Source organism: Loigolactobacillus bifermentans DSM 20003 (assembly GCF_001434575.1).
Classification (GTDB): Bacteria; Bacillota; Bacilli; order Lactobacillales; family Lactobacillaceae; genus Loigolactobacillus; species Loigolactobacillus bifermentans.
On sequence record NZ_AZDA01000093.1, the window covers coordinates 1 to 57,671 of the forward strand.

Here is a 57,671-nt window from a genome sequence, read left to right on the forward strand (position 1 = left end):
TGAATCATAATTCCGTCAAATTACGATTCACCACCAATGTTAGACTGTTTTTTTGCGTAATTTAAAGTAAGCGCCTAAGGAGGTGAGCGAAATGCAACAACAGTTACAATCTTTTTGAAGCAATATGGTCAATGGTGTGCGATTGGCCTATTAAGTGTGCTTTGTGTGGTGTTAATCGGGATTTGTTTGCATCAACCGGCTAAAAAAGCGCCTAAAGCGGCGACAGATCCGTTTAAAACCAGCATGTCAGCTGTTCCGAATGGTAGTAGCAATCGTCAAACGACACAACAGCAGGCCGCTGGCTTTGTGGACGTCAAAGGTGCTGTGAAGCATCCTGGCATTTATCAGATTCAAGGCAATGCGCGTTTATTTGATATTATTCGGCAAGCTGGTGGTTTTGCTGAAGACGCAGACCAACGTCAAATTAATTTAGCACAAAGCCTGACGGATCAGCAAGTGGTCTATGTGCCGGTTAAAGGAGAACAAGGTTCAGTTGCCGTGACAATGAATTCGCCAGAATCTGCAGTTGGTTCGTCTACAACAACGTCAGAAAATTCGAGCAATCCTGCAAAAGTGAGTTTGAATCAGGCAACCGCCACAGAATTGCAAGCGTTAAACGGTATTGGTCAAAAGAAAGCGGAACAGATTATCGCCTATCGGGAAGAAAATGGTGGCTTTAAGGCATTAGAAGATTTAAAAGAAGTTTCAGGAATTGGTGATAAAACATATGAAGGTTTGAAAGATAGTATTACACTGTAAAAGGGAGGGTGTGACGTAAGTTGAAGATTTTGGTATACTAGATGCAATTATTTTTTAGAGGGGGTTTGACATGACTGTTAAAGTAAAGCAACGTTTACCATGGGATCAATATTTTATGACACAGGCTGTTTTGTTATCCTTGCGAAGCACTTGTCCGCGAGCCACTGTTGGTGCAGCCATCGTGCGGGATCGGCGGGTGATTGCCGGTGGTTATAATGGATCTGTTTCAGGCGATGACCATTGCATTGATGTTGGGTGTTATATGGTAGATGGTCACTGTTTACGAACGATTCATGCTGAGATGAATGCAATTTTACAATGTGCTAAGTTCGGTGTTGCAACTGATAATGCCGCGATTTATGTGACTCATTTTCCATGTTTACAATGCACAAAAATGCTGATTCAAGCGGGTATCAAAAAAATTTATTACCTTCATGATTATCATGACAATGAATATGCCTTAAATCTGATGAAGCGGGTTGGCGTCACCGTTGAACAAGTGATACTGAACCAAGATTATTTTGACCAATTTGATTTAAAACAACTTTTTAATTTAAATCAAGATTAGTGCAACGCTATTGGTTGTTGATTGCAATTCTGGTTGTAAGTTTGAATTTTGCGATTTTAACGGCCACTTGGTGGGGATGGTTGATTGTGGCATTGGTTGCCGCCCGAATTATTACAACACAGGTTAAACCCTTAATATGGCTTAGTTTGTTAGCAGGTGTCGGTTGGGGTAGCTATTTTAGAGTTTACAATTGTCGTCCAATCGTACCGCTACCAAGCAGTTCAACGATCATTGTTCAGCCTGACGCCTATCATATTAATGGGGGCCGCATTCAGTTTGAAGCCGAATCTGATCAAGGCCGAATCATGGCGTTTTATCAGGCAAAACAGCAACAAGAATTACAATTTTTTCAAAAGACCACCCAACCACTGGTTTTAACAGTTCATGGGACCTATCAGCGACCTGAACCGGCAACTAATTTTGCGGCATTCGACTATGCTGCTTATTTGAAACAGCAACGTCGGATTTCAAGTACACTGACCATTCAAAAAATTAAAAGTGTAACGCAACAACGTACCACTTGGCAATCACGCATGGCTAGTTTGCGTAAGCAGCTTTTAATCAAATTTTCCCGCTTACCACGGCCACTTGATACAGATGCCAAGTGCTTGATTTTAGGCTATCAAGACATGAATTTTCGTAGCTTTTCGGTCACATTGCGAAAATTAGGAATTATTCATTTATTTAGTTTATCTGGTTTACACGTGTATTATTTTGTTGGCCTTTTAAGTCGGCTCTTATTACGATTGCATTTGACTCATGAATTAAAGGATCGCTTATTATTGATCGGGTTGCCGTTTTATGCCTTATTAGCCGGTGGTAGTACAAGTTTGAGACGCGCCGTTGGGTTATGTTGGCTAGTAACATTAAGCCGTTGTTGTCATACAAAATGGCCGCCAACTGATGTTTTTAGTTGGGTTTTGTTAGGCCATTTGACGGTTCAGCCAACGATGTTGTTAGGGTTAGGCGGGCAGCTCTCTTATTTATTAGCACTGACACTGATTCTGATGCCGGCGAAGGGAACATTACGCACAACAGTTATCCTTAATTTGCTAAGCCTACCATTAATTTTATATCAGGTTTATGAAGTCCATTGGCTAACGATTTTACTTAATTGGCTCATGGTGCCGATTTTTGCACATATTATTTTACCGCTTGTCCTGGTTAATATCTGTATGGCGCCTTTTTTGCCACAGCTTGTTCATTGGAGTGCACTGATATTGACACAAATGCAAAGCGGGCTTACCTATTTTACAACGCCGCGCTGGCTGTTTGTTTATGGTCGGCCATTTGCCTGGTTAGTGGTGAGTGTGATTGGGCTAACATTCTTGGCGTTACGTCAGGTTGGGTGGCGTCGTTATGGGACACTTGTTGTGATTGGTATGCTTTATTTAGGGAATTACGCTTGGCTGCACTGGCCGCATCAAGCACAAGTCACGATGTTTGATATTGGCCAAGGTGATAGTATCTTGTTGGACGGCCCACACCATCGGGAAGTGAGCCTCATTGATACCGGTGGTCGATTACAGTTTCGTCAGCCTGCATGGCAACGTACAGCGGCCACCAATCGGGTAACACAAGTCACGATTCCTTATTTGAAAAGTCAAGGGATTCGGCAGCTGGATAATGTTTTTTTAAGCCATCAAGATGCAGATCATATTGGCGATTTACGAACCTTACTGCAACAGTTTCCAGTAAAGCGGGTTTATTTCCCATTGGGAATGGGGGCAAATCCCGCATTTATACGCCGTATCGGGCCTGTACGACAGCAATGTCAGTGGCAGGAAGTACAAGCTGGCATGACGGTTAAGATTGCAGGCAGTGTCTTCCGAATTTGCCATCCTGAACGTCCAGGAATTGGGGAAAATGATGATTCAATGGTTTTATACGGTCAATTAGGGCACCGCCGTTGGTTATTTACAGGGGATTTAAGTGCAACTAGAGAAGTTGCGTTGATTGAAAAACAGCCCTTACCGGTGGACTATTTAAAAGCCGGGCACCATGGCAGTCAAACGGCCTCTGCGGCGGAATTCTTAGATGCCATTCAGCCGAAACGTGTTTTGATCTCAGCCGGGCGCCATAATCGTTATGGGCACCCCCATGAAGTCGTTTTACAGCGTTTGCGTCAGCGCCAAATCCCATATTTTAATACAGCTGAAGTCGGTATGATCCGCTGGCAGGCGCAAACAGATCATTGGCGCACAAAATGCAAACAGCCGATCCAAATAAAAAAGAAGGAAGTAGGGCGATAGTCATATGGAAATAACAGCCTTAGGGCAACAACTTAAACAAGGCAACGTAGCACCTGTCTATTTAGTGGAGGGGGATGAGGTTTACCTTGTTGATGAAACGCGTAAGTTATTGCGTCAGTTGTTATCATCAGAAGAATCAGACATGAATTTTGGCCAGTACGATATGGAAACAACACCATTAGCCGTCGCATTAGATGATGCAGCGTCAGCACCTTTTTTCGGTGATCGCCGTCTCATTTTTATTAAACAGCCTGTGTTTTTAACTTCTGATGCCAAGAAGGCTAAAGTGAAACACAATATTGATGGTTTTCTAAAATACCTGGCAAATCCACTCCCGAGTACAGTCTTGGTGATTTTTGCGCCTTATCCAAAATTAGACGAACGTAAAAAAGTAACGAAATTTTTGAAAAAAACAGCGACGGTGATTGATGCTAAAAAAAGAACCCCTGAGCAGGCGCAGCGCGAGGTGCAGCGCGCTTTTCAGCAAGCAAACGTTAAACTGGCGCCAGATGCATTGACAAGTTTAATGCAACGGACGGCTGGGGATCTAACGGCAATGATGGCGGCGGTTCCAATTCTACTGACCTACGCCTTGCAAGCCCAAACGATTACAGCAGAGGCAGTTGCTGCGTTGGTCCCTCAAAATTTAGAAGAAAATGTGTTTAGTTTAGTGGATGCCGTACTGGCACAGCAAGTGACAAAGGCACTTACGATCTATGATGAGCTATTGTTGCAAAAAGAGGAACCACTCAAGATCAATGCTATTTTAGTCGGTCAATTTCGATTGTTGCTCCAAATTAAGATCTTACAGAAAAGTGGCTACAGTCAGGGCAACTTAGCACAAGTCTTAAAAATTCATCCTTATCGGATCAAGCTAGCCTTACGTCAGACGAAACGTTTTTCAAGGGCCAGCTTACGAGAAGCTTATTTAGGACTGACAGAGATTGAGGCACAGCTAAAGTCTTCACAGCAATCGCCAAGATTACTATTCCAATTGTTTTTATTGAAATTTACGGATCGGGCGCATCAGTTAGGCTTAACACAAAATCAAGCATAAAAAATAGCGGTGTTCATCATGAACACCGCTAAATATAAAAAGGCTGAGCAAAATGCTCAGTCTTTTTAGTCAGCTAAAAGCTTTGCAAGACGTGACTTGTCACGAGCTGCTTTATTTGCTTTGATTAAACCTTTTGATTTAGCCATATCGATTGAGCGAATTGCTGCGTTGAAAAGCGTTGCTTGGTCATCGGCCTTAGCAGCTTGTGCTTTTTCAAATTGTTTGATAGCTGTCCGCATTCCGCTAATTTGTGAAATGTTACGTGCTTTAGCTGATTCGTTTGTACGAACGCGTTTGATTGCAGATTTTAAATTTGGCATGAGTTCACCTCCGAAACAAGTGAGTTATAGCAAATGCTATTTTTTTCAACGTTGCTTATTATACAGAAGACCGTCAGACATTGCAATAAGAAGTTGTAAAGTATTTCACCTTGATAGGCAAATAATTGCTAGTGATCAGGCTTGCTTTTTTTAGCAGAAACGTGTAAAGTGTGAAAAGTACCAAGGAACCTGTCACTTAGTTTGACGATTCACCAACGTTTTACTCAGTCACAGGTATTTTTAAATTTGAAAGGTGTGAATGAGATGGCAGTCTCACAAGAACGTAAAAATGAAATTATTAAGGACTTTGCGCGTCATGATGGCGACACAGGTTCAACAGAAGTCCAAGTAGCCGTTTTAACAGAAGAAATCAATCAATTGAATGATCATATCCGTGTTCATAAGAAGGATTATCATTCTTACCGTGGTTTAATGAAGAAAATCGGTCATCGTCGTAACTTATTAGCTTATTTACGTAAAAATGATCTTCAACGTTACCGTGAATTGATCCAACGTTTGGGCTTACGTCGTTAGGCTTAAATGTATTTCGTGAATATTTAAACGGGAGACAGCTAGTGACAATGTTACTAGCTGTTTTTTTGTGGTATCATATAAAAAAACGTTATTCAATCCGTGTGCATAATTTGAGTCGGCTAATATCAATTTTTTTATGGAGAGCAGTTCATTTAACCGTGCAGGTTGAGGATTGGGGAGGCTATTATGAGCTTTTTAAATGGAATTTCAATTATTACGGCAATGGTTACACCATTTACTGATGATGGACAGGTTAGTTTTGAGCGTTTAGAAAAATTAGTTGAACATTTATTAGCAAATGGGACAGAAGGCATTCTGATTGGTGGGACCACGGGTGAGGGACCTACTATTAGTGAGGATGAGAAGATTGAATTGTTTAAAGAAACAGTTCGATTGGTTAATGGTCGCGTACCATTGATCGCCAATACAGGGAGTAATAACACTGCGCAAACGATTGCGTTTACCAAGCGCACTTCAGAAATTTCAGGGATCGATGCAGCACTTGTCGTGGTGCCATACTATAACAAACCTGATCAACGCGGGATGTATGCGCATTATAAGGCCGTCAGCGAGCAAGGCGGTTTGCCAATTCTGATTTATAATATTCCTGGTCGAACAGGTGCCCAAATGTCAGTGCAAACAGCTGACCAATTAGCGTTATTACCTAATGTCATTGGGATCAAAGATTGTACCGGTGTGACGAACTTAGGACAATTGGTGGCAGGTACCAAGGATTTAGACTTTACTGTGTTTACAGGTGAAGATGAAGATGCATTTGCAGCAAAAACGATTGGGGCGCAAGGTGTTGTGTCTGTTAGCAGTCATTTATTCGGCCTTCAAATCAAAGAAATGTATCGTTTGCTCGATCAAAAGGATGTGGCAGGTGCCGCTGCTATCATGCGTGAACTGACACCTAAAGGGAAGCAGTTATTCGCGCAACCATCACCGGGCCCTGTTAAAGCAGCCTTAAATCATATTGGGATTGAGGTCGGTGGCGTTCGGCTACCACTATTAATGCCGACAACGGAAGATATAACAAATTTAATCAATATTTTAAATCTTTAAGAAAACGAGGTGAATTTGTTGGAAAGTCAAATTAAAATCATGCCATTAGGCGGGGTACGTGAAAATGGAAAAAATATGTATGCCGTTGAAGTGGATGATGAGATTTTTATTTTGGATTGTGGGTTAATGTACCCTGAAAACGAGTTATTAGGGATCGATGTGGTGATTCCAGATTTTACGTACTTAATTGAGAATGCAGACCGGATTGCCGGCATTTTTCTCACCCATGGTCACGCAGATGCAATTGGTGCTTTGCCATACTTTTTAAGTCAAAAGCAAGTACCGGTTTACGGTTCTGAATTAACGATTGCATTGGCAAAATTAAACGTTAATGGCTATGCAGGGTCACGTAAATTTAAGAATTTCCATACCGTTACAAAAAATTCACGTTTGAAATTCAAGCATGCGCAGGTTTCGTTCTTTAAAACCACGCATTCAATTCCGGATTCACTGGGAATTAGTATTAAAACATCTGCTGGACAGATTGTTTACACTGGGGACTTTAAGTTTGATCAAGCAGCAGATCCAACCTATCAAACTGACTTTGCGCGTTTAGCCCAAATCGGTCAGCAAGGGGTGTTAGCGTTGATCAGTGACTCTGCAAATGCGGAATCACCTTATGAGATGGCCAGTGAACGTGATATTTCTGCTTATATTTTGGATACCTTTAAATATCATGAGGGCCGGATTATTGTGGCGTCAGTTGCCTCAAATATTGCGCGGATCCAACAAGTGATCGATGCCGCGTATGAATCAAAGCGGCGCGTGGTTTTGACAGGGCGTGATTTGGAAAAAATCGTACGAACAGCAATGCGCCTTAACCGTTTAACACTACCGGATCCTGATATTATTGTGCCTGTTAAACAGTTAAAGACGTTGGCGCCTGAAGAAACTGTGATTTTAGAAACAGGTCGGATGGGTGAACCTATCAAGGCCTTGCAACGCATGGCCACCTCACGTCATCGATTGGTTAAAATTAAGGCCGGTGATTTAGTCTTTATTACCACCACACCATCGCATGCCATGGAAACGACGGTTGCGAAAACGCGCGATATGATCTATCGGGCTGGCGGTGAAGTGAAAGCAATTGGGGATGACATTCATGCCTCTGGTCATGCCAATAAAACCGACTTGCAATTAATGCTGAATTTGACGCGACCTAAGTATGTGATTCCAGTGCAGGGCGAATATCGTTTGTTAGCAGCACATGCTGATATTGCACATGAAACAGGGATTCCTTATGAAAACATCTTCATTACGAGTAAAGGTGATGTGTTACGCTATGAAGACCAACAAATGCGTTTAGCAAATCAAATTGAAGTGGGTAACACCATGATCGATGGCATCGGGGTTGGTGATATTGGCAATATTGTATTACGCGATCGGAAGATTTTATCTGAGGATGGCATCTTTATTGCAGTTGTTACGATCAACCGTAAAAAGCGAACGATCGTTTCCAAACCCCAAATTACTACGCGCGGTTTTGTTTATGTCAAGACCAGCCGTGATTTGATGAATGAAAGTGCTGAGATCGTTACGCAAAAAGTACAGGCTAATTTAGATAATAAAGAGTTTGATTGGAGCCATTTGAAGCAAGATATTCGTGAAGGTTTAAGCGGCTTCTTGTTCGAACAAACCAAGCGTCGACCAGTGATCTTACCGGTTATTATGGAAGTCAATCAAAATCGGCATCATCGCAATTAAACAGCGTTAAGGAAAGGGTTGTGACACAGGTCATAGCCCTTTTTCATGAATCATGATAGAAAGTAGGCGTTAATGTGGGTGAAAAATATCCATTTCCAACGTCGCCAACTGACTTAGAACGGCTTGCACAGCAAGCCGTTGCACAAGCGGATTGGGCGACTGCTTGCCAGCTTTACCAGCAGCTCTATCAAGCCGAACCTAGTTTTGAACATAACCAGCAATTAGCTGCTGTCTTAGCACAGGATGAGCAGTTTCAATTGGCATATGCGCTTCAAACGGAGTACTTGACTGATTACCAGCAAGCAACTTCTGAAATTCAACAAGCAGCCTTTAAACGGGTATTAGCGGCACAACAGTTTGTTGCAGCTTATCGCTGGCGGACTTGGTTACCACAAGCCCAACAAGTAGCTGCGTTACAGGAAATTCAGCTTGCAGAGCGGCATTATCAACAACAGGCGCAGGCGCCGATTGCACAATTAGAGCGGGATTTGTTTCATATTGATGAACAACCCATCTATCAGCAACTGATTCTTTTAAAGCAAGCACAACAGTTACCACTGGCGCATTTTAAAACGGTTATGGCCCGCTTATTAGTGAATCCCTTTTTACATCCGTTAATGCGTGCCACTAGTTTGGAAATGTTGGTCCAGATCAAATGTACCACGTCTTTCACATTTGAAACGATCCAGCAGCAACAGATCACGGTTGTGCCAGCAACACTAGTTGAAATTTTACAAGTACCTGTGATTCAAACGTTAAAAGAACGGTTAACGGCTACGCTAGGCACAACAGATCCGATTATGACACAGGCTTTACAGGAAACAATCGATTTACATGCCGCATATTTGTATCCATTAGCGTCGCAAATCATGACAGAGCCAGCAGACGACTGGTTGGCCGTTTATCAAGCAGTGTATCAGCAGCAAAAGACGTCATTAACCACAAAACAACAACAAATTTTAGATTGGCAACAACGTTTAGATCGATTGACAGCACAATTAAATCTGTGATTTTAAGAAAAATTTTGAAATAATCAGTCAAAGGTGTTTACAAAAAGCAAACGAGTCTATATAATATCTAAATGGATTCTTCTTAGTACATCAAAGCCAGTAACTTGGCTTTTGTATTGGGAAGTTGTATAATAACTTGTAAAGAATTACCGGAATTAGTTTGCCCTAATTGCTGGATTATTCTTGCGAAAATACAGGAGGTTTCATTAATGGCAAAAGAACATTATGAAAGAACAAAACCCCATGTTAATATCGGTACTATCGGCCATATTGATCACGGGAAAACTACTACAACTGCAGCAATCTCAAAGATTTTAGCTGAAAAAGGTTTAGCTAAAATGACAGACTTCGCCGCAATTGATTCAGCTCCAGAAGAACGTGAACGTGGTATCACAATCAACACTGCCCACGTTGAATACGAAACTGAAAAACGCCATTATGCTCATATTGATGCCCCAGGACATGCTGACTACATCAAGAACATGATCACTGGTGCCGCTCAAATGGATGGTGCGATCTTAGTTGTTGCCGCAACTGATGGTCCTATGCCACAAACACGTGAACATATCCTTTTGGCTCGTCAGGTAGGTGTTGACTACATCGTTGTCTTCTTAAACAAGACTGACCTTGTTGATGACCCTGAATTGATCGACTTAGTTGAAATGGAAACACGTGAATTATTATCTGAATACGATTTCCCTGGTGACGATATTCCATTCATTCGTGGTTCTGCTTTGAAAGCTCTTGAAGGCGACAAAGAAGAAGAAGCACACATTATGGAATTAATGGATGCCGTTGATAGCTACATCCCAACACCAGAACGTGATAAAGACTTGCCATTCTTAATGCCTGTCGAAGATGTCTTCACAATCACTGGTCGTGGTACTGTTGCTTCTGGTCGTATCGATCGTGGGACAGTTAAAATTGGTGACGAAGTTGAAATCCTTGGTTTACATCCAGACGTTCTCAAGTCAACTGTTACAGGTCTTGAAATGTTCCGTAAGACTTTGGATCTTGGTGAAGCCGGCGATAACGTTGGTGTTCTTTTACGTGGTGTTAACCGTGACCAAGTTGTTCGTGGTCAAGTATTAGCTCAACCAGGTTCAATCCAAGTCCATGACAAATTCCATGGTAAGGCATATATCTTATCTAAAGACGAAGGTGGCCGTCATACACCATTCTTCTCTAACTATCGTCCACAATTCTACTTCCACACAACTGACGTAACTGGTGTTATCCAATTACCTGAAAGTGTAGAAATGGTTATGCCTGGCGATAACGTTGAATTCGACGTTGATTTGATTGCACCAGTTGCCATTGAAAAAGGGACTAAGTTTACGGTTCGTGAAGGCGGCCGTACTGTTGGTGCCGGTCAGGTTACTGAAATCGAAGAATAGTAACAACCATTTAAAGACTCGGGAAACCGAGTCTTTTTTTATAAAAAAACTGAAAAGCCGCTGTTTAGCGCTAATTTCTGGGCTAGAATGATTTACAAGGTGGTTTAATTAAGTTAAAATGGTTACCGTATGCAATGAGACAATTGCGAATAAATATTCCGGAGGGAAATTAATGTCAGCAAAATGGGAAAAAAAGGGTGCCACAGACGGCGAATTAACCTTTGAAATTGATCAAGATACAATTAAGAAAGGCTTAGACCAAGCATTCACACGTGTTAAGAAAAACTTGAATGTTCCTGGCTTCCGTAAAGGAAAAGTATCACGCCAAGTGTTCAACCACTTATACGGTGAACAAGCTTTGTATGAAGATGGCTTAAACATTGTGTTGCCTGCCGCTTATGATGCAGCAGTTAAAGAAGCTGAAATTAAACCAGTTGACCAACCAAACATTGATGTTAAAAGTATGGATCAAGACAAGCCTTGGGAAATTGTTGCGAAAGTAACCGTTGAACCTGAAGTCACTTTAGGTGATTACAAAGGTTTAGCTGTTCCAACGCAAGACCGGACTGTTTCTGATGAAGATGTTGATAAGCAATTAGAAACCAAGCGTCAACAACAAGCAGAACTTGTCTTAAAAGAAGATGCAGCTGCTGAATCTGGCGATACAGTTGTTATCGACTATAAAGGGACTGTTGACGGCGAAGCCTTTGAAGGCGGTTCAGCTGACAACTATTCATTAGAATTAGGTTCAAACAGCTTCATTCCTGGCTTTGAAGACCAATTAGTTGGCCACAAAGCTGATGAAGACGTTGACGTTAAAGTAACCTTCCCTGAAGATTACCAAGCCAAAGATCTTGCTGGTAAAGATGCTGTCTTTGCAACAAAGATCCATGAAGTCAAAGCGAAAGAATTACCAGAACTTGATGACGAATTTGCCAAAGATGTTGATGAAGATGTTGATACTTTAGTTGAATTGAAGGCTAAGACGAAAGAAGATCTTCAAAAACAAAAAGATGACGCTGCCGATGAAGCTATCGAAGATGCTGCCATTAAAGAAGCTGTTAACAACGCTGAAGTTCAACCCGTTCCTCAAGCGATGTTAGATGACGAAGTACAACGTCAATTAGACCAATACTTAGGCAACATGCAACAACAAGGCATTGATCCTAAGATGTACTATCAATTAACTGGGACTTCTGAAGATGATTTGAAGAAGCAATTCAGCGCTGATGCTGAAACACGCGTTAAGACAAACTTGGTACTTGAAGCAATCGTTGCTGCTGAAAAGATCGAACCAACTGAAGATGAAGTTCAAGCAGAAGTGAAAGACTTAGCTGGCCAATACGGTATGGAAGAAAAAGCCGTTCGTGCTGCTTTAAGCGATGACATGTTGAAACATGATATTGCCGTTAAAGCTGCTATTAAATTATTGACAGATTCTGCTAAAGAATCTGACGTTAAAGCTGACGCTGAGGCAGATGCAGCTAAGGATGCTGAATAAGCAATCACTTGAAAAATAGCAGTGCCAATAGGCACCGCTATTTTTTTGGGCTAAGCAGTTTGCTTTACCTGACTGAAGATCTATGTTAAATTGGCCCAGTGTCAAAGGTTTAACATTGGCTTTTCAAAGGCTTTAAGGTAAGATAAGAACAGAAACTTTATTAGGGGTTGATAAATGTGTTTGATAATACAGAAACGGATGGCCCTGTCAATTGCTCCTTTTGCGGCAAGTCGCAAGATCAAGTCAAAAAAATCGTGGCTGGCCCTGGTGTCTACATTTGCAATGAATGTATTGATCTTTGTAAAGAAATTATTGACGAGGAATTTCAGGATGATGCCTACAGCGATTTACTTGAGGTTCCAAAACCAGTTGAAATCTTAAATATTTTAAATCAATATGTGATTGGGCAAGACGAGGCCAAACGGGCGTTAGCCGTTGCCGTTTATAATCACTACAAACGGGTCAATCAAATGGAAGTTGCTGAAGAAGGCGATACTGAGCTTCAAAAGAGTAACATTTCGTTGATTGGACCAACTGGTTCCGGGAAAACATTCTTGGCACAAAGCTTGGCACGGATCCTGAAAGTACCATTTGCAATTGCAGATGCCACGACTTTAACAGAAGCCGGTTATGTGGGCGAAGATGTTGAAAACATTTTGTTGAAGTTATTGCAAAATGCGGACTACGATGTAGAAAAGGCCCAAAAAGGGATCATTTACATTGATGAAATCGATAAAATCGCTAAAAAGAGTGAAAACGTCTCAATTACGCGTGATGTTTCTGGTGAAGGGGTGCAACAAGCCCTGTTGAAGATTCTTGAAGGAACCATTGCGAACGTACCACCCCAGGGTGGTCGTAAACATCCACAACAAGAATTTATTCAGATTGACACCACCAATATTTTATTCATCGTCGGCGGGGCTTTTGACGGAATTGAAAACATTGTCAAAGAGCGGTTAGGCGATAAAGTAATTGGCTTTAGCGGTAAAGATGCGCAAGGGTTTGATGATACGAAGAGCCTCATGCAACAAGTCATTCCAGAAGACTTAATGAAATTTGGGTTGATTCCTGAATTTATCGGTCGGATTCCAATCATGGCGGCTTTAGAGAAGCTTACAGAAGATGATTTGGTTCGCATTTTGACAGAGCCTAAAAACGCTTTGGTGAAACAATATACCAAGTTGTTGGCGTTAGACGATGTGAAGCTTGAGTTTGAATCAGGTGCTTTACACGCGATTGCCCATGAAGCCATTGAACGAAATACAGGTGCTCGGGGCTTGCGTTCAATTATTGAAGAAGTTATGATGGATATTATGTTTGATTTACCAAGTCGTGATGATGTCGAAAAAGCAATCATTACTGAAGATACGGTAAAAGGAACTGGGAAACCAACCCTGATTTTAATGGATGGTCAAAAGGCTTCCTAAGCCGACAAAGAAGTCAGCAACGTGCTGACTTCTTTTTTTTACGATTTGAAGTATGTTAGAATGAAACGAGTAGAAATGAAAGCGAGGCAACAGGATGCAGATTCAAAACGTGGAATTGGTGATCAGCGCAGTAGCGGCTGGCCAATATCCTACTGACCAATTACCAGAGATTGCGTTAACCGGTCGTTCTAATGTCGGCAAGTCATCATTGATCAATAAACTGATCAGCCGGCGCAAAATGGCGCGCACGTCGAGTACGCCTGGGAAAACCCAAACGTTGAATTTTTATCGCTTGAACCAGGCCCTTTATTTTGTTGATGTCCCAGGCTATGGTTATGCGAAGGTTTCTAAACGAGATCGAGAAAAGTTCTCTCAAATGATTGAAACTTATTTAACCTCACGGCAAACTTTAAAAGGGGTCGTCTCATTAGTGGATATTCGCCACGAACCAACAGCTGATGATATTTCCATGTATCAATATTTAAAGTATTATCATATTCCCGTTTTAGTCGTCGCAACGAAGGGGGATAAAGTACCTCGTGGTAAGTGGAATCAGCGCATCAGTCGTATTTCAAAGGCACTAGAATTGAATCAAACCGATCAAATCGTTGTTTTTTCAAGTCAAACAGGCGTTGGTTCCGATCAGGTTTGGCAATGGGTTGAACAACAAACAGCAGTGGAGGTTTCAGCATGGAATTCACAGAATACCAAAAATTAGCAAATCGAACCCTTTTAGGGAATGAACAGGTGTTGACCAATTGTGCACTGGGTTTGGCCAGTGAAAGTGGCGAGGTCACCGAATTGATTAAGAAATACACCTTTCATGGCGAGACGCTTGATCGTGACAAGTTGACCCACGAAATGGGTGATGTGCTGTGGTATTTATCGCAGATTGCCGAATGGGCTGATATTCCCTTTGACGAAGTGGCAACGGCTAATATTGAACGTTTAAATGCACAATACGCACAACGCTTAAAAAAATAAAAAAAGTGAGTGAACGTCACACATCATGTCCGTTCACTCACTTTTTTATTTTTCGATCCAACCGCCATCAATGGGAATCACACTACCATGAATGTAGTCTGCAGCAGGGCTGATGAGAAAGAGACTTAAAGCGGCGACTTCTTCAGGTTGCGCCCATCGTTTAGCAGGCGTTTGTTCGGCAACCCAATGTGCCATTTCAGCAGTGCCTGCAAAGTCAGCTGCATTCATAGGCGTTTCGATCGCACCAGGCGCAATGCAATTTGCACGGATTCCTTGTGCTGCGTAATCATAGTCTAATTGCTTGGTATAGCCGATAATGGCGTGTTTAGCGGCAGTATAGACGGCGCCACCACCACCGGCAACCAAACCAGCAATTGAGGCCATATTCAGACAAACACCGTGACCTTGTGCTAACATTGTGGGCAAAACAGCATTCGTCATTAAAAATTGGGCTTTTAAATTAATGGCCATTACGGTATCCCATTGCTGGCTTGAGGTTTTTAAAGTTGGCGCATAGCCGTCAAGGACACCTGCAGTATTTAATAGGAAATCACAGCCTTCTAAAGCGGTTAGTGCTTGTTGAACGGTGGTGATCAGTGCCGCTTCATTGCGTAAGTCGCATTGAAAGACCGTTAATTGTTGGGGGTGCGTTTCAACGAGACGCTGAATATGATCAACGTTGAGATCGATCCCCGCAACCGTTACCCCTTGTTCAAGCAAGGCCTTTGTTTGGGCAAGTCCGATACCAGAGTTCACACCGGTGATAATTGCTTTTTGATGGTGCAATTCAGGAATGATCATTCGACAAGCTGCCAATCATCTGCTAAAACGTCGCATGAGGTCGGTTGAAACATGGACAAGCTAGGTGCTTCCTGAGTTTTAATCAATAAATAAGGGTTCACCGCTTCACCGTGGTAAGTGTCATCGGTTACCTCAAAAATATATAATTCTGAGCCACCCCAGCCGGTCCGAATTGCTTTTTTGCCAGCTTTAAGCGCAGGTAAGATTGCTTCAAATGTCATTAGAAAACCTCCTTAGGTTTTAGAGCGTTAAATTATGGTTGTTAAACGGTTAAGTCGATTCGGCGGGTTAAAGCATAGATGACAACGGCACCTAATAATAAAGAAGCCAATTCACCTAAGGCAATCGTCGCATACGTGGGCCAAAACGGAATATGGCTAATGAAATGTAATTCTAGTGCAATGATCCAACTGAAGAACGTACAACTCAGTGTACTCATGCCTAAGCGGTAAGTCACGCGTTTAACATGGCGTGTCAGCCAATAGCTGACACTGGTCATGATCAGGGTTTCTAAACTACCAAAAATCACATCGATAATGCCTAAAGGAGACATTAGGTTCGCTAACGCGCAGGCCAACGTTAAGGCTAAAATATAACGTCGGTGAAAAACGGTCAAATGATTAAGCCCTTCGCCTAGCCGTAATTGCACTGCGCCGTAGCTCAGGGGATTGAGCAATAGGGTCAGACAAAGGTAAAGGGCGGTGACAAGGCCGATTTTTGCCAAGCCATTTGCCGAGGGTCTTGTTTTAAGCGTAAAAGCACTTCCTTTTGATAAAAATGAACCCATCAAGTATACCAAAAAGACTCAAAATAAAAAACCGTCAGAGACGGTTTAAGCTTGCTGATCATTTTTGGCGTCGGATTGTTTTTTGTCGGTTTCTTTTGTGTCTTTTTTCTTGTCAACTGGATCCTTAGGAACGGTGGCAAATTTATCGAAAAGTTCGTTTAAGCTATTATCTTGTCTAAAGGTTAAGCCCATTGTGTTCACCTCACATTTTTCTTGATGTAAGCTTAGCAGGAATTACGATAGAGTGCAAGCAAGTCGTTGCGTGCTGATCTGGCGCAAGAATGTGGCAAATGGCACCTGTTAAATGTATATATGAATAATTTAATGCATAAAACAACTTATTTACCGAAAACTATTGCATAAACAATCATTTGTGTTTATAATCTAATCATTGAATAAAAATGAATAGGAAGAGGACACTATGAGGAAAGTAATTTTATGGCTTAGCCTAGTATTAGGCTTAATTTTTACCGGATTAGCAGTGGCGCAGCCAACTCAGGCTGCTACCGTTGATAATTCCTTACAAGAAGTGAAAGATAAGGGGACGCTGGTGATGGGGACCAGCCCAGATTATCCGCCTTATGAATTCCTAGTTAACCGTGGTGGGAAGGACCGCGTTGTGGGGATGGATGTGGATATTGCGAAGAAGATCGCCAAAGATCTACACGTTAAATTGGTGATCAAGCAAATGAGTTTTGACTCATTGTTGGTGGCACTCGAAACCCATAAAGTCGACATGGTGATCTCTGGGATGTCACCAACACCAGCTCGTAAAAAGAGTGTTGATTTTTCCAAGATCTACTACCGTGGTGGCCAGTCCATTGTGGTGAACAAAACGGACGCCAAGCTGTATAAGGATAAAAACTCCTTTGCCAACAAAACAGTTGGGGCACAAACCGGGAGTATTCAATATGATTTAGGCAAGAAACAAATCAAGAATTCAACCGTTAAGGGATTGGATAAAATCACCGATTTGATTTTGGCATTAAAGAGTAACAAAGTACAAGGGGTGATTATGGAAGAACCGACGGCACAAGCCTATGTTGAAAATGATAAGGGCTTAGCCATGGTGAATGGGAAATTCCATTTAGGCGATGGTGAAAATAACACGGCCATTGGTTTCCGTAAAGGGTCAACGAGTTTGGTCAATGAGGTGAATAAATCAGTTGATCAAATCACGTCACAAAACTTAACCAAACAGTACTTAGCGGATGCCGGTTCTTATATGAAGGTCAATACCAAGAATACGTCAATGTGGCATTATGCCGGTTACTTTGGTAAAGGGGTCGAATATACCTTAATTATCACAGTAATCAGTGTGTTCTTTGGGATTTTGTTAGGGACCTTGTTTGCCTTAATGCGGTTGGCCCACAACCCATTGGTGCACAGTGTTGGGGTAGCCTATATTGAATTTGTTCGGGGCACACCATTGATGATTCAAGTCATGTTTGTTTACTTTGGAATTGGGTTATTTATCAATATTCCAGCATTAACAGCCGGGATCATTGCTGTTTCCTTGAACTCTGCTGCCTACGTTGCCGAAATTATTCGTGGTGGGATCAATTCTGTGCCGATCGGCCAAACAGAAGCGGCACGTAGTTTAGGATTGAGTAAGAACCAAACTTTCAGTAGCGTGGTATTCCCACAAGCATTGAAGAACATTTGGCCAGCGTTAGGGAATGAGTTTGTTTCCTTAATTAAGGAAAGCTCGATTGTCTCAATTATCGGGGTAACCGATTTAATTTATCAATTAAAGGCTGTTCAAACAGCAACTTATAAAGGGGTACTGCCAATCGTTGTTGCGATGATCTTGTACTTCATTATGACCTTTAGCTTGTCTAAAGTATTGAACCATTTCGAAAGGAGAATGCGGCATGAGTAAGATGATTGAAATCAAAGGCTTAAGCAAAAAGTTCGGTAAAACAGAGGTTTTGAAAGATTTAAACGGTACTGTTGAAAAGGGCCAAGTGATTTGCGTCATCGGTCCTTCTGGCGGTGGTAAAAGTACGTTTCTCCGTTGCTTGAACTTATTGGAACAACCAACCAGTGGCCAAGTAACCTTTGAAGATAGCGATTTAACGGCTTTAAATGAAGGTCAGCTTAATCAATTGCGGGAAAAAATGGGGATGGTGTTCCAAAGTTTTAACCTATTCTCCAATATGACCGTGATTGAAAATGTGAAGTTAGCACCGATGAAAGTTAAGAGCATGTCATCTGACGACGCCCAAACGTTGGCCTTGAAGTTATTGGATCAAGTCGGTTTGAAAGAAAAAGCGGACGTTTACCCAGCTAGCTTATCGGGTGGTCAACAACAGCGGGTGGCCATTGCCCGGGCGTTAGCCATGAACCCTGATGTAATGCTGTTTGATGAACCAACTTCTGCTTTGGATCCAGAAATGGTTGGTGAAGTGCTGAAAGTAATGCAAGATCTCGCCAACGAAGGCATGACCATGGTGGTGGTAACCCACGAAATGGGCTTTGCAAAAAATGTAGCGGATCAGGTATGGTTTATGGACGGTGGCGTTTTTGCTGAAAAAGGCACGCCAACTGAAATTTTTGACCATCCACAAAATGAACGGACACAGGATTTCTTAGCTAAAATTCTAGAAGCATAATTGCCGTAAGTACCTAGCTGATTCATTAAGCTGGGTACTTATTTTGTTTCGGACGCTAATCACTTGATTTTTTTGTGGGCTGCGCTAAACTATGATGGCGACTAAGTTTTGAAAGGATGGTTTAAAATGGCCACACCATATTTAGAAAATAAATTACGGCTCTTGCCAGGTCTGCCTGGTTGCTATTTGATGAAGGATGAAAATGGTCACATCATTTATGTTGGGAAAGCTAAAAATTTAAAAAATCGGGTGCGGTCATACTTCAAAAGTAGTCACGAAGGTAAAACGGCCAAATTAGTGGCTACGATTCGTGATTTTGAAACCATCATTACCAGTACGGATAAAGAAGCCTTCTTATTGGAAATCACGCTGATTCAAAAACATCAACCTTATTTCAATATTAAACTCAAAAAAGGGACAGGCTATCCTTATATCAAAATCACCAATGAACGCGATCCCCAAATGTTGATCACCGGTGAGATCAAAAAGGACGGTGCCTACTATTTTGGGCCTTATCCCAACGTTTACGCAGCAGAGGAGACATTACACTTCTTACAAAAAGTTTATCCGCTACGGCGCTGTAAAGGCCATCAAACGCGACCTTGCTTGTATTACCACATGGGCCAGTGTTTAGGGGCTTGTTTTCGTGAGGTGCCTCAGGCGGAATATGATGCGCAGATCAAACGGATCAAAAGTTTCTTGAATGGAAATGTGAGTGCGGTTAAACAGCATTTACGTGACGAGATGACGCAAGCGGCACAGGATTTAAAATTTGAACGGGCCGCTGAATTACGTGATCAGATCCATTATATTGAAGCCACCGTTGAGAAACAGAAAATTATTTCCAACGATACCACACCGCGCGATATTTTTAGTTTTTATTTGGATAAAGGTTGGTTGTCAGTACAAGTATTCTTTATTCGTCAGGCGCGTTTAATGAAACGGGAAAAGCGACTGTTTCCTTGTGTTAACACGCCTGAAGAAGAATTAGAGAGTTTCATTTTGCAGTTTTATCAACGTAAAAATAAGGTCTTACCAAAAGAGATTTTAGTGCCAAAAGGGGTTAATAAACAAGTTTTAGCAGATATTTTAACGGTTCCTGTACGGACGCCACAGCGTGGTCAAAAACGTGATTTAATGGAAATGGCAACTAAAAATGCCCGCTTAGTATTAGAGGAGAAATTCCGACTGTTAGAGTTGGATAATTCTCATTCCATTGGCGCTGTGACACAGTTGGCACAAGTCCTGGGCATTGATTCAGCACAAACCATTGAGGCGTTTGACCATTCTCACATTCAAGGGACGGATCCAGTGTCCGCCATGGTGTGTTACCGGGATGGCAAGCCTGATAAAAAAGCCTACCGTAAATACAAAATTAGAAATGGTGATGGGGCCAATGAAGCGTTAAATACGCAGGAAGTGATTCGGCGCCGTTACAGCCGTTTATTGAAAGAAGGACAAGATCTACCAGATCTGATTTTAATGGATGGTGGGGAAATTGAGTTGAATGCCGCTCGGGATGTGTTAAGCAATGAACTGGACTTGGACCTGCCCATTGCGGGGATGGTGAAGAATGATCATCATAAAACGGCAGCATTGATGTATGGGCCTGATAATCGTAAATTAGACCTTGATCCTAAAAGTGAAGGTTTCTATTTACTGCAGCGGATTCAAGACGAAGTGCACCGGTTTGCCATTACGTTCCACCGTCAATTGCACAGTAAGAATTCATTTCATTCGCAACTGGATCAAATCAGTGGTGTAGGTCCTAAAACACGGAATAAATTGCTCAAAACCTTTGGCTCTGTTAAACACATTAAAACAGCATCGGTTGCGGACCTGCAAAAGATCGGTATTTCAAAAACAGTAGCGCAAACCATTAAATTATCACTTTAAGCAAAAGCTTGAACCAACAGAATTTTCATGTTGGCTCAAGCTTTTTGTTTTGCATTGTCCGGATAATATTGAATTATAAGTACAATATTGTTTGCTATTTTTAACGAACGTTCGTAAACACGTACAATAATAATAATATTATACAAAAATGTTCGAAAATTAGATTGACGAATGAAACGCGGCTTGCTACACTGAGGTTATTCAAAAGCCAAATCAAAAAGAGGTTAAATGATGAAAAAAATTGCATTAGTCATGGGGTCAGCGTCAGATTGGCCAACACTAACCTATGCAGCTGAACTGTTGGACCAGTTTAACGTACCGTATGAGCGCCATGTTATTTCGGCACATCGGATGCCACAACAATTACAGCAATTTGCCACAACAGCAGCAACCAACAATTTTGGTGTGATCATTGCAGGTGCTGGTGGTGCAGCCCATTTACCTGGCATGCTAGCCGCGAATACAGTTTTACCAGTCATTGGTATTCCGGTGGAAAGCCATGCCTTGCATGGGATGGATTCATTACTCTCAATCGTTCAAATGCCGGCAGGAGTTAGTGTTGCCACCATGGCAATTGGCAAAGCAGGGGCTAAAAATGCTGCTTTAATGGCGATTCAAATGTTGGCTTTAAATTCAGAAGCGTTAACACAAAAACTGATTGCCTTTCGAACACGCCAAACTGAGGAGGCACAGGCCAGTGAGCAACAATTACAATAAGCCGATTTTGCCACCGGCAACCATTGGGATTGTTGGTGGGGGCCAATTGGGGCAAATGATGGCTTTAGCTGCGAAAAGCATGGGGTATCGTGTTGGTGTGTTGGAACCCACACCAAATTGCCCAACGGCGCAAGTTTGTGATTTTCAAATTACAGCTGCGTACAACGACCAAGCTGCGTTACGGCAGTTGGCACAGGCCAGCGATGTTTTGACCTATGAATTTGAAAATGTCGATGTCGACAGTTTGAAAGCAGTTGAACCATTGACTACCTTGCCACAAGGAACAGATTTGTTGACCATTACGGGCCAACGTTTAAATGAAAAGAACTTTTTAAAGGCCCATCACTTGCCCGTGACAAACTTTGCGGCAGTGCCCACAGCAGCTGATTTACCTGCTGCGCTTAAACAGGTGGGGTATCCAAGCATTCTTAAAACGATCGCTGGCGGCTATGACGGTCATGGTCAGCAGGATATGAACAGTGCGGCCGATTTAATGGTTGGACAAACGTTGATTGATCAAGCAGGCACTTGTATTTTAGAACAGCGTCAAGCTTTTACGAAAGAATTGTCCGTGATGGTGACGCGCTCGGCTGACGGCCAAGTTCAAACTTTTCCGGTAGCTGAGAATCAACATCATCATCATATTTTGCATCAAAGTATTATTCCTGCACGGGTTTCAGTTGCCATTCAGCAGGAAGCACAACGGTTCGCAACGGTCATTGCACAGGCCTTAAAATTACGCGGGGTGCTAGGGATTGAACTGTTTTTAAAGGCGGATGGTCAGTTATTGGTAAATGAATTGGCACCACGACCGCACAATTCCGGCCATTATTCAATCGAAGCTTGCAATATCTCACAGTTTGCAGCCCATATTCGGAGTATTTGTGGTTTGGCGATACCACCAATTACGTTACAACAGCCTGCGGTCATGGTGAATTTGTTAGGACAACATTTAACCGTTGCACGGCAGCGTCTGCCACAACGGCCACAATGGTATTTTCATGACTATGGTAAAGCCGATATTCGCCAAGATCGTAAAATGGGTCACATTACCATGGTCGGTTCTGATCAAGCAGCGTTAATTCAAAGTTTTGTAAGCGAAGGTATCTGGGAGGCAGAAGAAGAAAAATGAAAAAATTAAACGTGCTTAAAGAAGGCAAAGCCAAGCGGTTTTACGAAACAGATGATCCTGATCTTTACTGGGTAGAATATTTGAATCAGGCCACTGCCTTAAATGGCAAACGGAAAGAAGCCATTGCTGAAAAAGGACTTTTAAATAACAAAATGGATAGTCTGATCTTTAATTACTTAAAGGCCAATGGGATTGCGACTCATTTTGTAAAACAATTATCTGATAGCGAACAGTTGGTGCAAGCCGTGACCATGATCCCGTTAGAAGTTGTGGTCCGTAATGCCGCTTCTGGCAGTTTTCAACGCAAGTTTAAACAAGCCTATCTGGCACCATTAGACCCACCAGTCGTTGAGTTCTTTTACAAGTCAGATGCACTAGATGATCCATTTATGAACGCTGAACAAGCGGCTGCGTTAAAGGTCGTTACATTAGCCGAAAGCCAAACCATTGAACAGTTTGCTTTAAAGATCAATCAGCTATTAATTCAGCGTTTTACAGCAGCTGATCTGCAATTGGTTGATTTTAAAGTTGAGTTTGGTAAGACGAAAGCAGGCCAACTGGTCTTAGCTGATGAAATATCGCCAGATTCTTGTCGTTTAGTTGATATGACAACCAAAAATTCCTTGGATAAAGATGTCTTTCGGAAGCATACAGGTGATTTAACAACCGTTTACCATGAAGTGTTACAACGTTTAGAAAACTCGGAGGTGGCTCATGTATCACGTTAAAATTTATATCACTTATAAAGAATCAATTTTAGATCCTCAAGGTGAAACGATTAAGAAAACACTCCATCAGCTTAATTATCAAAACGTTGCTAGCGTCACCGTTGGGAAATACTTTGAAATCGACCTTGCGGCTAGTGATGAAGCGCCTGAAGTTGAGGTAGAGCGGATGTGCGCTGAGTTACTTGCCAATGTCAATATGGAAAGCTATCGCTACGAAATCGAAGCCGTTTCAGTCAACGAAGCCATTTAAAGGAGGCCGTCATCTTGCGTTTTGCCGTCATTCAATTTCCTGGTTCAAATTGTGATTGGGATCTCTATTATGCCGTTACAGAAGGTTTAAAAGAAACAGCATTATTTGTTGATTATCGCGCCACATCGTTTACAGCAGATGCTGTCTTAATTCCTGGTGGTTTCTCGTATGGTGACTACTTGCGAAGCGGTGCGATTGCGCGGGTTGCACCTGTGATGCAGGCTGTTAAGGATTTTGCTGCAAGTGGTAAACCTGTTTTAGGGATTTGCAATGGCTTTCAGATTTTAACAGAGGCCGGCTTATTACCCGGCGCATTACGTGTTAACCGTGATCAAGCGTTTATTTGTCAGAATCAGGCCTTAACGGTGGCCAATGCAACGACCCGGTTTACCAACCAATATCAGGCCAATGAAACCATTCATTTACCAATTGCGCACGGTGAAGGCAACTATTACTGCTCACCTGAACAGTTGGCAACGTTAAAGGCCAATGGTCAAATTGTATTCACGTATCAGGACAATCCAAATGGCAGTATCGCTGATATTGCAGGCATTACCAATGAAGCAGGCAATGTGCTAGGAATGATGCCCCATCCTGAACGAGCCAGCGATTCATTGTTAGGTAATACAGACGGCTTACGCTTATTGATGAGTTTATGTGGAAAAGAGGTTCAACCGGCATGATGACCGAATTAGCACCAGAAGCGATTAAAACCACCCAACATTACTTAAATTGGGGGTTAACTGAAGATGAATATCAGCGGATCCAAACGTTGATCGGCCGTTTGCCGAACTTTACAGAAACCGGCTTGTTTGCCGCAATGTGGAGTGAACATTGTGCGTATAAAAATTCGAAGCCATTACTGAAGCAATTCCCAACAACTGGGCCAAGAATCTTACAAGGACCTGGGGAAGGCGCTGGAATCATTGATATTGGTGATCATCAGGCCGTGGTCTTTAAAGCAGAAAGTCATAACCATCCCACAGCGGTTGAACCTTATCAAGGGGCTGCCACAGGTGTTGGCGGCATTATTCGTGATATTTTTTCAATGGGTGCGCGGCCAATTGCCATGTTAGACAGTTTACATTTTGGTGAACTGAACCAAGCCCACACAAAATATTTGTTAAATGAAACCATTGCTGGGATTGGCGGTTACGGGAACTGTATCGGTATTCCCACAGTTGGTGGGGAATTGACGTTTGATCCGGTTTTTGAAGCCAATCCGGTGATGAATGCGATGTGCGTCGGGTTATTGGATAATACACAGCAACAAAAAGGCGCTGCAGCTGGTGCTGATAATTTAATTTATTATGTCGGTGCTAAAACAGGGCGTGATGGGATCCAAGGTGCCATTTTTGCGTCGGCTGAATTTAATGACGCTGAAGAAACTAACCGCTCAGCAGTTCAAGTGGGGGACCCCTTTGCTGAAAAGCAATTGATGGAAGCTTGTTTGGTACTCATTAAAGAACATCCGGAGATGCTTGTTGGGATTCAGGATATGGGCGCTGCTGGCTTAGTTTCTTCTTCTGCTGAAATGGGTGCCAAAGCAGGCTATGGGATGATCCTTGATTTGGATCAAGTGCCACAGCGAGAAAAGGGCATGATTCCTTATGAGCTCATGTTGTCAGAGTCACAAGAACGGATGCTGTTGTGCATCCATCAGGGCTATGGTGCGGCCGTTGAACAATTATTTGCAGATTATGGGTTAGATGCGGTTCAAATTGGGCATGTGACGGATGCGAAGCAATATGTCTTGTATCATCATGGGGCAGTTGTCGCGGATGTACCGATTCGGTCTTTGGTCCAAGATGCCCCTGTTTATCATCGCCCTAGCCGTCAACCAGAACGTCTAAAGCACCAAACGGCGCAGTATCAGCCATTGGTTGATGATCCTGCCAAAACGTTGTGTGCGTTATTACAACAAACCAGCATTGCCTCTAAGGCTGATGTTTACCGGCAATATGACAGTCAAGTGCAGACCAACACAGTGGTCACACCAGGTTCTGACGCAGGCGTACTACGGATCCGAGGGACCCATAAAAGCTTAGCGGTGACCACGGATGCGAACCCACGGTATTTGTATTTAGATCCTAAGCAAGGTGGCATGATCGCGGTTTGTGAAGCAGCGCGTAACGTGGTTGCGGCTGGGGGTGAACCACTGGGCATTACGGATTGTTTGAACTTTGGGAGCCCTGAGGATCCTGAAATTTTTTATGAGTTAAAAGAAGCCACTGCAGGCATGGCACAGGCCTGTGAAGCATTAGGCACACCTGTGATCTCAGGGAATGTTTCCCTATATAATGAATCAAATGGGGAAGCCATTTTCCCAACGCCAATGGTAGGGATGGTTGGCTTAATTGCGCAAAATGAATGGATCACCACGCAAAGGTTTAAAAATGCAGGTGATTTGATTTATACCATTGGGACCACGGCTGGTGATTTTAATGGCAGTGAACTGCAAAAAATGCAACAAGGTCGCATCAGTGGCTCATTGTTTAAGTTTGACCTAGCAACAGAATTAGCCAATCAACAAGTGGTGCAACAGTTGATTCGTGCCGGTATTGTGCAAAGCGCTCATGATTTAGCGGAAGGTGGTTTGGCGGTCGGTTTGGCAGAAAGCTGTTTTGACGGCGAGATCGGTTGTCAAGTTAGCGTTGGCCTGCCAACCAGTTGGCTCTTTGCTGAAACGCAATCCCGTTTTATTGTTTCAGTGCCAGCAAACCAAAAAGCGGCAGCTGAGGCAATCATTGGGGAAACAGGGCAATTGATCGGTAAAGTTGGCGGGACGGCACTTGAAATTGAAACAAGTGGGACACAGTTTAGTTTACCCGTCACCACTGCCAAGCAACTGTGGAAGGGAGCTTTAGCATGTCAGCTGAAATAAAGGGATTAAACGAAGAATGCGGTATTTTTGGTGTTTGGCAAGATGAGCACGCGGCGGAACGCACTTATTTTGGCTTACATAGCTTGCAGCATCGTGGCCAAGAAGGGGCAGGTATCGTCACCGTTCAAGCTAATGGGCGCTTGCTGGAACACAAAGGGCTCGGTTTATTAGCAGATGCTTTTTCGAAACCTGAACAATTGGCCCAATTAACCGGACCATGCGCCATTGGTCATGTTCGTTACGGGACGGCCGGTACGCATGGTATTGAAAATATCCAACCGTTTCTCTTTCATTTTGCACAGGAAGACGTGGCTTTAGCACATAATGGCAATTTGACCAATGCCGTGAGTCTCCGCACTGAATTGGAACAAGACGGCGCGATTTTCCGAACGGATTCTGATACAGAAGTGTTGATGCACCTGATTCAACGGCAAAAAGGTGCTGATTTTAAAGCACGACTTAAGGCCAGCTTGCGTGAGATCAAGGGGGGCTTTGCCTACCTCGTCCTGACGAAAAATGCGCTGTATGCGGCACTTGACCCCAATGGTTTTCGGCCATTAGTGGTTGGACGCTTGGATAATGGTGCCTACATTGTTTGTAGCGAAACTTGTGCGCTGGACACGGTTGGCGCCCATTTTATCCGGGATGTTCAACCAGGTGAACTGATTACCATTGATGACAGCGGTTATCATTGTGAACCCTTTACCACCGAGACACAGTTGTCGATTTGTTCGATGGAATACATTTACTTTGCCCGGCCAGACTCAACGATCTACGGGGTTAATATTCATCAAGCACGCCAACGTATGGGCCGCCGATTAGCCCAGGAAAGTCCGGTTGATGCTGATATTGTAGTAGGTGTGCCCAATTCTTCTTTGTCGGCAGCTTCTGGTTATGCGTTGGAAAGTGGTCTTCCAGACGAATTGGGACTGATCAAAAACCAATATAGTGCGCGTACTTTTATTCAACCCACTCAAGAATTACGGGAACAAGGGGTGCGGATGAAGCTAGCGGCGGTGAAAGCCGTTGTGGCAGGTAAAAAGGTGGCCTTGGTGGATGATTCAATTGTGCGTGGAACGACGAGTAACTACATTGTGCGGTTGTTAAAAGAGGCAGGCGCCAAAAGTGTGCATTTATTGATCAGTTCACCGCCATTAAAATACCCTTGCTTTTATGGGATTGACATTGAAAACACACAGGAGTTAATGGCTGCCAATTATACCATTCCAGAAATGTGTGCCAAAATCGGCGCAGATTCCTTACATTTCTTAAGTTTAGAGGGGTTGATCGATGCCATCGATCTGCCTTCTCATGAGCCGAATCGAGGCCTTTGTGTCGCCTACTTTAACGGAGATTACCCCACGCCGTTGTATGATTATGCGGCGACTTTCAAACAACCTAAAACAGCAACAAAAGTGATGCAGTAAAGGATGGTTAAAATGAATGCATATGAATCCGCAGGTGTGAACATTGCAGCCGGTGCAGCGGTGGTTGACGAACTACAAAAGAATTTAAAAACACAGTCTCATGTATTAGGCAATTTAGGCACTTTTGCAGGTTGTTATGACTTAGGTCAGGAAGATCTAACAGCGCCCGTATTGGTCTCTGGTACCGATGGCGTTGGCACCAAAGTATTATTAGCAGCTGCCAGTGGCAAACTGACCACCATTGGACAAGATTTAGTGGCCATGTGTGTCAATGATGTGGTGGCCCAAGGGGCGAAACCGTTATTCTTCTTGGATTATTTAGCAGTTTCACATTTAGAACCCACACAGGTCCAACAAGTATTGCAAGGTGTTTTAGCAGCTTGTCAGGCTGAAAATATGGCGTTGCTCGGCGGTGAAACAGCAGAAATGCCAGGGGTTTATCAAGGCAATCATTTTGATTTAGCAGGTTTTGCGGTTGGTTTGGCACAAAAACAAACGATTTTACAGGCAAAAAACGTCCAGGCTGGTGATGTGTTACTTGGTTTACCCTCTAGTGGGCTGCATAGTAACGGCTTTTCACTGGTACGTAAAATTTTATTTGAAAATCATGATTATCAGTTGACCGATCTTGTGGTACCATTAGAAAAAACGTTACAAGATGAGCTTTTAACACCGACCCGCTTATATAGCCATGTTTTACAGCCCTTATTACAACAACAGTTGATTGCAGGTGCCGCTCATATTACCGGTGGTGGGTTATTGGATAATGTGCCACGCATTTTGCCAGACACATTGCAAGCCGAGTTTGATCCAGCCGCTTGGCCTGAATTACCAATTTTCACATTATTACGGCAACTTGGTGGGCTGACTCCTACTGATTGTTATGAAACGTTTAATATGGGGTTAGGCATGGTGTTGGCAATTCATCCAGACGATTTGGCGCAAGTTGAAGCCGAGTTACAGGCGCAACAAACGCCTTACTATCAGGTTGGTCAAGTGACGCCACGGCTGACGCAAGCGGTGGTCATTAAGGGGGTTGCTCATGATTAAAGTAGCGATTTTTGCGTCTGGGACCGGGACCAATTTTGATGCGTTACTGGCGCATATCCAAGCAAGTGACCTCCCCATTCAAGTGGGGTTGCTGGTTTCTGATCAACCACAAGCTTTAGTGGTTGCCAAAGCGCAACAGGCCGGTGTGCCTGTTTGGGCCAAAAAGGTGAAGGATTTTGCTGATAAAACAGCTTTTGAACAGGCCATTTTACAACAATTACAAACCGCACAGATCGACTGGATCTTGTTAGCTGGGTACATGCGTATTGTGACGCCAGTTTTACTGAATGCTTATCCGCAGCATATTTTAAATATCCATCCGGCGTTGTTACCACTTTTTCCCGGGCGGCATGGGATTGAAGATGCGTATGCGGCAGGGGTTAGTGAAACCGGTGTGACGGTGCATTATATTGACGCCGGCATTGATAGTGGGCCGATTTTAGCACAAGCGCATGTGGCGATTTTAAAACATGAAACGGTGGCGCATTTGGCACAACGGATTCACCAAGTGGAGCACCGACTGTTTTTTGACAGTTTCGTACAAGCTTTAGTGGCGCAAGGCGATTTAACGGTTCATCAAACGCAATTAGATTCACGATCATAATGTAGACTAAAGGGGTTTTTAAAACATGAAAACGGCATTACTAAGTGTATCGGACAAAACAGGCATTGTTGAATTTGCACAAGGTTTAGTGGCACAAGGCTTTCGGATTTTATCTACGGGCGGTACAAAGGCAGCTTTGGAAAAAGCCAGCGTGGCAGTGACTGCCGTTGAAGATGTGACCCATTTTCCAGAAATGTTAGATGGTCGGGTGAAAACATTACACCCTGCGATCCATGCTGGCTTGTTAGCACGTCGAGATAAGCCAGAGCATATGGCTGCTTTGGCCAAGCAAGGAATTGACACGATCGACTTAGTCGCCGTTAATTTATATCCTTTTAAACAGACCATTGCACAGCCCAATGTGACTGAACCAGAGGCCATTGAACAAATTGATATTGGTGGTCCCAGTATGTTACGCGCTGCTGCAAAAAATTATCAAGCTGTATTAACCATTATTGATCCAGCCGATTATCAACCTATCCTTGCCGCGTTAGCCGACAATCAAATCACACATGACTTACGCCGTCAATTGGCAACAAAGGTTTTCCAACATACGGCAGCCTATGATGCGTTAATTGCCCAATACTTAACACAGGATGAATTTCCAGATCAATTAACGCTGACTTATACTAAAAAGCAGCATTTACGCTATGGTGAAAATAGCCAACAACAAGCGGCTTTTTATGCCGAACCATTCCCAAGTCCTTATTCCATTGCAGCTGCCAAACAATTGCATGGGAAAGAATTGTCCTATAACAATATTAAAGATGCGGATGCGGCTTTGCGGATGGCTGCCGAATTTAAACAGCCTGCAGTGATGGCTGTTAAGCACATGAACCCTTGTGGAATCGGACTAGGGGATACGATTGAACAAGCTTGGGATCGAGCCTTTGCGGCTGATTCAACCTCAATTTTTGGCGGAATCATCGTTTTAAATCGTCCGGTTGATGTGGCAACGGCCGAAAAAATGCATCAATTATTCTTGGAGATCATTATTGCACCAAGTTTTGAAGATGCTGCTTATGATGTTTTGGCAAAGAAAAAGAATTTACGCCTGTTAACACTCAATTTTGCGCATGGGCGGCAAGCTGACCTTGAAACGGTCTCCGTCATGGGCGGTATTTTACGGCAAGAACAAGACCTAACGGCTGAAACGATTGCTGATTTTAAAGTGGTGACCAAGGTACAACCAACAGCTGAACAGTTGCAAGCCTTGGCCTTTGCGCAAGTCGTTGCCAAACACGTTAAAAGTAATTCAATTGTTGTTGCAACGGCGGAACAAACATTAGGCATTGGTGCTGGCCAAATGAACCGCGTGGGTTCCGTAGAATTAGCCCTTGCGCAAGCCGCACAATCACCATTATTTGGGCAAGCCGTTTTAGCATCAGATGCCTTTTTCCCAATGGGGGATAGTGTAACTTATGCAGCTGCACACGGTATTAAAGCAATCGTACAACCTGGTGGTAGCATTCGTGATCAAGAGTCGATTGACGCTGCCAATGAAGCAGGGATTACCATGGTCTTTAGTGGACGGCGTCATTTCCGACATTAAGCGGTGATCGAGTAAGCATCATTCCAGTCAGAATGATGCTTTTTCTAAAATAACGTCTGTTTTTAGCCTGATGATGGTTAAAAACTAAAATTTTGTGAAACGATAGGGAGGTCTTTTTCTGTGGCAACCGTTCTTGTGGTCGGTCGTGGTGGCCGTGAACACGTGATCAGTAAACAATTCTTAAAAAGCAAGCAGGTCACAACTGTCTATTGCGCACCAGGCAATCCTGGAATGCTTCAAGACAAGATTCACCTTGTGCCAATCGATGAATTAGCATTTCCAGAATTAATTGCATTTGCGCAACAACAGCAAATCGATTTAACGTTTGTTGGACCAGAAGTACCGTTACAGCAAGGCATTGTTGATGCCTTTCAGGCTGCTGGTTTAACTATTTTTGGACCTGACCAAGCAGCGGCACAACTTGAAGGTTCAAAAACATTCGCAAAAAAAATAATGGCGCAAGCCAATGTGGCAACGGCAGCCTATACCAGTTATACAGATGAAGCAGCGGCAATTGCAGCCTTGGATCAGCAAACTTTTCCAGTGGTTTTAAAGGCCAATGGATTGGCAGCTGGTAAAGGCGTGGTGATCGCGCAAAATCGGGCAGCGGCTGTGACGGCTTTACATGAATTTTTAGGACAACACCGGTTTGATACGACCACAGTTGTGATGGAAGAATTTTTAGTTGGTGAAGAATTTTCGCTAATGGCTTTTGTCAGTGGTGATCAGGTGGTGCCAATGCCTTTGGCACAGGATCATAAGGCGGCTTTTGACGGTGATCAAGGCCCAAATACTGGGGGCATGGGGGCTTATAGTCCCTTGCCACAAATGCCGCCGGAATTGGCCGAACAAGGGTTACAACAGGTTTTAAAGCCCGTTGTGAAGGCCATGCACGCTGTAGGGTGTTCCTTTACTGGAATCTTATATGCCGGTTTGATCAAAACGGCGACGGGCATCAAGGTCATTGAGTTTAATGTGCGTTTTGGTGATCCCGAAACACAAGTGGTCTTGCCACAATTACAAACAGATTTTTATCAGCTTTTGCAAGATCTCTTGGAACAACGTTCTGTGACTGTTGGGTGGCAGTCTGAACAAACTTATTTAGGGGTCGTTGTCGCCGACGAACAGTATCCCATGTCATCTGGTGCAGGGCATGATTTAACGGCTTTTCAGCAGTTACCAGCCGGTTTGATCTGTGACTATGCCGGGACGAAACAGGATGCTGGGAAATTGGTCAGTTCAGGGGGACGCATCTTATGTGTGGTGACAGCGGCAGTTTCGATTCAAGCAGCACAAACCACTATCTATACTTGGTTACAGCAACAAAACTTATCAGGGTTACGTTATCGTTCTGACATTGGCCATCGTGCCATTGATGCGGAAGCCTAATGGCAACCAAAAAAGGTCGGCTCTTACGAGTCGGCCTTTTTCAATCGTACCTTATTTTTCAGTTTTAGCAGGCCGCCAAATACCCAGTAAAACACCGGCAATCAAGGCGCCAATGACAACAGATAAGACGTAGAATAACCAATGTGTGGCCAACGGTGTGACCCATAAACCACCATGCGGTGCAGGGACACTGACATGCCAGAATTGACTTAAGCCACCGCCAATAGCAGCACCGATCACACTTGATGTGATGACATGCAGGGGATCAGAAGCAGCGAATGGAATGGCACCTTCGGTAATGAAAGATAACCCTAAAACATAATTGGATAAACCAGCTTTGCGTTCGTCGGCAGAGAATTTAGAACCCCAGAAGGTGGTTGCAACGGCGGTTGCCAAAGGAGGAACCATGCCACCAACCATGACAGCAGCCATCATTTTACCATCACCGGTTGCGGTATAAACCCCAATGGCCGTGGTATAAGCGGCTTTGTTAAAGGGACCACCCATATCGATGGACATCATCCCACCTAGGACAGTACCAAGTAAAACGGCGTTTCCAGTGCCCATCCCTTTTAAGAAGGTGGTCAAAGCATGATTGATAACGGCGAAAATCGGATCAATAATGAAGAACATGATCAAGCCGACTAACAACAGGCCTAAGATTGGATAAATGATCATCGGTTTTAAACCAGATAAAGATTGTGGCAAATTCCGGAAAACCTTCTTCAGCCAAACAATCAGATAACCTGCAATAAACCCAGCGGCGATCCCACCTAAGAAGCCAGCCACACTGGTAGTTTTGACAATACTTGCTGCAGCTGTATTGGCCATAAAGCCACCAACGAACCCAGGCATTAACGCTGGCCGATCACCAATTGATTCGGCAATATAAGCTGCTAGTACGGGGACTAAGAAACTAAACGCCCAATTGCCTAACCCATTTAAGAAGAGGAAGGTTGTGGACTTCGCCCCAACGGATTGTTCAACCATAAAGGAAATCGCCATTAAGATCCCACCACCTACGACAAATGGTAGCATGTTGGAGATCCCGTTCATCAAGCTGGCATAAATATTGCTCCAAGCTGATTTCTTTTCAGTGTCATCGTCAGCTGTTGTGGTGTCACCACCAGCGGCTTGGTAGATCGGACCTTGCTCGTTTAAAGTCGCTTGGATCAATTCTTCAGGCTTTTTAATGCCATCGATAACTGGATGGTTGATTAAGTGTTTGCCAGCAAAACGCGCCATCTCAACTTTTTTATCTGCTGTGATAATGACCCCTTGGGCACGGTCAATATCAGCGGCGGTTAAGCGATGTTTAACTCCTTCAGAACCGTTGGTTTCGACTTTAATGTCAACCCCCATGGTTTTGGCTTGTTTTTTCAAGGCTTCTTCCGCCATATAAGTGTGGGCGATGCCATTTGGGCACGCAGAAACGGCGACGATAAACGGCCGTTCGGATGTTGCTTCAGGCTGTGGTGCGGCTGCCGCAGCGGCCTCTTGTGCTTCTTTGGCTTCTTTAGCGGCTTGCGCATCGCCAAATAATTGTTGCACTTCGGTTGGTGTGGTGGCTTTTTTTAAGGCCGCGATTAAATCTGGGTTGATCAACAAACCGGAAAGGGAGGCTAAGGCCTGTAAATGCGTATTATTGGCCCCTTCAGGCGCAGCAATCATGAAGAACAGGTAAACTGGTTGGCCATCCAAAGCCTCAAAGTCAACGCCAGTTTGGCTTTTTGCAAATAATACCGTGGCACGTTGAACAGCCTTGTCTTTTGCGTGAGGCATGGCAATCCCATCTCCAATGCCTGTGGTGGATTCGGCCTCACGTTTTAAAATATCTTGTTTGTAAAGCGCTTCGTCGTTGATAATGCCATGTTGTGCGTATTGGTGGACCATCTCGTCAATGGCACCGGCCTTATCGGTGGCTTTGAGATCCATGATCATCACATCAGGAACCAATAATTCACGAATATCCATAAGGGTAACACTCCTTTTAGTTAATAAGTCTCAATTTTAATTTGTTGACGAACTTCAGCAATTTTAGCAGCAGTGGCTAAATCTTCAGAAAAAGCGGTAGCACTCCCACAAGCCAAACCAGTTTCAAAACTGGCTTGTGCTTGGTGGGTTTGCGCAAAAGTACCGACAAATCCAGCAATCATTGAATCCCCAGCCCCAACTGAGTTTTTAACCGTGCCTTTTGGTGCAGCAGAGCGTAATACTTGATCAGGGGTGATCATAAAGGCGCCGGCCCCAGCCATTGAAATTAAAACGTTTTGTGCACCTAATTTCAGTAATTCTTGACCGTAGTGCACAATATCGTCATCCGATGTTAACGTAACGTGGAATAGGTCGGCTAATTCATGGTGATTTGGTTTGACAACTAAAGGATGATCGGCCAAGGTGTCCAGCAAGGCTTGCCCTGTGGTGTCAATGACAAACTCAGCTTGATGCGCTTGAATCAATGGGATGAGATCTTTATAAAAATGAGTGGGCAGGTTAGGGGCTAAGCTCCCAGCCATCACCACAATGTCACCAGGTTGTAGTTGGTCAAACTTGGCTTTGAAACTTGCCAAGGCAGCTGCATCGATTTTGGGACCAGCACCATTGATCTCAGTTTCGTTTTGGGCTTTGATTTTAAAGTTGATCCGAGTGTCAGCCTGGACGGTGGTAAAATCAGCAGGCAGTTTTTCTTGAACCAAGCAGTCTTTGACAAATGTCCCAGTAAAGCCACCTAGAAAGCCCCAAGCTGTACTGGGGACGGCTAATTGTTGTAAAATTCGTGAAACGTTGATCCCTTTGCCACCAGGGAGTTTGGTGTCATAGTGCATCCGGTTCACTTCACCAAGTGTGAGCTCAGGTAATTGAACAATGTAATCAATTGAAGGATTGACAGTAATGGTGTAAATCATTGAAAGGCCTCCTGAATATCAGTTTGTTGTTGATAATTTAAGCGATCTTCGTGGGCCAGGTGATCGGTTAAGATCATGCCGGCACTCAGATCAGCGATTTTTGCAAACGAAACTTGTTCGAATTTTGTATGATCTGCCATAAAAATGACTTGATCGGCTTGTTCCAAGGCGGCACGTTTGACAGCGGCTTCCTCTGGATCAGGTGTGGTAAAGCCATATTTTAAATGCACACCATTTGTGCCCATAAAGGCCTTGTTAAATCGATATTGGTTTAACAAAGCAATACTTTCAGGACCAATCACGGCTTTAGTGCTGTTTTTAAGCGCGCCGCCTAGCAGGTAACAATGAATGTTGTAGTCTGCTAATAAGGAAGCATGACTCACACCATTGGTAACGACCGTTAAATGTAAGTCTGACTTTAAGTAGGGAATCATCGCCAGCGTTGTGGTACCAGCATCAAGAAAAATCACGTCACGAACAGCTAACTGTTTGACGGCGGCTTGGGCAATCGCATTTTTTTCTTGGACGCTTTGGCCAGATTTTTCATTAACTGCCAATTCGGTTTGTAAGGTGGTGACTTGTTTGGCGCCACCGTGAACGCGGACCAAGTAGCCGCCTTGTTCTAAAATTTGTAAATCGCGCCGAATGGTTGATTCGGAAGCTTGGGTTTGTTGAATTAAATCTTGTGATTTAACGATTTGGTGTTGCTTCAACTCGCCTAAAATATATTGATGTCGTTCTTCTGTAAGCATTTTCTCACTTCCTTGATTTATAATTTACCACCATAAACGTTCAAAATCAATATAAAAACGTCAAAATCGTTCAAAAACATTTGTTAAGGTTCTGATTAAAGCGACCACAACTATGGACAAGGTCGCGAAATTTCTTTACAATAAGGTAGATAAAATAAAGCAATCTCAAGAATGAATCGAGTTTAGAAAGAGGTTAGATCGTGTTTATAGATCAAATCACAATTACAGTGAAGGCTGGTAAGGGTGGCGACGGTACAGTAGCGTTCCGACGTGAAAAGTTTGTGCCCCTTGGTGGCCCAGCTGGCGGTGATGGTGGTCGCGGTGGCAGTATTATTTTAAAAGTCGATGAAGGGTTACGCACCTTGATGGACTTCCGCTATCATCACATTTTTAAAGCGAAAAACGGCGAGCGCGGTATGAACAAAGGCATGACCGGCCGCGGCGCAAAAGATACGATTATTAGTGTGCCGCCTGGCACAACCGTTCGTGATGAAAAATCAGGTCAATTATTAGCCGATTTAGTGGCTGATCAACAAGCAGTGGTGATTGCCCAAGGTGGTCGTGGTGGCCGTGGCAATATTCATTTTGCGTCTCCTAAAAATCCAGCTCCTGAAATTTCTGAAAATGGGGAACCTGGGGTTGAACGTCGGGTCACCTTAGAATTGAAAGTTTTGGCCGATGTTGGTTTAATTGGTTTCCCATCAGTTGGGAAATCGACACTGTTATCGGTCATTACCAGTGCTAAGCCTAAAATTGGGGCGTATCATTTTACCACCTTGGTGCCCAATTTAGGGATGGTGAGTTTAGAGGATGGCCGTAGTTTCGCAGTCGCCGATATGCCAGGCTTGATTGAAGGTGCGGCAAATGGCGTCGGGTTAGGCATTGAATTTCTGCGCCACATCGAACGCACCCGTGTTCTGTTGCATTTAGTTGATATGAGTGGGACAGATGAGGAAGATCCTTTCGCTGATTTTGGCAAAATCAATGACGAATTGGCAAAATATGATCCAAACTTATTGAAACGGCCACAAATTATTGTAGCAACCAAGATGGATCTCCCAACTAGTGCAGAACATTTGGCTGAATTTAAAGCAAAAATTGCTGAAACAGACTATCGCGATAGTTTGATCTTGCCAATTTCTGCTGTGACCCATGCGGGGTTAAAGCAGTTACTCCAAGAAACAGCAGATTGTTTGGATGCCACACCAGCCTTTCCACTTTATCAAGATGAAGAACCAGTCACCGAAGAAGCAACGCTTTATCGCTTTGATCCTGATCAAAAGCCAAACTTTACCATCGAGCAGGATGAGACAGGGGCGTTTGTAATCCATGGTGAACAAGTTGAAAAGTTGTATCAAATGACGGATCTCCAACATGATGAAAGTTTAATGCGTTTTGCACGGCAATTGCGTGGCATGGGCATTGATGAAGCCCTACGCGCAGCAGGCGCTAAAAATGGTGATTTGGTTCAAATCGATGAATTTAGATTTGAGTTTGTCGATTAACGTTTAAAAAGAATGTCAGGATTTAAGGCGGATTATCTTTTAGAAACGCAAAGATGGTTCGCCTTTTATGTTTGAGAGATTATGGACGATGAGGCAGGTAAAATGAAACAGCAAAAACGATTAAAACATAGCCGTTACATCAATGGGCTAAACGGATTACGAGCCTTAGCGGTAATTGGCGTTATTTTGTATCATTTGATTCCCTTTACGGTACCTGGCGGTTATTTGGGCGTTGTGATCTTCTTAGTATTAACAGGGTATCTCATTACCGACCTGTTGATTCAAGAATGGGATCAAGAAGGTCACATTTATTTATTGGCTTTTTATAAGCGCCGGATTCGTCGGCTCTATCCAGCGTTGGTCACGATGCTGTTTGCAACAGCCAGTTACATTACGTTGTTTCAACGTCAGTTGTTGGCGCATCTCGGCGGCGTACTATCCAGTAATTTAATTTACATTTATAACTGGTGGTCGATTTTGCATGGCGAGTCTTATTTTGAACGGTTTGCGGATACCGCATCGCCGTTTACCCATTTGTGGACGCTTTCGATTGAAGGTCAATTTTATTTGATTTGGCCGTTTGTGATCATTGGGATGATCTTGTTGATCAAACCTCGGCGACGCATTAGTTGGTGGCTATTTGGTGGCGCCATTGTGTCGGCACTGTTAATGGCTATTTTGTTTGTGCCAGGGCATGACCCCAGCAGGGTCTACTATGGAACAGATACACGGGCAGCTGCTATTTTAATTGGGGCGAGCTTAGCAATTTTATGGCCGAGCACGAAACTGAAACAAAAAGTGGAACGGCAACAACGCATTGCACTCGACAGTGTGGGCGCGCTAATGGTTGTCCTGATGCTAGTGGGTTACCTCACCTTAAATGCGGAACATGCCTTTACTTATCGTGGCGGGATGTTCTTATATTCGTTAGTTGCGGCGTTATTGATTGCGGTGATCGTTCACCCAGGCTCTGATTGGAATCGCTGGTTAACGAATCCGCTGTTTGATTGGATCGGCAGCCGAAGCTACGGGATTTATTTGTATCAATTTCCAGTGATGATTTTTTATGAAAATCAAGTTAAAAACCTAGCGGCACATCCCGTATTACATGGTTGTGCGCAGATGGTGTTGATCTTACTGATCAGCGAATTATCCTACCGCTTGATCGAGCGACCGTTTAGTCACTTTGAATGGCAAGCTGGTCATGGGTTATGGCAAGATACGCGTCGTAGTCTGAAACAATTGGGACAATATCGCATCTATTTGGTGCCTGTTTGTGTGTTGATCGTCATTGGCACAGTTGGTGCGCTGAGCCATCCAACAACGCCTGATGCTAACAAGTCGCAATTGGCGCGTAAAATCAAGCAAAACGAACAGGCGAATGCTGCGAAAAAGCAGTCATTGGTAGCGGCAGCTAAAAAAGCCAATCGCCAAGCGGCTAAAGGAACATCAGAAAGTACCCAAAATACCAAGCAAAAACAGACGGTTAAGGTGCCAAAGCTTGATCCAAAGCTCAGTGCTGGTATTACCGATCAACAGTTGATCACAGCACAAAGCTTAAACGTGACCGCCATCGGAGATTCTGTTATGTTAGATGGTGGTGACGTCTTGCAACAACTTTTCCCTAAAATGGTCTTAGACGCAAAAGTAGGTCGTCAGGCAAATCAAAGTTTGGATATTCTTAAAACTTATGCAAAGCAAGATGCGCTGGGGCAAGTGGTTTTAATTGGTTTAGGCACTAACGGGCCATTTACCAATCAGCAGCTGGATGACATGATGAAGACGATTGGCAGTAAACGTCAAGTTTTTTGGGTGAACGTGCACGTGCCAACGCGAACTTGGCAAAATAGTGTGAACCAATCCTTGGTTGCCGCCCAAAAACGCTGGCATAACTTAAAAGTATTGGATTGGAACCAAGCTTGTAGCGGTCATGCCGACTGGTTTTACAGCGATCAGGTTCATCCGAACCAGGACGGTAAATTATATTATGCCAACTTTATTGGCAAACAGATGTTAGAACAAATCAACCATTAAGACTGGTTTAAGTTAATCATGTTAATTTATAAAGTGAGGTGAGATCATGACAAATATGGTACGGGTACTTTTAGTAGAAGATGACACAGCATTATCTGAAAGCGTCAAAGCATTTATTCAAGATTTTGTAGCCGTTGATCAAGTATATGATGGTGAAGAAGGCCAATTTAAAGCGGAACAAGGCATTTACGATTTGATTATTTTAGACTTAATGCTACCGCTTAAAAATGGTTATGATGTTTTAAAGTCGTTGCGTAATAAACACATTGAAACACCGGTGTTGATCCTAACCGCCAAAGATGGCATCGATGATAAGGTGCACGGTTTTACCATTGGTGCAGATGATTATCTGACGAAACCTTTCCATCGTGAAGAATTGGTATTGCGAATCAAGGCTTTGCTGAAGCGCAGTGGACATTTCTATGAGGAAAACCAATTGAAGGCGGGGTCAATTAGTGTGAACTTACAAAATCGCAGTGTGCAAGTTGCAGATGAACCCGTGCAATTAAACGGAAAAGAGTTTGATTTACTGACCTACTTATTGGAAAACCAAAATACCATTATTACGAAGGAACAAATTTTTGATCGCTTATGGGGCTTTGATTCAGAAACCAGTATGACCGTGGTTGAAGTGTATATGAGTAATCTACGGAAAAAATTGAAACCCCAGCAGGCTGATCAAATGATTCGGACTTTGCGGAACGTTGGCTATATGTTGGAAGTGACAGCGTGAAAAAGATTGAATTAAAGCAACAGGCTCATTTTTTCATCATGGAAATCGTGAGCTTTGCGGTGATTTTTATCACATTAGGCGTAATCGTTAACTTTGCCTTTCAAACGGTGCTTTATCAAAATGTGGATCAAAGCTTGATGCAGCAAAAAAGAATGTTGTTATCCAACCAACATCAAAGTCAGCTGAAAGGCAAAGCGCAGATCCAGACCAAAAATAAGCAGAAAAATAAAAAAAGTAAATTACCGCCAGATTTTCGAACCAGTATTTTGATTTTTAATAAAAAAGGTCAGATTGATAATGCTGCGATGTTAGGTGATCATTACGATTTATTGGTCTCAGTGAAGCTGAATCAAAAACAGCGCAATAAAATTACGACGATCTCGTTGGCCAATGGCAGTAATTTTAGGTCGTTGTTGATCAAAATGCCAAGTCACGGTGTTAATCCACTGTATCGCGGCCGTTACGTGCAGATCATGGAAAATATTGATTCCACCGAGCAGGCCCTCCAAAGCTTCCGTCGAATTTTGATCATGACGATGATTTTCTTTTGGATTTTATCATTGATCCTCAGTTACTTATTATCATGGTTCAATATGCAACCGTTATTGAAGGCTTGGCAAAAGCAACAAGAGTTCGTCGCCAATGCAGCACATGAATTGCGAACACCGTTAACGGTGATCCAAAGTAAGCTGGAATTTTTGTTGACCAAACCCAACGAAAAGATTATTGACCAAACGGAGCCAATTGCACTGTCACTTTCTGAAACACGGCGCTTAAGTTCGTTGACGCGGGACCTATTGGTACTGGCACGTTCTGATTCAAATATGACACAAATTCAGCGTGAAGCAACGGCGATCCGGCCATTTCTGGAGGAAGTCATTGCACCTTATTCTGAGATTGCCGCCAGTCAGGAAAAGGATTTTGAATCGGACATTCAATTGGACCGGACACTATGGCTGGATCAAAAACAAATTCATCAATTAATTGTTATTTTATTAGACAATGCTTTAAAATATAAACCTGCGCATGAGTCAATTCGGTTTGTGGCGCGGCAAAATAATAACCATTGGCAATTGATCGTTGCTGATACAGGTCGCGGCATTGCACCTGAGAACCGTGAACACATTTTTGAACGTTTTTATCGTGAAGATAAAGCCCATAGTCGTGCAATCGGTGGTAACGGTTTGGGCTTGGCGATTGCCAAACGGATTATTGATAACCACCAAGGCACCATTAAAGTGGCTGCGAATCAACCGCAAGGTACACAGTTTATTGTGACGTTCCCAATGCTGCATAATGAGCCGCATCAGGCTTAGTTTAAAGAAGACACTTATCTAGATTAATTTGGCTTTGATCTAGTGAGTGTTTTTCTTTGAGTTGTCACAAAATGATTGCGGGGATTCTGAAAAATGTCTACAATAGGATAGTAATTTATAGAAATGGATGAACGTCAATATGGAATTAGAATTTTTAGGTACGGGGGCTGGTTCACCAGCAAAGTTTCGAAATGTTACCAGTGTTGCATTAAAATTGCTGGATGAGAATAATGCAATCTGGCTATTTGATGTGGGGGAAGGTACGCAGCAACAAATATTACGGACTTCCATTCGACCACGTAAAGTAGATAAGATTTTTATTACGCATTTACACGGTGATCATATTTTTGGGTTACCTGGTTTTTTAAGCAGCCGCTCTTTTCAAGGCGGCGAAGCGCCTTTAACTATTTATGGGCCAAAAGGGATTCGTGATTACGTGCGCACAAGTCTTAAAATTTCCGATTCAAAATTAACTTATGCTTTGCATTTTGTTGAAATCACCGAGCCAGGTGTTTTATTTTCAGACCAGAATTTTACGGTGAGTTGCCAAACCTTAGATCATCGGATCACTAGCTTTGGCTATCGCATTGTTGAAAAAGACCATGTCGGTGAATTACAAGTTGAACAATTACAAGCATTAGGCGTGCGGCCTGGCCCAATCTATGGTCAGTTAAAGGCTGGTAAAGTGCTGACATTGCCAGACGGCCAAACGCTAAAGGGAACTGACTTTATTGGCCCTGCACAAAAGGGGCGGATCGTAGCCATTTTAGGTGATACGCGGACAACACCGAACAGCCAACTGTTAGCACAGGATGCAGATGTGCTCGTGCATGAAAGTACCTTTGCTGGTAATGAAGGTAAGATGGCCCACAATTACTATCATTCAACCAGTGTGCAAGCTGCCAATTTGGCTAAAAGGGCTCATGTGCAGCAGTTGTTACTCACACATATTTCCGCACGTTATGTTGGCAAAATGGCGCTTAATCTGCAAAACGAAGCGCGTGCCATTTTTCCTAAAACGCGCGTCATGAAAGATTTTGACCAGGTTAAGGTACCTTTGAGAAAGTAGGGATATTGTGACCTTTCAGTTAGAGCGGCGGGTTGTTGTGATCACAGGTGCAACTGGCGGTTTAGGGCAAGCTTTAGTCGCAGCCTTTTTAAAAACAGGGGCAGTGGTTGTGGCGTTAGGCCGTGACCAGGTCAAACTGGCGCACTTGGCTGATGTCAGTCAATATCGGTTGTATTACGCACAATTAGACTTTAGCGACGCGTCAGCGATTCAGCAAACGTTAAAACGAATTGAAAGACGTTTAGGGCCGATTGCCGTTTTTGTGAATAATGCCGGTATCGGTTATTTCGACACAGCATTATCGTTAACGGCAGCACAGCAGCAGGCTATGATTCAGTTAAATGAAGCCAGCTTAATGACATTCTGCCAGCAAGTGGGTCGGTTAATGGTGCCGCGGCAAGCAGGGATGATTGTCAATGTGGCCTCACAGGCAGGTAAAATTGCGACGCCAAAAGCCAGTGTGTATGCTGCAAGTAAAGCGGCCGTCATTGCATATAGCAATGCGCTTCGACTGGAGCTAGCATCAGCGCATATTCACATTTTAACGGTTAATCCTGGTCCAATTGCCACCCCATTTTTAACGCAAGCTGATCCAACCGGACATTATGCCCAAGCAGTGGCGAAGTTTGCTTTAACCCCGACCCAATTGGCCAATGAAATCGTACATGCTGTGGTGACACAGCAACGCGAATTAAATCGACCGCGGTTCATGAACTTGGCGGCACTGGGTTATCAGTTAGCGCCGCGTTTGGCGGATTGGTTAGCGCAGCAACCGGTGTTTAATCGGAAATAAAAGGGAGGATTTGGGATGAAAAATCCATGGCGTTTGATTTTATTCTTATTATTAGCGCTACTAGTGGCTATTTTCGCTGTGTTAAACGTTGCGAAGGTCACGGTTCACTTTGGTTTTATGACGGCACAATGGCCATTGATCGTGATTATTTTAGGTGCGTTATTGATTGGTGCGATTTTAACCGCCTTATTGGCGACAACCACACAGTTAAGTTTACGACGTCAGTTGAAAAAGCAAACGCAAGATCAACAGGCACAACAAGTTCGTGAAGTTGAACAGGCTGTAACTGCTTATAAAAAACAGTTAGCTGGAAAAGACCAGCAGATTAAGCAATTACAAGGCCAACTCACACAGCTGAAACAAAAACAACACTAGTTTTTGGAGGTTGTTTTTAGTATGAGATGAGGAAGTGACAGGATGGGTGAAAAGCAATATCAGTGGCAGTATGCTGCGGCACCGGATACAGCAACTGTGCAACAGGTGATGCAAGATAATCAAATGCCAGCACCTTTAGCCCAGTTGCTCGTCCAACGCGGGTATACGTCATCTGAACAAATTCAACATGTTTTAAAACCGGATCTGGCGCAGTTACATGATCCATTTTTATTTCAAGATATGCAACGGGCCGTTGAACGGATCCAGCAAGCGATTATGGCGAATGAAAAAATCACGGTCTATGGTGATTATGATGCTGATGGTGTGACCAGTACCAGTTTAATGCAGGAGGCACTGGCTTCTTTAGGGGCAGACGTTGCGATTTACTTGCCCAATCGGTTTAAGGATGGCTATGGACCAAATCTGGCAGCGTATGAAAAAATTGCGGCAGATGGGACCAAATTACTGATCACTGTCGACAATGGTGTTTCTGGAAAGGCTGAAATTGCTGCGATTCAAAAGCTAGGAGTTGATGTGATCGTCACAGATCACCATGAGCTACCGCCTAAACTACCGGATGCTTACGCGATTATTCACCCGCGTTTACCGGGGACAACTTATCCATTTAATGGTTTATCTGGTGTCGGTGTTGCCTTTAAAGTGGCGACAGCTTTGCTAGATGAGGTGCCAGTTGAAATGTTGGACCTGGTTGCCATTGGAACGGTTTGTGATCTCGTCCCCTTAACTGATGAAAACCGTGTGCTGGTATCGAATGGCCTCAAACAGTTACAACAGTCAACACGTCCTGGGATCATGGCACTATGTGAGGTAGCCGGTATTGACCAACAAAAAATTGATGAGCAGTCGATTGGCTTTGGTATCGGACCACGGCTCAACGCATTAGGGCGCCTAGGAGATGCCCAAGATGGTGTTGCTTTGTTGACGACTTTTGATCCGGATAAGGCCCAGCAATTGGCGACTTTTGTGCAAAGTCAAAACCAAAAGCGCCAAGCTTTGGTCAAAGAAATTGCAGCCGAGGCCTTAAAAATGGCGCAAACACCTGAAAATCAACAGCGGCAAACACTGGTCCTTGCACATCAAGATTGGCACGAAGGGGTGTTAGGCATTGTTGCCAGTCAAGTGGTTGGGGCAACACATAAGCCAACTTTAATTTTAAATATTGCGTCAGATGGTACTGCTAAAGGCTCAGGTCGTAGTGTTGAAGCGTTTCATTTATTCAACGCTTTAGATCAGCAGCGTGAACACTTATTAAGCTTTGGTGGTCATCACATGGCAGTAGGATTAACCGTTGCAGTTGACCAACTACCAGCGTTACAAGCAGGCTTGGAAGCAGCTGCGGTTGATCAGCAATTAGCAGCACATACCACAGAAGCATTAATGATTGACTTGAAATTGGCGGTTAATCAAGTGACGCCCGACTTACTGGCAGCTTGGCAGCAACTAGCACCGTTTGGTGTCGATAACCCCCAGCCGTTGGTGGCGGTGACACCTGAAAAAATTGACCATGTCCAAACCATGGGGGCAGATCAGCAGCATTTAAAATGTCAACTTCATGACGGTCAGTCCCAACTCACTGTGATTGGATTTCAGCAGGGACAGCGCGCTGCAGATTTAAAACAAGCAGACCAAGCAACTTTTGTTGGAAGTTTAGGGACCAATGAATGGCAAGGCCGAACAACGTTACAATTGATGCTCAAGGATTTTGATGTGGCTGGCCAGATCATTATCGATCAGCGCACCTCTCATTTGACTAAAAAGCTGTTTCATTATCAGGGGACTTATGTGTTCTTTCACGCCAGTTATCAAACAGCATTACGGCCTTATTTACCGGCCCAACAGCCAAGTTTGTTGGCAGCAACAACTGAGCAAATTACGGCAGATACTCTGATTTTAGTCGATTTACCGCATGATCTGACTGAGTTACAACATTTAATGGCTATTGGTGGGGCTGATTGCCAACGAATCGTGACGTTATTTTATACCAAGCGGCCTGTTTATTTAGAAGGATTACCACAAAAGCAGGATTTTCAGCGGTTATTTAAATTTGTATGGTCGCATCACGATGTGGACGTGCGGCACCAAAGTACTGTGTTGGCAAAGTATTTACAGATCAAAGAAAACTTGCTGATTTTTATGATTCAAGTGTTTTTTGAACTGGGATTTGTTAAAATAGAAAACGGTGTGTTGAATCGTGTTGACAATCCGGCAAAACAAGACTTGACTCAAGCGCCGGTTTATCAAAAACGAACGGCACAAATGGCTGCTGAATCAACATTGATCTACAGCAACTATCAAGAACTAAAAGGCTGGTTTGCCCAGCAATGACCTTTGTGTTAAGGAGCGAAAAAAATGTCAGTTAATTTACGCGATTATATCGCGAGTGTTCCAGACTTTCCTGAAAAAGGGGTTACTTTTCGGGATATTTCACCATTAATGGCCGACGGTGTCGCATACGCACAAGCAACTGATGAAATTGCTGCATATGCTAAAAAGCTAGGTGTTGAAATGATTGTTGGCCCAGAAGCCCGTGGTTTTATCGTTGGCTGTCCAGTTGCTTATAAAATGGGCATTGGTTTTGCGCCGGCGCGTAAAAAAGGGAAGTTACCACGGCCAACTGTTTCTGCCAGTTACGGTTTAGAATACGGCCAGTCAACACTTTACTTACATCAAGATGCCATTAAACCTGGCCAACGAGTTTTGGTCACTGATGATCTACTTGCAACTGGTGGCACCATTGCGGCAACCATTGAATTGGTTGAAGCGTTAGGCGGTATTGTGGTGGGAACGGCATTTTTAATTGAATTAAAAGATTTAAAAGGGCGCGACAAAATCAAAAATTATGATATGTTGGCCTTAATGGATTTCTAAAGACGTCAAAAAAGAGCGTTCAACATCAGATGGGTACCGTCTGGTGTTGAACGCTCTTTTTATTGGGGACGCCGATATTGACGTTGGTGTTGGTCAATGCCTGCTAAGTAATAGCGTTGGGGGTTGATAAACGTTTGAAATTTCAGTGCTGAGCCATCGGTTGGCAATGATGTCGTAAACAGTTTTTCATAGGTTGGAATGGTAACTTCTGTGCGTTGTGCAAGGACTTGGTCCAAGTTACCTAAGGCAGCCTTGAAGTCAGGTTGTAAGTGGCCACTGTAAAATTCACTAACTGCTCCTGAACCATAGCTAAATAGTCCGATTCGGTCACCTGCTTTTAAAGTCGTGGCTTGCTCCAATAGGGACAGCAGACTTAAGTAAAGTGATCCGGTATAAAGATTGCCCACTTGCCGGCTATAATGTCGTGATGCCTCAAAGTTGTCCAATAAGCGTTTTTGAGTGGTGTCATCAGTCGTTGGTAAAACAGCACGTAAGGCTTTTAAGCCCATTTTGGTATAGGGTAAATGAAAGGCTAATGCAGCAAAATCAGCTAGGTGCAATTGCTTTTGTTGGCAGTAGCGCTGAAAAACATCTTGGAAAAAATCAATGTACATGTGACCTGAATAGTGGCCGTCAACCATCGCCTCCGTGGCATAGTTTGGCCGCCAAAAGTCCATAATATTTTCGGTGAAAACAGTGCTGTCAGGATCAAAGGCAATAATGTGCGGATTTGCACTGATCACCATTGCAACTGCACCGCCACCTTGTGTGGGCTCACCAGCGGTGTGTAAGCCGTAACGGGCAATATCACTTGCAGTGATCAGCACTTTACGGGTGGGATGCAAGGCGATGTAGCCCATGGCAAATTGAATGGCGGCGGTAGCTGAATAACAAGCTTGTTTGACTTCAAAGGCACGAATCGTATTCGGTAATTGCAGCAAGTCTTGTAAATAAACCGCACCGGATTTTGATTGATCAATGCCGGATTCGCTGGCAAAAATAACTGTGTCAATTTCGGAACGTAACGCCGGTGTTAATAGGGGCGCAGCTGCATTCGCGGCTAAAGTGACACTGTCTTGGCTAGGTGGGATCACCGCCATTTTTGATTGACCAATGCCAATTAAATATTTGTTCGGATCTTCACCGCGCGCTTGCGCTAATTTTGCCATGTCTAAAAAATAATCACTGGTAGCAAAGTGAATCTGATCAAGTCCAATTTTCATAATGACACTCCAGTTCTATGGGTTGCTTTAAAGTGTTTTTGATTTTTGATGGTTGCCAAGAATAGGTAAATCGTGAACAACAACAAAATAGTAGGGAACACGAACCAATTTGGTAAGAAAATAAACCATAAACAACTGCCAATTCCTAAAATGTTTGCCAGCATTAACGCTGGAATGCGTAATGCTTTAAAATACGATAAGACGTGACACAAAACGCCAAACCAGCAAAGCCAATGTAACCAGCCGATTCCATGTGTCCGAAAAGTTGTAAAGCTTGTGGCGCCAACTAAATGTTGTAAGCTTGGCATTAACAAACTGATCCCAGCTAACAAATTAATTAAAATCAAACAAAAGATAAGAAAACAATCAAATAAACCAGGAAACTTCAATGTTGAAAACTTCATAAGCAGGCAAGCTCCTTAACAGATAAATGCATTCATGACTAGTATAACAAAAAACAATGCGGTTTCACTTTAAATGACAGGTAAGTGTGTCACTTGCTCGGCAGTTAGACACCAGCGTTGTAACGGACCACCCACTGTTGGCACCGATTGCGTCCGGGACTGGTTGACGATCGTTGTGGTTAACTGGTGTGTTAAGAGCGCGGCCGCAGGTGGTTGGGCCGCCCTACCAGCTGGTGACAACTGCTGGCCTTGGCCAATATAAGTGGTCTCGTAACGGGTTGACGCGCCGGTGATTGTTTGCCAGCCGTGATCGTAACGGCTGAGGTAAGCTTGCTGTCCGATAAAGCCGCCTAATAGAAATTGATTATCCGCTAGTGGTGTTTGGGCCACTAAATCGACTAACCCAGCTTGCATTTGCGGGAGTGTTTTTAAGCGCTTTTGATAGGCTAACCAAACGGTTAATTCACGAAAAGTTGCAGCATGACCATGCCAATTAAGCTGATATTGGCCGCTGGTGGCAAGTAACAAGTGTGATTTGGCTAAGTAAAAAATTTTTTGAGCGTGATCTGTTACCAAATGGGTTTCACCTTGTCGATAAGTGGTGAGACGCGAATCGCTCTGCATTAAAAGCCGATCGTAAAAAAGTGCTGCAACAACCAGAGTCACGTCATAACCTCTTCTCATTTTAAATGTTGTAACCCTATTATACCGAATTTGAAAAGTGACGACCAACAATTAATCGATTGATTCAATGAACTTTATGGAATTTACGATTCAATTGTTCGGCTTTTTAGGGTATGCTGATTAAGAATAAATAAGGGGATGATGGTATGCCAGTAATTCAACAGGTGACAAGCACGGTGAAAGCAGCACGTTTAACCCATCCATTTACAACAGCCAAACATACTGTTACTGAAATGGATAGCATTTATGTAACGATTCAATTGGAGAACGGGTTGATCGGACATGGTGCTGCAACGCCAAATGAAGTGGTAACGGGTGATACATTAGCGACGACACAGACTGTGATCGAACACGTCATTGCGCCAAAAATTCAGGGGCTCGATTTAGCAGATTGGCAGCAATTATTACAACAAGTTAAAACAGCGATTGAGCATAATACGCCGGCGAAGGCTGCTATTGAAATTGCATTGTACGATTTACTAAGCCAGTGGTTCAAGGTGCCACTGGTGACGTTATTAGGTGCACAGCCGCAACCTGTGATCACAGATTATACCATTAGCATTGGGTCGACAACGGAAATGATCGCAGCGGCCCAGGATAAAGTTGCTGCGGGCTTTACTGCGTTAAAAATCAAACTGGGGACGAGTCCTTTATCTGAAGACTTACACCGCGTTCAGCAAATCTCAACGGCTGTTGGCCCACAAGTTCGTTTACGGTTAGATGCAAATCAAGCCTGGACCACTAAGGAAGCACTAGTAGCTGTCGCACAATTGACGCAACTCGGCTTACCAATTGATTTTATTGAACAGCCGGTTAAGGCCGGTAACTTAGTCGGTTTAAAGCAGGTGACACAAGCGTCATTGTTGCCGATTATGGCTGATGAAAGTGTTCATTCGTATGCGGATGCTTTGAAACTAGTGACAACGCATTGTTGTGATTATATTAATATTAAGTTAATGAAATCCGGCGGTCTAAGTGAAGCTGAAAAAATCGATCAGCTGTGTGCGGCGAATGGTGTGGGCTGCATGTTAGGGTGCATGATCGAATCGCAAGTAAGTTTAGCAGCAGCCGTCGCTTTTGTTGCCAGTCATCCGAATGTGAAATTTGCTGATTTAGATGCTGTCTATATGACAGATGAGCAACTAAAGCAACCATACTTTGAGCTGCATCAAAATAAAATTTACTTAAATCAGCAAACAGGATTGTAATCGATTACAGCCTTGGCCGCATAAAAGATTGACGCTGACACTTGGTCAAGGTAAAATAATAAAATGAGTAATTATTCATTTTAATTTCATCATTTTATCATGATTGAACGGGGGACTCCGGGTGAAAAAAGAGATTGATACCGCATTTTTTGGTCAGCCACGTGGTTTGGCCACGCTGTTTTTTACTGAAATGTGGGAACGATTAAGTTATTATGGCATGCGTGCTATTTTACTGTTTTATATGTATTATGCTGTTGCCAAAGGCGGTTTAGGGTTTGATCAAGCAACCGCCGCGTCTATTATGTCGATTTATGGATCGATGGTTTATATGGCCGGTGTGGTTGGTGGTTGGCTTAGTGATCGTGTTTGGGGTAGTCGGTTAACGGTATTTATTGGTGGTGTATTGATCATGTGCGGCCACATTGCGTTAGCTTTACCATTTGGATCAACCATGCTTTTTATTTCAATTGCATTAATTGTGATGGGAACTGGGTTATTAAAGCCGAATGTTTCTGAAATGGTCGGTGGCTTGTATTCTGAAGACGATCGTCGGCGCGATGCTGGCTTTAGCATGTTTATTTTTGGGGTGCAAGTTGGTGCCGCTGTGGCGCCAATTGCCGTACCAATGATTGCCAGCGCTTTTGGTCACAATGGTAATATGAACTTTCACGCGGGCTTTTCACTAGCGGCGATTGGGATGTTCTTTGGGTTACTTCAGTATGCACTGGACGGCAAAAAGTATTTGCATAAAGAATCCTTGCACCCACAAGATCCGATTGCACCGCAAGACGTGCGCAAAGTCACCATGGGGGTTGTTGGCGTTATTGCAGTGTTGGCCATTATTTTAATCGGCATGGGTGTAACAGGCAATTTAAACGTCACTAACATTATTTTGTTGATCACTGTGATTGCGATTTGTCTGCCAGTGATTTACTTTGTCATGATGTTAACGAGTCGGAAAGTCACCAAAGTCGAACGACGGCATGTGGTGGCCTATATTCCATTATTTTTAGCAGCGGTGATTTTTTGGGCGATTGAAGAATCTGGCTCAGTGATTTTAGCGCTATTTGCACAAGAACGGACAATTTTACACGTTGGCGGCTGGCATTTCCAGGCTTCTAACTTTCAAACGTTGAACCCGTTATTTATGATGATTTTTACACCGTTTTTTGTTCGATTGTGGAGCAAATGGAAAAATCAACCGTCGGAAGCATCAAAATTTTCAGCAGGTCTGTTGTTTGCTGGTGTGTCTTACCTTTGGATGACACTGCCAGGTTTGTTACATGGGACGACGGCTGGGCGAGTCAGTCCGTTTTGGTTAGTGGGTTCCTGGTTTTTCGTTGAAATTGGTGAAATGCTGATCTCACCAATTGGTTTGTCCATTACCACAAAATTATCACCGAAAGCCTTTAAAGGGCAGATGATGAGCATGTGGTTTTTAGCTAATTCTGCTGGTCAGGCGATTAACTCTCAAATTGTGAAATACTATTCAGCCAATACTGAAATTGTTTATTTCGCTATTGTTGGGGTGGTCAGTGTCGCCATTGGCCTGTTATTATTCTGTTTTGTAAAGCCGATTAATCGGTTGACGCAAGCTAGTGCATAAACTGATATAACTATATAAAATTAAGAAATCGTGTATCGAGTTGAGAACACTCTGATATACGATTTTTTTATGGATATTATAAATCTTTAATGTAGCAAAAATACTTTAATCGTGTAAAATAATATTGTGAGGAGGTGAACGTGTTTGATAAAAACTCATAAAATTAAAATGTATCCTAATGATGCTATGCGTAAAGTCTTAAATAGCTTATTTGATTATCGTCGCTATTGCTATAATTTGGCACTTGAAGTCTGGAATGACATGTATGATGAATCACTGTTAATGAATGATAAAGCGTTACGGCCTAATGAATGTAAAGTTCGGAATGAACTGGTTTTTAATAAAATGGATTGGCAATATTACTTATCGGCAAGAGTCTTACAATTTGCAGTGAGTGATTTAGCACAAGCATGGCAAAACTTTTTTGATCCGAAGATGAAGCGACATAATAGACCAAAATTTAAATCAAGTAAAAAATCCCAGCATATTTTTAAAACGGACCGTGCAAAATTAATTTGTGGAAAACTTCGATTAGATAAACCACACCAGTATAGAGAAGATTGGTGTGATATTAGATTAGCGGAGCAAGTTCGATGGGAGGGTAAACTGAAACTGGCAATCATAGCTAAAGAGGCGGATGGTTACTATGTTTCGCTTGCAATAAAGGTCGTTGACCAGCCCTTACGGGAGAAAACAAAGCAAGTGACAGGTGTTGACGTAAATATTGGTAAGTTCAATTATAAAACGAAAAATGGCTATCGTGTTTTGAAAACATTATCGCCTCAATTAGTAGGATTGTATAGACGTGTGGCTAATTATCAGCGTATTTTAGCGCGTAAGCGACAAGTTAATAAAAAAATTTTGATTCCAAGCAATATCGTAAAACGAGAGCCAAGTTGAAAAGATGCTATCAAAAAATAACTAGAATACAGATGGATATACTTTATAAGTTTATAGCGCAGTTAGTAACAGTTAATGATGTGATTGCAATAGAAGATCTAAATAATACATGTATGAAAATGAATCGGCACATGTCCAAAAGCTTACATCGTGCAATGTTTGGCAAATTTAAAAAAATAATGCAATATAAGTGTGAATGGTGTGGTGTGAAATTAGTATTGGTTGATCGCTTTTACCCAAGTACACAGCGTTGTTCCTGTTGCGGTAATATAAAAAAAGGCACAGATAAAATTGGATTATCAGGTAATGCTAAACATCATACAAAACATCATGAATATCATTGCTATAAGTGTGGTGTAAAACTGAACCGTGATGAAAATGCAGTTGAAAATCTGATTCAGTATATATAATAAATAAGTTAATGATATAAGGTGTGGCTCACGCCATAAAAACTTAAGAGTTGGTCCATGCTATTATGAAATGTTTCGTAATGGGGATACTAATGAAGACGAAGTTGACTAAATAATATTGATTAATCAAATAAATTAACTATTTGAGATTCAGAATGATATTTTTCAATAATTTAGAGAGCAGAGTACAGGATTTGAAGCATAAAATCATTAACAATTCAGTAGTTATCCATAAAAAAAGTAGAAACACAGTTAAACAAATCGTTTAACAATATTTCTACTTCTCAGGCATTCTATAAAGGTTCCAAAGGAGAGTACAAGATTCGAACTTGCGCGCCGGTATAAGCCGGTTCGCCGGATTTCGAGTCCGGTGCATTACCACTCTGCCAACTCTCCAGAACATATTATATTTTAACAAACTTTTGTAAACTTGCAAGTTATTTATTGAAATGCCATCATAAATATTAATGAAAAAATTCACAATTAAAGATTGCTAATTTTAAATTAAATGGTATATTATTAAAGGTTATTTAATTGAACCGTAAACATGAACATTGTGGTTGTGGGGTGATTTATATGGCGCAATGGATTTATGTTGTTTTTTACGAGAACAAAGATACAGCAGAATTTGAAGTGATTAAGGCTTTTAAATCTGAGCAGCGTGCCATTGATTTTGTGAAATTATTGATGTATGCGCCATTTGAGAGACATTCATTAGAAAAGGGATTTTACACTTATCGACCGATTCCAATGACTTAAAAATAGGATCAAAATCTTAATCTTAAGATTTTGATCCTATTTGTTTACATATGATTCCGATAAAGACCAACCACACGGCCTAAAATCGTCACAGTGTCTAAAATAATGGGTTCAAAGGTATCATTTTCAGGTTGTAACCGAATATGGTCTGTTTCTTTAAAGAAACGTTTGCAGGTTGCTTCGTCTTCAGCAGTCATGGCAATGACAATATCGCCATTATCAGCGGTACTTTGTTTCCGAACAAAGACTTGATCGCCATCTAAGATGCCAGCGTTGATCATACTTTCACCGCGGATCGTCAGCATGAAGATGTCTCGATCGCTGTCGTTTAAGTCCGGTGGAATCGGGAAAAAGTCTGTTGCATCTTCTACAGCCAAAATAGGGATGCCAGCTGTCACCGTGCCTAAAACAGGAATCTTGGTAGGCTGAACGCCTAGCTCAGTTAAGCCAGCTTGGGTTAATTCAATTGCACGGGGCTTGGTTGGATCCTTTTGGAGAAAGCCTTTCTTCTCCAAACGTGCCAAATGGCCGTGAACCGTGGACGTTGATGAAAGATTCACCGCGGCGCCAATTTCGCGTACTGTTGGCGGGTATCCTTTTTCGCTAACACGTTCATGAATAAACCGCAAGACTTCGAGTTGTTTTGTTTCATGGGTTTTTGTCATTGGTGCCACCTCAGTTTTTATGATTACTTTGAGTTTAGCATATCAAAACAGATATTTCAAACAAATGTTCGTGTCTAAAAAGTTGATTATCCGCATTTTTTTGGTATTATTATGAGGAATCTGAAAAAAGAATTTTAATGAATAGAGGAATGTCGATTGGCAATTACAAAACGCTTAAAACGAATTAACGAATTAGCAGCTAAATCCCGTGAAGAAGGCTTAACACCTGCTGAAAAGGCTGAACAAAAGCAACTTCGCGCGGATTACATTGAAAGCTTTAAAGCAAATTTTCGGCAACAACTTGAAACCACGCAATTGTTCAATAAAAAAGGACAAGAGATCACACCTCAAAAAGTTCAAAAAATTCAACGTGAACGCGGTTGGCGCGATGATTAGTTTCAAAATCGGACTTTGCTTTTTAGGCGGACTTGTGTAGAATATTGAATGAGTCATAGGGAAGGAGCGCGTGATTTTGGGAACATTAATTCTCATTCTGGTCATTGGGATTGCGATTGGTGCAGTTGCAGGTTTTTTCGCGGCACGTCAATACATGAAACGTTATTTAGCCGATAACCCACCAATTTCTGAAGATATGATGCGTCAAATGATGATGCAAATGGGGCAAAAACCTTCACAAAAGAAATTGCACCAAATGATGGTATCAATGAAAGCTCAGGCCAAAAAGAATAAGTAATAAAAAAACTACCTTGTTCGGGTAGTTTTTTTGTGCTGACGTGAGCGTTATTGATTTTTCTTAGGTGTTGGTGTGTATTTAAAATTTGGATCAATGGCATGGTCCAATTGATCAAAAGCGGTTTGCATTTGCTGGTCAACGTGTGCGATACCAGCTTTATCCGTTTTTTGTTTACGATCCACCATAATTGGATCGCCAAAACTAATCGTGATCCGTTTACGCCGTAATAGACCTTTAAACGTTAAAGGGCCCTGATAAACAGCAGGAATCAGCGGCACGCCACTTAAACGTGCGATGACCATCGCGCCACCTTTCAGTTCTTCGGAATGACGCGTTCCTGAAGGAAACATGATCAGTGATAGCTGACCTTTTCTTAAAATTTTAACGGGTTTTTTAATGGCTGATGGGCCGGGATTCTTTCGATCGACAGGAAAAGCATTGGCATGCCGTAAAATAAATCGTAAAACAGGATTTTTAAACAATTCTTCCTTAGCCATAAAGGAAAATTGTCGGGGACTGGCTGCCAAAGCAAAGAAAATAGGATCAAACCATGTGCGATGTGGGCCGACTAAAATATAAGGACCATCAGGTAATTTATCGCGGTTGAGATAATGGGTATTGCCGTTAATGAGCAAAATTAAAACACGGACAATCCCTCTTAAAACTGAATAGAACAAGCGTGTAGCTCCTTTCACACCAATTGCGCTTATTATAGCAGAAAAAGCGATGGCAAAAAACTAGATTATTCCCAAGTGAAATGCCGTATAATATTCGCTAGAACATTTAGAAAGGGTTCTGTGTATGTTACAACCTGGAGAACGAATCGATCAACTGTATAGCCAAGGCGTTCAAATTATTCAAAGCAAGGAAGTTTTTTCCTTTTCATTAGATGCTGTTTTATTAGCCGACTTTGCGCAACCAAAGCGTTATAGTAAAATTGTTGATTTATGTGCGGGTAACGGTGCGGTTGGTCTTTTCCTAAGTCAAAAAACAGAGGGATCGATCACTGCTGTCGAGATCCAAGCACGGTTAGCAGATATGGCACGTCGTTCAGTTCGCCTGAATCAGCTTACCGATCAAATGACAGTTTTAGAGCAAGATCTTGCAACAATCACTGAAAAAATTGCCAAAGATAGTGTGGAAATCGTCACTTGTAATCCACCCTATTTTCCGCTAAGCGCGTTAAGTAAAAAAAATCCCAATCCTTATTTAGCGATTGCTCGGCATGAAATTAAAACCAATTTAGCCACTATTTTACAAGTCACCAGTGATTTATTAAAAATGAATGGCAAAGCTTATTTCGTTTACCGACCTGATCGTTTGTCAGAATTGATTCAGATTGCCGCTGAAAAAAGGTTAGCGGTTAAGCGTGTGCGACTTGTGTATCCGAAAGTGGATCGCGAAGCTAATATGATTTTAGTGGAACTGATCAAGGATGGTAAATTACGCGGTCAGCGTTTCTTACCACCTTTAGTGGTCTACGATCAGCACAATCACTACTTACCAGAAGTGCAGCGACTTTTGTTTGGAGATGGGCAATCACATGACTGAACAGGCCTATTATTTTTATGTATTATTATGCGCAGATGGGACGTTGTATGGTGGATTTACCACCCATGTGGCACAACGAGTTGCGACACACAATGCCGGCAAAGGGGCTAAATATACGCGGGTGCCAAGTCGGCGTCCGGTGAAATTATTGTATTATGAAACCTTCTCAACGAAATCAGAAGCATTAAAAGCGGAATATCACTTTAAACATCAGCCACGACAAGCAAAAATCGATTTTTTACGAAAACAAAATATTTTTTTCTGAAAAAATGATGAATAAGGCTTTACCATTCTTGTTGTTATGCCTATAATGTTTAATGTTCAGAGAAGGGAGAATTATTAATTATGAAGTTTATCGCTTATGGCGTTCGTAAGGACGAAGAGGGCTATGCAAACGCATGGTCTCAAGAACACGGTGTTGAGGTAAAATTAGTTTCCGAATTATTAAACAAGGAAACGGTTAAGTTAGCAAAAGGCTTCGATGCCATTATTGCTTACCAACAATTACCTTATGAAGATGAAATCTTCACAGCAATGAAGGAATACGGCATCAAAGATTTATCAATCCGTAACGTTGGGGTTGACAATATTCCTGCAGACGTTGCAAAAGCAAATGGTGTTCGTGTTACGAACGTACCAAGCTACTCACCAAGTGCCATTGCTGAATTAGCAATCTCTGGTTTAATGCAATTATTACGTCGCATGCCAGAATTCAACGAAAAGTTGGCAAAAGGCGATTTCCGTTGGGAACCAGATATTGCTAAAGAATTGCACACCATGACTGT

57 protein-coding genes, 1 tRNA gene and 1 pseudogene (1 of these 59 running past the window's edge) are annotated in these 57,671 nt (G+C 42.8%); 45 read left to right on the forward strand and 14 right to left on the reverse strand.

Annotation, left to right across the window (positions count from 1 at the left end):
• Positions 1–114: 114 nt before the first annotated feature.
• The 4 genes from FC07_RS10700 (at position 115) to holA (ending at position 4,636) form a co-directional block, all read left to right on the forward strand.
• Positions 115–759 (forward strand): helix-hairpin-helix domain-containing protein, encoded by a 645-nt coding sequence (locus tag FC07_RS10700; protein ID WP_057905102.1) that lies wholly within the window; start codon positions 115–117, stop codon positions 757–759.
• 70 nt (positions 760–829) lie between these two features.
• On the forward strand, positions 830–1,327 hold the full coding sequence (locus FC07_RS10705; RefSeq protein WP_057905103.1) for a ComE operon protein 2: 498 nt from the start codon (positions 830–832) through the stop codon (positions 1,325–1,327).
• On the forward strand, positions 1,327–3,579 hold the full coding sequence (locus FC07_RS10710) for a DNA internalization-related competence protein ComEC/Rec2 (RefSeq protein WP_057905104.1): 2,253 nt from the start codon (positions 1,327–1,329) through the stop codon (positions 3,577–3,579). Before FC07_RS10705 ends, FC07_RS10710 begins: the two co-directional genes overlap by 1 nt.
• A 4-nt stretch (positions 3,580–3,583) precedes the next feature.
• The gene (gene holA, locus FC07_RS10715) at positions 3,584–4,636 is read left to right on the forward strand and encodes a DNA polymerase III subunit delta (protein ID WP_057905105.1); all 1,053 of its coding nucleotides are present in this window, start codon (positions 3,584–3,586) and stop codon (positions 4,634–4,636) included.
• Between the two features lie 65 nt (positions 4,637–4,701).
• Here holA and rpsT read toward each other — a convergent pair whose 3' ends face one another.
• Complete coding sequence (gene rpsT, locus FC07_RS10720; RefSeq protein ID WP_057905106.1) at positions 4,702–4,956, reverse strand: 30S ribosomal protein S20; 255 nt, start codon at positions 4,954–4,956, stop codon at positions 4,702–4,704.
• Positions 4,957–5,220: 264 nt separating this feature from the next.
• On the opposite strand from rpsT, the gene rpsO reads away from it, so the two are divergent.
• The 9 genes from rpsO (at position 5,221) to FC07_RS10765 (ending at position 14,578) form a co-directional block, all read left to right on the forward strand.
• The gene (gene rpsO / locus FC07_RS10725) at positions 5,221–5,490 is read left to right on the forward strand and encodes a 30S ribosomal protein S15 (protein ID WP_057905107.1); all 270 of its coding nucleotides are present in this window, start codon (positions 5,221–5,223) and stop codon (positions 5,488–5,490) included.
• Between the two features lie 186 nt (positions 5,491–5,676).
• Entirely contained in the window at positions 5,677–6,555 is an 879-nt protein-coding gene (dapA, locus tag FC07_RS10730; protein ID WP_057905108.1) for a 4-hydroxy-tetrahydrodipicolinate synthase, read from the forward strand.
• A gap of 39 nt (positions 6,556–6,594) precedes the next feature.
• Complete coding sequence (locus tag FC07_RS10735; RefSeq protein WP_057905288.1) at positions 6,595–8,259, forward strand: ribonuclease J; 1,665 nt, start codon at positions 6,595–6,597, stop codon at positions 8,257–8,259.
• Between the two features lie 74 nt (positions 8,260–8,333).
• On the forward strand, positions 8,334–9,269 hold the full coding sequence (locus FC07_RS10740) for a hypothetical protein (RefSeq protein WP_057905109.1): 936 nt from the start codon (positions 8,334–8,336) through the stop codon (positions 9,267–9,269).
• A 209-nt stretch (positions 9,270–9,478) separates the two neighbouring features.
• The gene (tuf, locus tag FC07_RS10745) at positions 9,479–10,666 is read left to right on the forward strand and encodes an elongation factor Tu (RefSeq protein ID WP_057905110.1); all 1,188 of its coding nucleotides are present in this window, start codon (positions 9,479–9,481) and stop codon (positions 10,664–10,666) included.
• Positions 10,667–10,838: 172 nt separating this feature from the next.
• Positions 10,839–12,167, forward strand: a complete 1,329-nt coding sequence (gene tig, locus FC07_RS10750) for a trigger factor (RefSeq protein ID WP_057905111.1) — start codon at positions 10,839–10,841, stop codon at positions 12,165–12,167.
• A gap of 176 nt (positions 12,168–12,343) precedes the next feature.
• Entirely contained in the window at positions 12,344–13,594 is a 1,251-nt protein-coding gene (gene clpX, locus FC07_RS10755; RefSeq protein WP_057905112.1) for an ATP-dependent Clp protease ATP-binding subunit ClpX, read from the forward strand.
• A 94-nt stretch (positions 13,595–13,688) separates the two neighbouring features.
• A complete protein-coding gene (gene yihA / locus FC07_RS10760) occupies positions 13,689–14,312 on the forward strand; it encodes a ribosome biogenesis GTP-binding protein YihA/YsxC (protein WP_057905113.1) in 624 nt (207 codons plus the stop codon).
• Positions 14,285–14,578, forward strand: coding sequence for a nucleoside triphosphate pyrophosphohydrolase family protein (locus tag FC07_RS10765; protein WP_057905114.1), 294 nt, complete (start codon positions 14,285–14,287; stop codon positions 14,576–14,578). Before yihA ends, FC07_RS10765 begins: the two co-directional genes overlap by 28 nt.
• Before the next feature lie 45 nt (positions 14,579–14,623).
• Here FC07_RS10765 and FC07_RS10770 read toward each other — a convergent pair whose 3' ends face one another.
• The 4 genes from FC07_RS10770 to FC07_RS16065 are packed head-to-tail and all read right to left on the reverse strand — an operon-like array spanning position 14,624 to position 16,358.
• Positions 14,624–15,379, reverse strand: coding sequence for a 3-oxoacyl-ACP reductase (locus FC07_RS10770; protein ID WP_057905115.1), 756 nt, complete (start codon positions 15,377–15,379; stop codon positions 14,624–14,626).
• Positions 15,376–15,600 (reverse strand): DUF2829 domain-containing protein, encoded by a 225-nt coding sequence (locus FC07_RS10775; RefSeq protein WP_057905116.1) that lies wholly within the window; start codon positions 15,598–15,600, stop codon positions 15,376–15,378. The genes FC07_RS10770 and FC07_RS10775 overlap by 4 nt, the downstream gene beginning before the upstream one ends.
• A gap of 41 nt (positions 15,601–15,641) precedes the next feature.
• A complete protein-coding gene (locus tag FC07_RS10780; RefSeq protein WP_083483292.1) occupies positions 15,642–16,166 on the reverse strand; it encodes a QueT transporter family protein in 525 nt (174 codons plus the stop codon).
• A 45-nt stretch (positions 16,167–16,211) separates the two neighbouring features.
• Positions 16,212–16,358 carry an SPJ_0845 family protein gene (locus FC07_RS16065; protein ID WP_170206665.1) on the reverse strand — a complete coding sequence of 49 codons (147 nt, stop codon included), beginning with the start codon at positions 16,356–16,358 and terminating at the stop codon, positions 16,212–16,214.
• Positions 16,359–16,587: 229 nt separating this feature from the next.
• Between FC07_RS16065 and FC07_RS10785 the strand changes: the two genes are divergently transcribed.
• From FC07_RS10785 to purD, 14 genes are all read left to right on the forward strand, one after another.
• Complete coding sequence (locus FC07_RS10785; protein ID WP_057905117.1) at positions 16,588–18,048, forward strand: ABC transporter substrate-binding protein/permease; 1,461 nt, start codon at positions 16,588–16,590, stop codon at positions 18,046–18,048.
• A complete protein-coding gene (locus tag FC07_RS10790) occupies positions 18,041–18,781 on the forward strand; it encodes an amino acid ABC transporter ATP-binding protein (RefSeq protein ID WP_057905118.1) in 741 nt (246 codons plus the stop codon). The genes FC07_RS10785 and FC07_RS10790 overlap by 8 nt, the downstream gene beginning before the upstream one ends.
• Before the next feature lie 126 nt (positions 18,782–18,907).
• Positions 18,908–20,677, forward strand: coding sequence for an excinuclease ABC subunit UvrC (gene uvrC, locus FC07_RS10795; RefSeq protein ID WP_057905119.1), 1,770 nt, complete (start codon positions 18,908–18,910; stop codon positions 20,675–20,677).
• Between the two features lie 231 nt (positions 20,678–20,908).
• Entirely contained in the window at positions 20,909–21,394 is a 486-nt protein-coding gene (gene purE, locus FC07_RS10800; protein WP_057905120.1) for a 5-(carboxyamino)imidazole ribonucleotide mutase, read from the forward strand.
• On the forward strand, positions 21,375–22,526 hold the full coding sequence (gene purK / locus FC07_RS10805) for a 5-(carboxyamino)imidazole ribonucleotide synthase (protein ID WP_057905121.1): 1,152 nt from the start codon (positions 21,375–21,377) through the stop codon (positions 22,524–22,526). Before purE ends, purK begins: the two co-directional genes overlap by 20 nt.
• Positions 22,523–23,254: a phosphoribosylaminoimidazolesuccinocarboxamide synthase gene (gene purC / locus FC07_RS10810; protein ID WP_057905122.1), complete on the forward strand. Its 732-nt coding sequence runs from the start codon at positions 22,523–22,525 to the stop codon at positions 23,252–23,254. Before purK ends, purC begins: the two co-directional genes overlap by 4 nt.
• Positions 23,241–23,504: a phosphoribosylformylglycinamidine synthase subunit PurS gene (gene purS, locus FC07_RS10815; RefSeq protein ID WP_057905123.1), complete on the forward strand. Its 264-nt coding sequence runs from the start codon at positions 23,241–23,243 to the stop codon at positions 23,502–23,504. The genes purC and purS overlap by 14 nt, the downstream gene beginning before the upstream one ends.
• A gap of 14 nt (positions 23,505–23,518) precedes the next feature.
• Positions 23,519–24,187 (forward strand): phosphoribosylformylglycinamidine synthase subunit PurQ, encoded by a 669-nt coding sequence (gene purQ, locus FC07_RS10820; RefSeq protein ID WP_057905124.1) that lies wholly within the window; start codon positions 23,519–23,521, stop codon positions 24,185–24,187.
• Complete coding sequence (gene purL, locus FC07_RS10825; RefSeq protein ID WP_057905125.1) at positions 24,184–26,388, forward strand: phosphoribosylformylglycinamidine synthase subunit PurL; 2,205 nt, start codon at positions 24,184–24,186, stop codon at positions 26,386–26,388. Before purQ ends, purL begins: the two co-directional genes overlap by 4 nt.
• The gene (gene purF / locus FC07_RS10830; RefSeq protein WP_057905126.1) at positions 26,373–27,815 is read left to right on the forward strand and encodes an amidophosphoribosyltransferase; all 1,443 of its coding nucleotides are present in this window, start codon (positions 26,373–26,375) and stop codon (positions 27,813–27,815) included. Before purL ends, purF begins: the two co-directional genes overlap by 16 nt.
• 12 nt (positions 27,816–27,827) lie before the next feature.
• Positions 27,828–28,865, forward strand: a complete 1,038-nt coding sequence (purM, locus tag FC07_RS10835; protein WP_420814198.1) for a phosphoribosylformylglycinamidine cyclo-ligase — start codon at positions 27,828–27,830, stop codon at positions 28,863–28,865.
• Positions 28,858–29,469 (forward strand): phosphoribosylglycinamide formyltransferase, encoded by a 612-nt coding sequence (gene purN, locus FC07_RS10840; RefSeq protein ID WP_057905128.1) that lies wholly within the window; start codon positions 28,858–28,860, stop codon positions 29,467–29,469. Before purM ends, purN begins: the two co-directional genes overlap by 8 nt.
• 25 nt (positions 29,470–29,494) lie before the next feature.
• Positions 29,495–31,021, forward strand: a complete 1,527-nt coding sequence (gene purH, locus FC07_RS10845; RefSeq protein ID WP_057905129.1) for a bifunctional phosphoribosylaminoimidazolecarboxamide formyltransferase/IMP cyclohydrolase — start codon at positions 29,495–29,497, stop codon at positions 31,019–31,021.
• 120 nt (positions 31,022–31,141) lie between these two features.
• Positions 31,142–32,410: a phosphoribosylamine--glycine ligase gene (gene purD, locus FC07_RS10850; RefSeq protein WP_057905130.1), complete on the forward strand. Its 1,269-nt coding sequence runs from the start codon at positions 31,142–31,144 to the stop codon at positions 32,408–32,410.
• A 51-nt stretch (positions 32,411–32,461) separates the two neighbouring features.
• Here the strand turns inward: purD and FC07_RS10855 are convergent, their stop codons facing one another.
• Genes FC07_RS10855 through FC07_RS10865 form a run of 3 tightly spaced genes read right to left on the reverse strand, consistent with a single transcriptional unit; the run spans position 32,462 to position 36,068 of the window.
• Positions 32,462–34,384 (reverse strand): PTS fructose transporter subunit IIABC, encoded by a 1,923-nt coding sequence (locus FC07_RS10855; protein WP_057905131.1) that lies wholly within the window; start codon positions 34,382–34,384, stop codon positions 32,462–32,464.
• 20 nt (positions 34,385–34,404) lie between these two features.
• Entirely contained in the window at positions 34,405–35,316 is a 912-nt protein-coding gene (pfkB, locus tag FC07_RS10860) for a 1-phosphofructokinase (RefSeq protein WP_057905132.1), read from the reverse strand.
• Positions 35,313–36,068, reverse strand: a complete 756-nt coding sequence (locus FC07_RS10865) for a DeoR/GlpR family DNA-binding transcription regulator (protein WP_057905133.1) — start codon at positions 36,066–36,068, stop codon at positions 35,313–35,315. The genes pfkB and FC07_RS10865 overlap by 4 nt, the downstream gene beginning before the upstream one ends.
• A gap of 200 nt (positions 36,069–36,268) precedes the next feature.
• Here FC07_RS10865 and obgE point away from each other — a divergent pair, with 200 nt between their 5' ends.
• From obgE to FC07_RS10910, 9 genes are all read left to right on the forward strand, one after another.
• Entirely contained in the window at positions 36,269–37,573 is a 1,305-nt protein-coding gene (gene obgE / locus FC07_RS10870; protein ID WP_057905134.1) for a GTPase ObgE, read from the forward strand.
• A 102-nt stretch (positions 37,574–37,675) separates the two neighbouring features.
• The gene (locus tag FC07_RS10875) at positions 37,676–39,607 is read left to right on the forward strand and encodes an acyltransferase family protein (RefSeq protein ID WP_057905135.1); all 1,932 of its coding nucleotides are present in this window, start codon (positions 37,676–37,678) and stop codon (positions 39,605–39,607) included.
• Positions 39,608–39,653: 46 nt separating this feature from the next.
• Positions 39,654–40,340: a response regulator transcription factor gene (locus FC07_RS10880; RefSeq protein ID WP_057905136.1), complete on the forward strand. Its 687-nt coding sequence runs from the start codon at positions 39,654–39,656 to the stop codon at positions 40,338–40,340.
• Positions 40,337–41,656, forward strand: coding sequence for a sensor histidine kinase (locus FC07_RS10885; RefSeq protein ID WP_057905137.1), 1,320 nt, complete (start codon positions 40,337–40,339; stop codon positions 41,654–41,656). The genes FC07_RS10880 and FC07_RS10885 overlap by 4 nt, the downstream gene beginning before the upstream one ends.
• A gap of 139 nt (positions 41,657–41,795) precedes the next feature.
• A complete protein-coding gene (gene rnz / locus FC07_RS10890) occupies positions 41,796–42,725 on the forward strand; it encodes a ribonuclease Z (RefSeq protein WP_057905138.1) in 930 nt (309 codons plus the stop codon).
• A 7-nt stretch (positions 42,726–42,732) separates the two neighbouring features.
• Positions 42,733–43,518, forward strand: coding sequence for an SDR family NAD(P)-dependent oxidoreductase (locus FC07_RS10895; RefSeq protein ID WP_057905139.1), 786 nt, complete (start codon positions 42,733–42,735; stop codon positions 43,516–43,518).
• A 15-nt stretch (positions 43,519–43,533) separates the two neighbouring features.
• Complete coding sequence (locus FC07_RS10900) at positions 43,534–43,893, forward strand: LapA family protein (protein ID WP_083483294.1); 360 nt, start codon at positions 43,534–43,536, stop codon at positions 43,891–43,893.
• Between the two features lie 42 nt (positions 43,894–43,935).
• Positions 43,936–46,239 carry a single-stranded-DNA-specific exonuclease RecJ gene (recJ, locus tag FC07_RS10905; protein ID WP_057905140.1) on the forward strand — a complete coding sequence of 768 codons (2,304 nt, stop codon included), beginning with the start codon at positions 43,936–43,938 and terminating at the stop codon, positions 46,237–46,239.
• Between the two features lie 24 nt (positions 46,240–46,263).
• Entirely contained in the window at positions 46,264–46,782 is a 519-nt protein-coding gene (locus FC07_RS10910) for an adenine phosphoribosyltransferase (RefSeq protein WP_057905141.1), read from the forward strand.
• 59 nt (positions 46,783–46,841) lie between these two features.
• Here the strand turns inward: FC07_RS10910 and FC07_RS10915 are convergent, their stop codons facing one another.
• From FC07_RS10915 to FC07_RS10925, 3 genes are all read right to left on the reverse strand, one after another.
• Positions 46,842–48,005 (reverse strand): hydroxymethylglutaryl-CoA synthase, encoded by a 1,164-nt coding sequence (locus tag FC07_RS10915; RefSeq protein ID WP_057905142.1) that lies wholly within the window; start codon positions 48,003–48,005, stop codon positions 46,842–46,844.
• A complete protein-coding gene (locus tag FC07_RS10920) occupies positions 48,002–48,409 on the reverse strand; it encodes a hypothetical protein (protein ID WP_057905143.1) in 408 nt (135 codons plus the stop codon). Before FC07_RS10920 ends, FC07_RS10915 begins: the two co-directional genes overlap by 4 nt.
• A 69-nt stretch (positions 48,410–48,478) precedes the next feature.
• Positions 48,479–49,075: a hypothetical protein gene (locus FC07_RS10925; protein ID WP_057905144.1), complete on the reverse strand. Its 597-nt coding sequence runs from the start codon at positions 49,073–49,075 to the stop codon at positions 48,479–48,481.
• A gap of 164 nt (positions 49,076–49,239) precedes the next feature.
• Here FC07_RS10925 and FC07_RS10930 point away from each other — a divergent pair, with 164 nt between their 5' ends.
• The 3 genes and pseudogenes from FC07_RS10930 to FC07_RS10940 all read left to right on the forward strand — a co-directional run bounded on the left by FC07_RS10930 (position 49,240) and on the right by FC07_RS10940 (position 53,217).
• Entirely contained in the window at positions 49,240–50,301 is a 1,062-nt protein-coding gene (locus FC07_RS10930) for a dipeptide epimerase (protein WP_057905145.1), read from the forward strand.
• Positions 50,302–50,422: 121 nt separating this feature from the next.
• Positions 50,423–51,907 (forward strand): peptide MFS transporter, encoded by a 1,485-nt coding sequence (locus FC07_RS10935; RefSeq protein WP_057905146.1) that lies wholly within the window; start codon positions 50,423–50,425, stop codon positions 51,905–51,907.
• A gap of 144 nt (positions 51,908–52,051) precedes the next feature.
• Positions 52,052–53,217: pseudogene (locus tag FC07_RS10940) on the forward strand (RNA-guided endonuclease InsQ/TnpB family protein).
• Between the two features lie 308 nt (positions 53,218–53,525).
• Here the strand turns inward: FC07_RS10940 and FC07_RS10945 are convergent.
• Positions 53,526–53,613, reverse strand: a tRNA-Ser gene (locus tag FC07_RS10945).
• Positions 53,614–53,793: 180 nt separating this feature from the next.
• On the opposite strand from FC07_RS10945, the gene FC07_RS10950 reads away from it, so the two are divergent.
• Complete coding sequence (locus FC07_RS10950) at positions 53,794–53,976, forward strand: hypothetical protein (protein WP_057905290.1); 183 nt, start codon at positions 53,794–53,796, stop codon at positions 53,974–53,976.
• A gap of 44 nt (positions 53,977–54,020) precedes the next feature.
• On the opposite strand, the gene lexA is transcribed toward FC07_RS10950, so the two are convergent.
• Positions 54,021–54,641, reverse strand: coding sequence for a transcriptional repressor LexA (gene lexA / locus FC07_RS10955; RefSeq protein WP_057905147.1), 621 nt, complete (start codon positions 54,639–54,641; stop codon positions 54,021–54,023).
• A gap of 156 nt (positions 54,642–54,797) precedes the next feature.
• On the opposite strand from lexA, the gene FC07_RS10960 reads away from it, so the two are divergent.
• Both FC07_RS10960 and FC07_RS10965 read left to right on the forward strand, forming a co-directional pair.
• The gene (locus FC07_RS10960; RefSeq protein WP_057905148.1) at positions 54,798–55,037 is read left to right on the forward strand and encodes a DUF896 domain-containing protein; all 240 of its coding nucleotides are present in this window, start codon (positions 54,798–54,800) and stop codon (positions 55,035–55,037) included.
• Positions 55,038–55,113: 76 nt separating this feature from the next.
• The gene (locus tag FC07_RS10965) at positions 55,114–55,335 is read left to right on the forward strand and encodes a YneF family protein (RefSeq protein ID WP_057905149.1); all 222 of its coding nucleotides are present in this window, start codon (positions 55,114–55,116) and stop codon (positions 55,333–55,335) included.
• Positions 55,336–55,382: 47 nt separating this feature from the next.
• On the opposite strand, the gene FC07_RS10970 is transcribed toward FC07_RS10965, so the two are convergent.
• Complete coding sequence (locus FC07_RS10970; RefSeq protein ID WP_057905150.1) at positions 55,383–56,012, reverse strand: lysophospholipid acyltransferase family protein; 630 nt, start codon at positions 56,010–56,012, stop codon at positions 55,383–55,385.
• Positions 56,013–56,136: 124 nt separating this feature from the next.
• Here FC07_RS10970 and FC07_RS10975 point away from each other — a divergent pair, with 124 nt between their 5' ends.
• From FC07_RS10975 to FC07_RS10985, 3 genes are all read left to right on the forward strand, one after another.
• Entirely contained in the window at positions 56,137–56,886 is a 750-nt protein-coding gene (locus FC07_RS10975) for a tRNA1(Val) (adenine(37)-N6)-methyltransferase (RefSeq protein WP_057905151.1), read from the forward strand.
• Positions 56,879–57,151 (forward strand): GIY-YIG nuclease family protein, encoded by a 273-nt coding sequence (locus FC07_RS10980; RefSeq protein WP_057905152.1) that lies wholly within the window; start codon positions 56,879–56,881, stop codon positions 57,149–57,151. Before FC07_RS10975 ends, FC07_RS10980 begins: the two co-directional genes overlap by 8 nt.
• A gap of 80 nt (positions 57,152–57,231) precedes the next feature.
• Positions 57,232–57,671: the beginning of a D-2-hydroxyacid dehydrogenase gene (locus FC07_RS10985; RefSeq protein WP_057905153.1), read on the forward strand. Its footprint extends 553 nt past the window's final position; the window shows 440 of its 993 coding nt (coding positions 1–440); its start codon is at positions 57,232–57,234; its stop codon lies off the right edge, out of view.

Excerpts from the sequence above, each read along its gene's own strand:
- FC07_RS10705 (WP_057905103.1), top strand. The coding sequence starts at position 830 with ATGACTGTTAAAGTAAAGCAACGTTTACCATGGGATCAATATTTTATG.
- holA (WP_057905105.1), top strand. The coding sequence starts at position 3,584 with ATGGAAATAACAGCCTTAGGGCAACAACTTAAACAAGGCAACGTAGCA.
- rpsT (WP_057905106.1), bottom strand. The coding sequence starts at position 4,956 with ATGCCAAATTTAAAATCTGCAATCAAACGCGTTCGTACAAACGAATCA.
- rpsO (WP_057905107.1), top strand. The coding sequence starts at position 5,221 with ATGGCAGTCTCACAAGAACGTAAAAATGAAATTATTAAGGACTTTGCG.
- dapA (WP_057905108.1), top strand. The coding sequence starts at position 5,677 with ATGAGCTTTTTAAATGGAATTTCAATTATTACGGCAATGGTTACACCA.
- FC07_RS10735 (WP_057905288.1), top strand. The coding sequence starts at position 6,595 with ATGCCATTAGGCGGGGTACGTGAAAATGGAAAAAATATGTATGCCGTT.
- tuf (WP_057905110.1), top strand. The coding sequence starts at position 9,479 with ATGGCAAAAGAACATTATGAAAGAACAAAACCCCATGTTAATATCGGT.
- tig (WP_057905111.1), top strand. The coding sequence starts at position 10,839 with ATGTCAGCAAAATGGGAAAAAAAGGGTGCCACAGACGGCGAATTAACC.
- yihA (WP_057905113.1), top strand. The coding sequence starts at position 13,689 with ATGCAGATTCAAAACGTGGAATTGGTGATCAGCGCAGTAGCGGCTGGC.
- FC07_RS10765 (WP_057905114.1), top strand. The coding sequence starts at position 14,285 with ATGGAATTCACAGAATACCAAAAATTAGCAAATCGAACCCTTTTAGGG.
- FC07_RS10770 (WP_057905115.1), bottom strand. The coding sequence starts at position 15,379 with ATGATCATTCCTGAATTGCACCATCAAAAAGCAATTATCACCGGTGTG.
- FC07_RS10775 (WP_057905116.1), bottom strand. The coding sequence starts at position 15,600 with ATGACATTTGAAGCAATCTTACCTGCGCTTAAAGCTGGCAAAAAAGCA.
- FC07_RS10780 (WP_083483292.1), bottom strand. The coding sequence starts at position 16,166 with ATGGGTTCATTTTTATCAAAAGGAAGTGCTTTTACGCTTAAAACAAGA.
- FC07_RS16065 (WP_170206665.1), bottom strand. The coding sequence starts at position 16,358 with ATGGGCTTAACCTTTAGACAAGATAATAGCTTAAACGAACTTTTCGAT.
- FC07_RS10785 (WP_057905117.1), top strand. The coding sequence starts at position 16,588 with ATGAGGAAAGTAATTTTATGGCTTAGCCTAGTATTAGGCTTAATTTTT.
- FC07_RS10790 (WP_057905118.1), top strand. The coding sequence starts at position 18,041 with ATGAGTAAGATGATTGAAATCAAAGGCTTAAGCAAAAAGTTCGGTAAA.
- uvrC (WP_057905119.1), top strand. The coding sequence starts at position 18,908 with ATGGCCACACCATATTTAGAAAATAAATTACGGCTCTTGCCAGGTCTG.
- purE (WP_057905120.1), top strand. The coding sequence starts at position 20,909 with ATGAAAAAAATTGCATTAGTCATGGGGTCAGCGTCAGATTGGCCAACA.
- purC (WP_057905122.1), top strand. The coding sequence starts at position 22,523 with ATGAAAAAATTAAACGTGCTTAAAGAAGGCAAAGCCAAGCGGTTTTAC.
- purS (WP_057905123.1), top strand. The coding sequence starts at position 23,241 with ATGTATCACGTTAAAATTTATATCACTTATAAAGAATCAATTTTAGAT.
- purL (WP_057905125.1), top strand. The coding sequence starts at position 24,184 with ATGATGACCGAATTAGCACCAGAAGCGATTAAAACCACCCAACATTAC.
- purF (WP_057905126.1), top strand. The coding sequence starts at position 26,373 with ATGTCAGCTGAAATAAAGGGATTAAACGAAGAATGCGGTATTTTTGGT.
- purM (WP_420814198.1), top strand. The coding sequence starts at position 27,828 with ATGAATGCATATGAATCCGCAGGTGTGAACATTGCAGCCGGTGCAGCG.
- purN (WP_057905128.1), top strand. The coding sequence starts at position 28,858 with ATGATTAAAGTAGCGATTTTTGCGTCTGGGACCGGGACCAATTTTGAT.
- purH (WP_057905129.1), top strand. The coding sequence starts at position 29,495 with ATGAAAACGGCATTACTAAGTGTATCGGACAAAACAGGCATTGTTGAA.
- FC07_RS10855 (WP_057905131.1), bottom strand. The coding sequence starts at position 34,384 with ATGGATATTCGTGAATTATTGGTTCCTGATGTGATGATCATGGATCTC.
- pfkB (WP_057905132.1), bottom strand. The coding sequence starts at position 35,316 with ATGATTTACACCATTACTGTCAATCCTTCAATTGATTACATTGTTCAA.
- FC07_RS10865 (WP_057905133.1), bottom strand. The coding sequence starts at position 36,068 with ATGCTTACAGAAGAACGACATCAATATATTTTAGGCGAGTTGAAGCAA.
- FC07_RS10875 (WP_057905135.1), top strand. The coding sequence starts at position 37,676 with ATGAAACAGCAAAAACGATTAAAACATAGCCGTTACATCAATGGGCTA.
- FC07_RS10880 (WP_057905136.1), top strand. The coding sequence starts at position 39,654 with ATGACAAATATGGTACGGGTACTTTTAGTAGAAGATGACACAGCATTA.
- rnz (WP_057905138.1), top strand. The coding sequence starts at position 41,796 with ATGGAATTAGAATTTTTAGGTACGGGGGCTGGTTCACCAGCAAAGTTT.
- FC07_RS10900 (WP_083483294.1), top strand. The coding sequence starts at position 43,534 with ATGAAAAATCCATGGCGTTTGATTTTATTCTTATTATTAGCGCTACTA.
- recJ (WP_057905140.1), top strand. The coding sequence starts at position 43,936 with ATGGGTGAAAAGCAATATCAGTGGCAGTATGCTGCGGCACCGGATACA.
- FC07_RS10910 (WP_057905141.1), top strand. The coding sequence starts at position 46,264 with ATGTCAGTTAATTTACGCGATTATATCGCGAGTGTTCCAGACTTTCCT.
- FC07_RS10915 (WP_057905142.1), bottom strand. The coding sequence starts at position 48,005 with ATGAAAATTGGACTTGATCAGATTCACTTTGCTACCAGTGATTATTTT.
- FC07_RS10920 (WP_057905143.1), bottom strand. The coding sequence starts at position 48,409 with ATGAAGTTTTCAACATTGAAGTTTCCTGGTTTATTTGATTGTTTTCTT.
- FC07_RS10930 (WP_057905145.1), top strand. The coding sequence starts at position 49,240 with ATGCCAGTAATTCAACAGGTGACAAGCACGGTGAAAGCAGCACGTTTA.
- FC07_RS10950 (WP_057905290.1), top strand. The coding sequence starts at position 53,794 with ATGGCGCAATGGATTTATGTTGTTTTTTACGAGAACAAAGATACAGCA.
- lexA (WP_057905147.1), bottom strand. The coding sequence starts at position 54,641 with ATGACAAAAACCCATGAAACAAAACAACTCGAAGTCTTGCGGTTTATT.
- FC07_RS10975 (WP_057905151.1), top strand. The coding sequence starts at position 56,137 with ATGTTACAACCTGGAGAACGAATCGATCAACTGTATAGCCAAGGCGTT.
- FC07_RS10980 (WP_057905152.1), top strand. The coding sequence starts at position 56,879 with ATGACTGAACAGGCCTATTATTTTTATGTATTATTATGCGCAGATGGG.